60 protein-coding genes and 2 tRNA genes (1 of these 62 running past the window's edge) are annotated in these 56,069 nt (G+C 37.5%); 33 read left to right on the top strand and 29 right to left on the bottom strand.

Features of this window, described 5'->3' with window-relative positions:
- On the bottom strand, positions 1–63 hold the start of the coding sequence (locus BUB03_RS15185) for an isochorismatase family protein (protein ID WP_073064699.1). It extends 513 nt beyond the left edge of the window; only the first 63 of its 576 coding nucleotides appear in the window; it begins with the start codon at positions 61–63; its stop codon lies off the left edge, out of view.
- Between the two features lie 328 nt (positions 64–391).
- Between BUB03_RS15185 and BUB03_RS15180 the strand changes: the two genes are divergently transcribed.
- The 5 genes from BUB03_RS15180 (at position 392) to BUB03_RS15160 (ending at position 3,835) form a co-directional block, all read left to right on the top strand.
- Complete coding sequence (locus BUB03_RS15180) at positions 392–937, top strand: carboxymuconolactone decarboxylase family protein (RefSeq protein WP_073064696.1); 546 nt, start codon at positions 392–394, stop codon at positions 935–937.
- A 167-nt stretch (positions 938–1,104) separates the two neighbouring features.
- Entirely contained in the window at positions 1,105–1,683 is a 579-nt protein-coding gene (locus BUB03_RS15175) for a Crp/Fnr family transcriptional regulator (RefSeq protein ID WP_073064693.1), read from the top strand.
- A 92-nt stretch (positions 1,684–1,775) separates the two neighbouring features.
- Positions 1,776–2,273, top strand: coding sequence for a cupin domain-containing protein (locus tag BUB03_RS15170; RefSeq protein WP_073064690.1), 498 nt, complete (start codon positions 1,776–1,778; stop codon positions 2,271–2,273).
- Between the two features lie 28 nt (positions 2,274–2,301).
- Positions 2,302–3,141 carry a helix-turn-helix domain-containing protein gene (locus BUB03_RS15165; RefSeq protein ID WP_073064687.1) on the top strand — a complete coding sequence of 280 codons (840 nt, stop codon included), beginning with the start codon at positions 2,302–2,304 and terminating at the stop codon, positions 3,139–3,141.
- 97 nt (positions 3,142–3,238) lie between these two features.
- Positions 3,239–3,835, top strand: a complete 597-nt coding sequence (locus BUB03_RS15160; protein WP_073064685.1) for a malonic semialdehyde reductase — start codon at positions 3,239–3,241, stop codon at positions 3,833–3,835.
- A 329-nt stretch (positions 3,836–4,164) separates the two neighbouring features.
- On the opposite strand, the gene BUB03_RS15155 is transcribed toward BUB03_RS15160, so the two are convergent.
- Together BUB03_RS15155 and BUB03_RS15150 are read right to left on the bottom strand one after the other, a co-directional pair.
- A tRNA-Leu gene (locus tag BUB03_RS15155) sits at positions 4,165–4,244 on the bottom strand.
- A 68-nt stretch (positions 4,245–4,312) separates the two neighbouring features.
- Positions 4,313–5,080: an MBL fold metallo-hydrolase gene (locus BUB03_RS15150; RefSeq protein WP_073064682.1), complete on the bottom strand. Its 768-nt coding sequence runs from the start codon at positions 5,078–5,080 to the stop codon at positions 4,313–4,315.
- 54 nt (positions 5,081–5,134) lie between these two features.
- Here BUB03_RS15150 and BUB03_RS15145 point away from each other — a divergent pair, with 54 nt between their 5' ends.
- The gene (locus BUB03_RS15145) at positions 5,135–6,562 is read left to right on the top strand and encodes a nicotinate-nucleotide adenylyltransferase (RefSeq protein WP_040995701.1); all 1,428 of its coding nucleotides are present in this window, start codon (positions 5,135–5,137) and stop codon (positions 6,560–6,562) included.
- A gap of 12 nt (positions 6,563–6,574) precedes the next feature.
- Positions 6,575–7,024 (top strand): GAF domain-containing protein, encoded by a 450-nt coding sequence (locus BUB03_RS15140; RefSeq protein WP_040995703.1) that lies wholly within the window; start codon positions 6,575–6,577, stop codon positions 7,022–7,024.
- Positions 7,025–7,369: 345 nt separating this feature from the next.
- Here the strand turns inward: BUB03_RS15140 and BUB03_RS15135 are convergent, their stop codons facing one another.
- The 5 genes from BUB03_RS15135 to BUB03_RS15125 all read right to left on the bottom strand — a co-directional run bounded on the left by BUB03_RS15135 (position 7,370) and on the right by BUB03_RS15125 (position 10,882).
- Positions 7,370–8,110: an ABC transporter substrate-binding protein gene (locus BUB03_RS15135; protein WP_073064679.1), complete on the bottom strand. Its 741-nt coding sequence runs from the start codon at positions 8,108–8,110 to the stop codon at positions 7,370–7,372.
- 22 nt (positions 8,111–8,132) lie between these two features.
- Complete coding sequence (mgtE, locus tag BUB03_RS15130; protein WP_040995707.1) at positions 8,133–9,455, bottom strand: magnesium transporter; 1,323 nt, start codon at positions 9,453–9,455, stop codon at positions 8,133–8,135.
- 173 nt (positions 9,456–9,628) lie between these two features.
- Positions 9,629–9,790: a bacteriocin-like protein gene (locus BUB03_RS22290; RefSeq protein ID WP_265131399.1), complete on the bottom strand. Its 162-nt coding sequence runs from the start codon at positions 9,788–9,790 to the stop codon at positions 9,629–9,631.
- Positions 9,791–9,808: 18 nt separating this feature from the next.
- Positions 9,809–9,952 carry a bacteriocin-like protein gene (locus tag BUB03_RS21935; RefSeq protein ID WP_155859115.1) on the bottom strand — a complete coding sequence of 48 codons (144 nt, stop codon included), beginning with the start codon at positions 9,950–9,952 and terminating at the stop codon, positions 9,809–9,811.
- Positions 9,953–10,330: 378 nt separating this feature from the next.
- On the bottom strand, positions 10,331–10,882 hold the full coding sequence (locus tag BUB03_RS15125) for a hypothetical protein (RefSeq protein ID WP_040995710.1): 552 nt from the start codon (positions 10,880–10,882) through the stop codon (positions 10,331–10,333).
- A 174-nt stretch (positions 10,883–11,056) separates the two neighbouring features.
- Between BUB03_RS15125 and rpsO the strand changes: the two genes are divergently transcribed.
- Positions 11,057–11,326: a 30S ribosomal protein S15 gene (gene rpsO, locus BUB03_RS15120; protein WP_040995712.1), complete on the top strand. Its 270-nt coding sequence runs from the start codon at positions 11,057–11,059 to the stop codon at positions 11,324–11,326.
- Between the two features lie 55 nt (positions 11,327–11,381).
- Here the strand turns inward: rpsO and BUB03_RS15115 are convergent, their stop codons facing one another.
- Both BUB03_RS15115 and BUB03_RS15110 read right to left on the bottom strand, forming a co-directional pair.
- Entirely contained in the window at positions 11,382–11,741 is a 360-nt protein-coding gene (locus BUB03_RS15115) for a DUF4260 domain-containing protein (RefSeq protein ID WP_040995715.1), read from the bottom strand.
- Between the two features lie 135 nt (positions 11,742–11,876).
- Positions 11,877–13,295 carry a sugar MFS transporter gene (locus BUB03_RS15110; protein WP_073064676.1) on the bottom strand — a complete coding sequence of 473 codons (1,419 nt, stop codon included), beginning with the start codon at positions 13,293–13,295 and terminating at the stop codon, positions 11,877–11,879.
- A 431-nt stretch (positions 13,296–13,726) separates the two neighbouring features.
- Between BUB03_RS15110 and BUB03_RS15105 the strand changes: the two genes are divergently transcribed.
- On the top strand, positions 13,727–15,985 hold the full coding sequence (locus BUB03_RS15105) for a polyribonucleotide nucleotidyltransferase (protein WP_073064674.1): 2,259 nt from the start codon (positions 13,727–13,729) through the stop codon (positions 15,983–15,985).
- 230 nt (positions 15,986–16,215) lie between these two features.
- Here BUB03_RS15105 and BUB03_RS15100 read toward each other — a convergent pair whose 3' ends face one another.
- From BUB03_RS15100 to BUB03_RS15085, 4 genes are all read right to left on the bottom strand, one after another.
- Positions 16,216–19,380, bottom strand: a complete 3,165-nt coding sequence (locus tag BUB03_RS15100) for a M1 family aminopeptidase (RefSeq protein WP_073064672.1) — start codon at positions 19,378–19,380, stop codon at positions 16,216–16,218.
- A gap of 2 nt (positions 19,381–19,382) precedes the next feature.
- The gene (locus tag BUB03_RS15095; protein WP_073064670.1) at positions 19,383–20,255 is read right to left on the bottom strand and encodes an ABC transporter ATP-binding protein; all 873 of its coding nucleotides are present in this window, start codon (positions 20,253–20,255) and stop codon (positions 19,383–19,385) included.
- Positions 20,256–20,508: 253 nt separating this feature from the next.
- Complete coding sequence (locus BUB03_RS15090) at positions 20,509–20,712, bottom strand: helix-turn-helix domain-containing protein (protein WP_040995723.1); 204 nt, start codon at positions 20,710–20,712, stop codon at positions 20,509–20,511.
- Position 20,713: 1 nt separating this feature from the next.
- Positions 20,714–21,229 (bottom strand): DUF2975 domain-containing protein, encoded by a 516-nt coding sequence (locus BUB03_RS15085; protein ID WP_073064667.1) that lies wholly within the window; start codon positions 21,227–21,229, stop codon positions 20,714–20,716.
- 160 nt (positions 21,230–21,389) lie between these two features.
- On the opposite strand from BUB03_RS15085, the gene BUB03_RS15080 reads away from it, so the two are divergent.
- A complete protein-coding gene (locus BUB03_RS15080; protein ID WP_073064664.1) occupies positions 21,390–21,740 on the top strand; it encodes a TfoX/Sxy family protein in 351 nt (116 codons plus the stop codon).
- Positions 21,741–21,773: 33 nt separating this feature from the next.
- On the opposite strand, the gene BUB03_RS15075 is transcribed toward BUB03_RS15080, so the two are convergent.
- From BUB03_RS15075 to BUB03_RS15060, 4 genes are read right to left on the bottom strand one after another with little or no spacing between them, the layout of a single operon-like run.
- Positions 21,774–22,832 carry a nucleotidyltransferase domain-containing protein gene (locus BUB03_RS15075; protein WP_073064661.1) on the bottom strand — a complete coding sequence of 353 codons (1,059 nt, stop codon included), beginning with the start codon at positions 22,830–22,832 and terminating at the stop codon, positions 21,774–21,776.
- Positions 22,833–22,844: 12 nt separating this feature from the next.
- Entirely contained in the window at positions 22,845–23,576 is a 732-nt protein-coding gene (locus BUB03_RS15070; RefSeq protein WP_083538953.1) for an ATP-grasp domain-containing protein, read from the bottom strand.
- Positions 23,577–23,579: 3 nt separating this feature from the next.
- On the bottom strand, positions 23,580–24,218 hold the full coding sequence (locus tag BUB03_RS15065) for a hypothetical protein (protein WP_073064656.1): 639 nt from the start codon (positions 24,216–24,218) through the stop codon (positions 23,580–23,582).
- Between the two features lie 6 nt (positions 24,219–24,224).
- Positions 24,225–24,971, bottom strand: a complete 747-nt coding sequence (locus BUB03_RS15060) for a nucleotidyltransferase domain-containing protein (protein WP_073064653.1) — start codon at positions 24,969–24,971, stop codon at positions 24,225–24,227.
- 176 nt (positions 24,972–25,147) lie between these two features.
- Here BUB03_RS15060 and cobT point away from each other — a divergent pair, with 176 nt between their 5' ends.
- The 3 genes from cobT to cobC are packed head-to-tail and all read left to right on the top strand — an operon-like array spanning position 25,148 to position 27,513.
- Positions 25,148–26,191 (top strand): nicotinate-nucleotide--dimethylbenzimidazole phosphoribosyltransferase, encoded by a 1,044-nt coding sequence (gene cobT / locus BUB03_RS15055; protein WP_228417902.1) that lies wholly within the window; start codon positions 25,148–25,150, stop codon positions 26,189–26,191.
- Positions 26,192–26,974: an adenosylcobinamide-GDP ribazoletransferase gene (locus tag BUB03_RS15050; RefSeq protein WP_083538951.1), complete on the top strand. Its 783-nt coding sequence runs from the start codon at positions 26,192–26,194 to the stop codon at positions 26,972–26,974.
- Complete coding sequence (gene cobC, locus BUB03_RS15045; protein ID WP_073064648.1) at positions 26,959–27,513, top strand: alpha-ribazole phosphatase; 555 nt, start codon at positions 26,959–26,961, stop codon at positions 27,511–27,513. The genes BUB03_RS15050 and cobC overlap by 16 nt, the downstream gene beginning before the upstream one ends.
- Before the next feature lie 73 nt (positions 27,514–27,586).
- Here the strand turns inward: cobC and BUB03_RS21930 are convergent, their stop codons facing one another.
- The 3 genes from BUB03_RS21930 to BUB03_RS15030 all read right to left on the bottom strand — a co-directional run bounded on the left by BUB03_RS21930 (position 27,587) and on the right by BUB03_RS15030 (position 29,483).
- Positions 27,587–27,724: a hypothetical protein gene (locus BUB03_RS21930; RefSeq protein ID WP_165570718.1), complete on the bottom strand. Its 138-nt coding sequence runs from the start codon at positions 27,722–27,724 to the stop codon at positions 27,587–27,589.
- A gap of 254 nt (positions 27,725–27,978) precedes the next feature.
- Positions 27,979–29,007, bottom strand: coding sequence for a helix-turn-helix transcriptional regulator (locus BUB03_RS15035; protein ID WP_073064645.1), 1,029 nt, complete (start codon positions 29,005–29,007; stop codon positions 27,979–27,981).
- 143 nt (positions 29,008–29,150) lie between these two features.
- Positions 29,151–29,483, bottom strand: coding sequence for a HopJ type III effector protein (locus BUB03_RS15030; RefSeq protein ID WP_073064642.1), 333 nt, complete (start codon positions 29,481–29,483; stop codon positions 29,151–29,153).
- 797 nt (positions 29,484–30,280) lie between these two features.
- Between BUB03_RS15030 and BUB03_RS22270 the strand changes: the two genes are divergently transcribed.
- From BUB03_RS22270 to BUB03_RS15020, 3 genes are all read left to right on the top strand, one after another.
- Entirely contained in the window at positions 30,281–31,081 is an 801-nt protein-coding gene (locus BUB03_RS22270) for an RtcB family protein (protein WP_394359167.1), read from the top strand.
- A gap of 121 nt (positions 31,082–31,202) precedes the next feature.
- Positions 31,203–31,310 (top strand) — tRNA-OTHER (locus BUB03_RS21925).
- Between the two features lie 196 nt (positions 31,311–31,506).
- Positions 31,507–33,264, top strand: a complete 1,758-nt coding sequence (locus BUB03_RS15020) for a hypothetical protein (protein ID WP_073064637.1) — start codon at positions 31,507–31,509, stop codon at positions 33,262–33,264.
- Between the two features lie 162 nt (positions 33,265–33,426).
- On the opposite strand, the gene BUB03_RS15015 is transcribed toward BUB03_RS15020, so the two are convergent.
- A complete protein-coding gene (locus BUB03_RS15015; protein ID WP_073064634.1) occupies positions 33,427–34,611 on the bottom strand; it encodes a DUF1501 domain-containing protein in 1,185 nt (394 codons plus the stop codon).
- A gap of 174 nt (positions 34,612–34,785) precedes the next feature.
- The gene (locus tag BUB03_RS15010) at positions 34,786–36,165 is read right to left on the bottom strand and encodes a DUF1800 domain-containing protein (RefSeq protein WP_073064631.1); all 1,380 of its coding nucleotides are present in this window, start codon (positions 36,163–36,165) and stop codon (positions 34,786–34,788) included.
- 239 nt (positions 36,166–36,404) lie between these two features.
- On the opposite strand from BUB03_RS15010, the gene BUB03_RS15005 reads away from it, so the two are divergent.
- From BUB03_RS15005 to BUB03_RS14975, 7 genes are all read left to right on the top strand, one after another.
- The gene (locus tag BUB03_RS15005; protein ID WP_040995748.1) at positions 36,405–36,968 is read left to right on the top strand and encodes a membrane protein; all 564 of its coding nucleotides are present in this window, start codon (positions 36,405–36,407) and stop codon (positions 36,966–36,968) included.
- 114 nt (positions 36,969–37,082) lie between these two features.
- Positions 37,083–38,132, top strand: a complete 1,050-nt coding sequence (locus BUB03_RS15000; protein ID WP_040996371.1) for a glucokinase — start codon at positions 37,083–37,085, stop codon at positions 38,130–38,132.
- A 144-nt stretch (positions 38,133–38,276) separates the two neighbouring features.
- Positions 38,277–38,843, top strand: a complete 567-nt coding sequence (locus BUB03_RS14995; protein ID WP_040995750.1) for a YceI family protein — start codon at positions 38,277–38,279, stop codon at positions 38,841–38,843.
- A 78-nt stretch (positions 38,844–38,921) separates the two neighbouring features.
- Positions 38,922–39,548 (top strand): YceI family protein, encoded by a 627-nt coding sequence (locus BUB03_RS14990; RefSeq protein WP_040995752.1) that lies wholly within the window; start codon positions 38,922–38,924, stop codon positions 39,546–39,548.
- 117 nt (positions 39,549–39,665) lie between these two features.
- Positions 39,666–40,307, top strand: a complete 642-nt coding sequence (locus BUB03_RS14985; protein WP_040995754.1) for an alpha/beta hydrolase — start codon at positions 39,666–39,668, stop codon at positions 40,305–40,307.
- A gap of 106 nt (positions 40,308–40,413) precedes the next feature.
- Positions 40,414–41,760, top strand: a complete 1,347-nt coding sequence (locus BUB03_RS14980) for an ammonium transporter (protein WP_073064628.1) — start codon at positions 40,414–40,416, stop codon at positions 41,758–41,760.
- Positions 41,761–41,843: 83 nt separating this feature from the next.
- Positions 41,844–43,262 (top strand): L-serine ammonia-lyase, encoded by a 1,419-nt coding sequence (locus BUB03_RS14975; protein ID WP_073064626.1) that lies wholly within the window; start codon positions 41,844–41,846, stop codon positions 43,260–43,262.
- Between the two features lie 142 nt (positions 43,263–43,404).
- On the opposite strand, the gene BUB03_RS14970 is transcribed toward BUB03_RS14975, so the two are convergent.
- Positions 43,405–44,247, bottom strand: coding sequence for a prephenate dehydrogenase (locus tag BUB03_RS14970; protein ID WP_040995759.1), 843 nt, complete (start codon positions 44,245–44,247; stop codon positions 43,405–43,407).
- 279 nt (positions 44,248–44,526) lie between these two features.
- Between BUB03_RS14970 and BUB03_RS14965 the strand changes: the two genes are divergently transcribed.
- Together BUB03_RS14965 and BUB03_RS14960 are read left to right on the top strand one after the other, a co-directional pair.
- Entirely contained in the window at positions 44,527–45,777 is a 1,251-nt protein-coding gene (locus tag BUB03_RS14965; RefSeq protein ID WP_034737359.1) for a site-specific integrase, read from the top strand.
- Positions 45,778–45,862: 85 nt separating this feature from the next.
- Positions 45,863–46,432 carry a hypothetical protein gene (locus BUB03_RS14960; protein ID WP_034737427.1) on the top strand — a complete coding sequence of 190 codons (570 nt, stop codon included), beginning with the start codon at positions 45,863–45,865 and terminating at the stop codon, positions 46,430–46,432.
- Between the two features lie 77 nt (positions 46,433–46,509).
- Here the strand turns inward: BUB03_RS14960 and BUB03_RS14955 are convergent, their stop codons facing one another.
- The 4 genes from BUB03_RS14955 to BUB03_RS14935 all read right to left on the bottom strand — a co-directional run bounded on the left by BUB03_RS14955 (position 46,510) and on the right by BUB03_RS14935 (position 48,578).
- Positions 46,510–46,791, bottom strand: a complete 282-nt coding sequence (locus tag BUB03_RS14955; protein ID WP_034737357.1) for a helix-turn-helix domain-containing protein — start codon at positions 46,789–46,791, stop codon at positions 46,510–46,512.
- Entirely contained in the window at positions 46,788–47,084 is a 297-nt protein-coding gene (locus BUB03_RS14950; protein ID WP_034737355.1) for a helix-turn-helix domain-containing protein, read from the bottom strand. The genes BUB03_RS14955 and BUB03_RS14950 overlap by 4 nt, the downstream gene beginning before the upstream one ends.
- 100 nt (positions 47,085–47,184) lie before the next feature.
- Positions 47,185–47,565: a hypothetical protein gene (locus BUB03_RS14945; RefSeq protein ID WP_052003814.1), complete on the bottom strand. Its 381-nt coding sequence runs from the start codon at positions 47,563–47,565 to the stop codon at positions 47,185–47,187.
- Positions 47,566–48,077: 512 nt separating this feature from the next.
- Positions 48,078–48,578, bottom strand: coding sequence for a DUF3408 domain-containing protein (locus BUB03_RS14935; RefSeq protein WP_052003813.1), 501 nt, complete (start codon positions 48,576–48,578; stop codon positions 48,078–48,080).
- Positions 48,579–49,123: 545 nt separating this feature from the next.
- On the opposite strand from BUB03_RS14935, the gene mobA reads away from it, so the two are divergent.
- Entirely contained in the window at positions 49,124–49,558 is a 435-nt protein-coding gene (gene mobA / locus BUB03_RS14930; protein WP_034737353.1) for a conjugal transfer protein MobA, read from the top strand.
- Between the two features lie 4 nt (positions 49,559–49,562).
- A complete protein-coding gene (gene mobB, locus BUB03_RS14925) occupies positions 49,563–50,828 on the top strand; it encodes a conjugal transfer protein MobB (protein ID WP_034737351.1) in 1,266 nt (421 codons plus the stop codon).
- Positions 50,829–50,857: 29 nt separating this feature from the next.
- Here mobB and BUB03_RS14920 read toward each other — a convergent pair whose 3' ends face one another.
- Complete coding sequence (locus BUB03_RS14920; RefSeq protein ID WP_034737349.1) at positions 50,858–51,175, bottom strand: MerR family transcriptional regulator; 318 nt, start codon at positions 51,173–51,175, stop codon at positions 50,858–50,860.
- Between the two features lie 102 nt (positions 51,176–51,277).
- Between BUB03_RS14920 and BUB03_RS14915 the strand changes: the two genes are divergently transcribed.
- From BUB03_RS14915 to BUB03_RS14890, 6 genes are read left to right on the top strand one after another with little or no spacing between them, the layout of a single operon-like run.
- Positions 51,278–52,345 carry a nuclear transport factor 2 family protein gene (locus tag BUB03_RS14915; RefSeq protein WP_139258875.1) on the top strand — a complete coding sequence of 356 codons (1,068 nt, stop codon included), beginning with the start codon at positions 51,278–51,280 and terminating at the stop codon, positions 52,343–52,345.
- Positions 52,346–52,357: 12 nt separating this feature from the next.
- Positions 52,358–53,011, top strand: coding sequence for a cysteine hydrolase family protein (locus BUB03_RS14910; protein WP_034737348.1), 654 nt, complete (start codon positions 52,358–52,360; stop codon positions 53,009–53,011).
- Between the two features lie 38 nt (positions 53,012–53,049).
- Positions 53,050–53,835, top strand: a complete 786-nt coding sequence (locus tag BUB03_RS14905) for a helix-turn-helix domain-containing protein (protein ID WP_034737345.1) — start codon at positions 53,050–53,052, stop codon at positions 53,833–53,835.
- A gap of 47 nt (positions 53,836–53,882) precedes the next feature.
- A complete protein-coding gene (locus BUB03_RS14900) occupies positions 53,883–54,278 on the top strand; it encodes a nuclear transport factor 2 family protein (protein WP_034737343.1) in 396 nt (131 codons plus the stop codon).
- A gap of 9 nt (positions 54,279–54,287) precedes the next feature.
- Positions 54,288–55,085 (top strand): alpha/beta fold hydrolase, encoded by a 798-nt coding sequence (locus BUB03_RS14895; protein WP_034737341.1) that lies wholly within the window; start codon positions 54,288–54,290, stop codon positions 55,083–55,085.
- Positions 55,082–55,960: a carboxymuconolactone decarboxylase family protein gene (locus BUB03_RS14890; RefSeq protein WP_081735623.1), complete on the top strand. Its 879-nt coding sequence runs from the start codon at positions 55,082–55,084 to the stop codon at positions 55,958–55,960. Before BUB03_RS14895 ends, BUB03_RS14890 begins: the two co-directional genes overlap by 4 nt.
- Positions 55,961–56,069: the final 109 nt, after the last annotated feature.

Genomic DNA, 56,069 nt, shown 5'->3' with positions numbered 1-56,069 from the left:
TCCTACTTGGTGATCGATAAGAAGTATCGCTGCGTTTTCCGGGTTGAATGCTTTTGTGTGCATAATAAATGTATTTAAGTTATATTATTTAATGGTGTACTTCGGCTGTGTAAGTGCTTATTGTACAGGACAAAATTAGGCTGACCCGCTTACAAAAAACGGTGATATTTGATACAAAAAACCTGTGACAAATGTCAATGAATTGATTTAAATATTTGATTTTCAACAAGTAATTAAAATAATGTGTTTTAATGTAATTTTTTTAGATGAAAGAAAAAGTATCTGTAAGAAAAATTGCCAACTCTTCGGGAAATGCTGCCTAACTGTTGCATGCTGTAAAGCCACAACTTTGCACAGTCAATAATGACAAACAATTTTAAAACATATTATTATGGCACGCATTAAAGCACTAAATCCGGAAGAAGCTACCGGAAAAACAAAAGAACTTTTTGATACGGTAAAATCTAAAATGGGAATGGTTCCCAATATGATGAGAACCCTGGGAAATTCGCCTGCTGTACTGAATGCCTATCTGGGATTTAACGCAGGATTGAGCTATTCGTCACTTGGTGGGAAATTAGGAGAATTAATTGCAATTACCGTCGCCAATGAAAACGGTTGTGACTATTGTAATGCCGCTCACAGTTTTGTAGGAGGTAAAATGGGAATCAGCGAACAGGAAATTGATGATGCAAGAAAAGGAACTTCTCCTGATACTAAAATAAACGCAGCTTTAGTTTTTTCAAAAGAAATACTGAATAAAAAAGGAGCTGTTTCCACCGAATCTTTAGAAAATGTAAGAGCAGCAGGATTTAATGATGCACAGATTCTTGAAATTTTAGCTCAGGTCTCGTTGAGCATCTTTACCAATTATGCCAATATTTTATCAGAAACAGATATTGATTTTCCAAAATTGGCAGCCATTTCCCAGAACTAATTATTTTAGATTAAAAGAAGTTTAGTTACCATTAAAAATCGTCCTGAGAAATCAACGGGTGATTTTTTAGTATTGCATTTTGGAGATTAAATATAATAAATGACAATTAAGCGAAAATTTTTAAATTTGATGGATAACGATTTTCTTTATCGCCAGTAAAAACTAAAATGTATCAACAACTTTTTGATTATATAGAACGTTACAGCCATTCAGTTCTTTCTTCAGAAGAAAAAGAGCAGATTCAGTCGCTGTTGTTGCCAAAAAAATTAAGAAAAAAACAGTATTTTCTTGAAGAAGGAAATGTTTGTCCTTACACAGGTTTTATTCTGAAAGGCGCCACGAGACAGTTCAGTGTAGACAGTCACGGAATTGAGTATATTCTTCAATTGGCTATAGAAAACTGGTGGATTGTCGACCGCCAGAGTTTTATGAATCAGACGCCATCCAAATACTATATCGAAGCTTGGGAAAACACAGAATTATTGATTTTACCAAGACCCAATCTTGATGCTTTTCTGGAAATTCCGTCGGTGAGAGATATGTTCTGGAAGATGAGCGAAAACAATCATATTGCTTCACAAAAACGAGTTGATGATGCGATAAGTCTCAGTGCCTTAGAGCGCTATGAAAGTTTTGTTCAACTTCATCCGGATATGATTCAGAGATTTCCTTTGCATCAGATTGCTTCTTACTTGGGAATTTCCCGGGAAACGCTCAGCCGAATCAGGAAGCAGAGTTTTCGTTAATTGAGTTCTGTTGCACTTATTGTGACAAATGTCAACGATTTCTAGCTTGACACTGATGTAAATTTGTTTCATTAATAATTTAAGAAAACAAAATGAACGCCGATATCAACATTAACATTATAGAAGAGGGAAGTGGTAAAAGATTGGCAGTTGCAGGAGGAAATTACCGTATCATTATTTCTGGTGAAAAAACGGAAAACCGTTTTGCTGTCATCGAAATGACTGTTCCTCCGAATGGAGGTCCGCCACCGCATTCACATCCTAACACCCACGAAACTTTTTATGTTTTGGAAGGTGAAGTTGAGTTTAAAACTGAAAAAGGAAAAACGGTTGTATCCAAAGGTGGGTTTGTGGAAATTCCTTTTGGTGGGGCTGTTCATTGCTTTAAAAATACGTCGGATTCTTTCGCCAAACTTCTCTGTACCGTAATGCCTGCAGGATTGGAAAAAATCTTTGAAGCGATCGGGCAGCCAGTTTCCGAAGGCGAGTTTTTGCCTGTTCCGGAAATGACGGAAGAACGAAAAAAGTTCCTGCAAAATCTGGATGAAAAGTTCGGACAGAAAACGTTCCCGTCTGATTATTTAGATTGAAATCAATTATAATTAAATCAGAATCAATATGGTTTTCGCTAATAATTCTAATGAGATTTTACAGATTTATGATCTGAATCCCTCTAATTCGGATGTTATTTTTGATGTTAAAAAAACAGATCTTACATTTATCTGGAATACGGGAGAGAAAATGGAGGTTATGGTTGATAAAACCTTATTTAAGCTTAAGAAAAATCAAATAATTTTTCTTACCGAATTTCATAAAATAGATTTTACCGAATTTGAAACGGCGAGAATGGTAAGGTTCAATCAACCTTTTTTCTGCATCATCAATCACGATAATGAAGTGGGAAGCAAGGGCTTACTGTTCTTTGGAGCCTCGGATATTCCAATTGTAACAATTGATGGAACTATGGTGAGAGAATTTGATATTTCTTGGGAGATTTTCTGTTCAGAAATGCAGAAAGTCGATATTTTACAACGTGATATGCTTCAGTCTTTACTTAAACGAATGTTGATTTTATCGGTACGAATTTTAAGGAAGTCCAATAATTTCAATAAGCTTGAAAATAGCCAGGGCGATATTATCCGTGAGTTTAATTATCTGGTAGAGAGTCATTTTACAGAACATCACGATGTGGCTTTTTACGCATCTCAACTGAATAAATCTCCCAAAACATTATCCAATTTATTTTCAATTGTTTCGCAACGTGCCCCGCTGAATATCATTCACGACAGAATTATGATGCACGCAAAGAAACAGATTAATTATTCCAATTTATCGATAAAAGAAATTGCCTACGAACTGGGCTATGACAATATTCAGACTTTCAGCCGGTTTTTTAAAAGTAAGGAAGGCATTTCTCCCGTTCATTACCGTAAAAAAGCTATGGAATTGGTGGCTTAATCGGCACCTCTAAGTATTCGTTATTATCAAATGTCAACAATTTCTGAAGAAAGCGGAACATAATTTTGCATTGTAAACAATATAAAACAACATCACAATGCGAAAATCTCTTTCTAAAGAAGTCTTTAATCAGCTTTTTACAGACGCAAGGTCACATCATCACTGGAAAGATAAACCAGTAAGCGATGAAGATTTGAAATCCCTTTATGAAATCATAAAATACGGACCAACCAGCGGCAATCTTCAGCCAGCCAGAATTGTTTTCGTACGAAGCGATGAAGGTAAAAGAAAATTGTATCCGGCTCTGGAAGGTATGGGAAGTAATTTGGGGCAGGTTCAATCGGCTCCTGTTACAGCAATCATTGCTCAGGACAAACTTTTCTGGCAAGAAGCGCCAAAGCTTTTTCCCCGTATGGATGTTAAAGATATGTTTGAAAATGACGCCGCATTTGCAGAATCGATTGCATACAGAAGCAGTTCTTTAACTGGTGCTTATCTGATAATTGCAGCCCGCGGAATGGGACTGGATGTCTGCCCGATGTCTGGTTTTCAGAATGATATTATTGATGAAACATTTTTTAAAGGAACTTCGTGGAAAGCAAACTTTATCTGCACGATTGGATATGGCGATGATTCCAGATTGTATCCGCGTGACCCGAGATTAACATTTGATGAAGCCTGTCGTTTCGAGTAAAATTTAAAACATCAGAGTTTCAATCATATTTAGATTATGTTAGTTAAAAATTTTTTGATTGAATGTAACGAATAAGCTATTATTGATGTCTTTATCAAAATCAAACTTGAATAAAGTTCGAACGCCACCTCTTAATAATTTAAAAATTATGGAATATTACTCTATAATTTTTTTGTTTACTGTAGTACAAATGGGCCACAGTCAAAAAGCCGCAGGGGCATCCTGCAAGAGTAGGAGTGGATTTTATAAAATATAAAATAATTAGCCACCCTTTTGACCACCTTAAAAATAAAAACCTCTGAAAATCAAATGATTTCAGAGGTTTTCTGTACCCGGAGCCGGGCTCGAACCGGCACGGTTTCCCACTGGTGTTTGAGACCAGCGCGTCTACCAATTCCGCCATCCGGGCATGTGTTAAATTGGTGTGCAAATATAGAAACTTTTTTTAATGTTCAAAAGCTTTTTAAAGGAAAAATTTTAAAATTCTATTTCCAGACCATCGTAGGCCAGATGCATTCCTTCCGGAAGCTCCTTATCTTCAATATCATGCAGGCCAAGATGATGGCTGATGTGGGTTAAAAATAATTTTTTAGGTTGAAGCTCTTTAAACAGGGCAATGACATCAGGAAGAATAAAATGGGCAGGATGCGGATCAAATTTCCGGATGCAGGGCAGGATCAGTACATCCAGATTCTTTAGCTTTTCTTTTTCTGTATCTGAAATGAAATTGGCATCGGTAATATACGCTATGTTTTTAAACTTATATCCGAAGACCGTAATTTTATAATGAATGACTTCAACAGGTGTAATTTCTGTATCCAAAACCTGAAAAGGTTTGTTTTCAATTTCATGAAGCTCAAAAGCAGGAGCTCCCGGGTACCTTACATCGGTGAAAGCATAAGGAAAACGTTTTTTGATCTCATGGCCAACCCTTTGATAGCAATAAATGGGCATATCTTTTCCGCTTTTAAAGATCAGCGGACGCATATCATCAAGCCCGATCACATGGTCATTGTGTTCGTGGGTAAGAAGGGTAACATCTACGTTATTTTCGTGATTAAGAAGCATCTGTTGCCTGAAATCCGGCCCGCAGTCGATCAGTATTTTCCTGCTTTCCTCTGTAGTAACCATTACGGAGGAACGGAAGCGTTTGTCTTTGGGATTTTCGGAGGTACATACTTCGCAAGTACAGCCTATAACGGGTACACCTTGGGAAGTACCGGTTCCTAAAAATTTCAACTTCATTTTCTTTTGAGGTTGGTTTAATTTTGGTAAATTTACGAAAAATTTTACGTCCTAATGTATCAGAAATTAACTCCTAAACAAAAAGCATTAACAATTAATCTAGATCCTACTATTTATGGTACTTTCGCAGAGATTGGAGCAGGGCAGGAGACTGTTCGCCACTTTTTTAGAGCAGGAGGGGCTTCCGGTACAATTGCTAAGGCAATGTCTGCTTACGACAAAGATTTTAGTGATGCCATTTACGGGAAAGAGGTCAAAAACAGATATGTTACCCAGAACAGACTTCGCAAAATGCTCCGTTATGAAGTCGCATTAATTGAAGAAAGAATTTCAAGGGAAAACAATCCAAACAGAAAATTTTTCTCTTATGCCAATACGGTAACCACCATTAATTTCGATAAGACTCTAAAAGGCCACGGTTGGGTAGGAATCCGTTTCCAGACAAAAGAAAATGAAGATTACAATGAGATCGTAATCCACGTAAAGTTTAACGAAAATGATGCTACCCTGCAGCAGGAAACTTTAGGAAACCTTGGGGTAAACCTTATATTCGGAGCTTTTCATTACTACGACAATCCCAGAACTTTAATTGAATCTTTATACGACGACATTGCAAAAGACGGGCTTGAAATTGATATGATCGATTTCAGCGGACCTGCATTTGACTATGTGGATAACAGATTGATGTCTTTGCAGCTTGTGAAGCACGGAATGACAGATGCTGTGATTTTCAATTCCCAGGGAAGTAATATGCTGCCTGCTGACGTTTTATACAAGAAAAATATATTTGCGGTAAGAGGAAGCTTCAGGCCGGTAACGAAGGTGAACATCGACATGCTTAAAAACGGTCTTGAAATGTTTCAGAAAGACGCTACCTGTACCCACGAAGAAACAGAAGTGCTTATTGAAATTACGATTTCAAACCTTAGGGCAGATGGAGATATCGATGAAAGAGACTTTATGGACAGGGTAGATATTCTTGGGAAGCTGGGATATACCGTTATCATTTCAAACTTCTCGGAATATTACAGGCTGATCGATTATTTTGCATCCTACACCACCGGCGATATAGGGGTGGCCATGGGAGTAAATAATCTTCTGATGGTATTTGACGAAAAATATTATAAAGATCTTTCGGGAGGAATTCTGGAAGCGTTCGGAAAATTCTTCAGAAACGGAATGAGGGTATATCTTTATCCGTACAAAGATCCTGAAACTCATGAGCTGCTGGATTCTTCGAATCTTAAAGTGGAAGAGAACTTAAAGGAGCTTTACAAATATTTCAAGCACAATAACCGTATTGTAGATATTACCAACTATAACCCGGAGTTCCTGGAAATCTATTCAAGAGAAATATTAAGAAAAATTGCATGCTGCATTAAAGGCTGGGAAAACCAGGTTCCTGAAGGTGTTGCAGAAATGATAAAAGAACGTGGAATGTTCGGCTATAAAGAAGAACTTTCCTTCAAACAATTCTCCTAAAAAATAAATAAAATGTCAGAAATAAAAAAAAGACTTTCTTCCATTCTTGAAAGTCCAAAACATAATACAGAAGAAAAGCTTGAGAAAGTTTGCCACCTGTTGGATCAGGAAATTTCTTACTTCAACTGGACAGGTTTCTACTTTAAGAACGGAGATAAGGATGAGCTGAAATTAGGTCCTTACGTGGGAGCTCCTACAGATCATACCATCATCCCTTACGGAAAAGGAATTTGCGGCCAGGTTGCTGTTTCCAATGAGACATTCGTGGTTCCGGATGTTCACCAGGAAAGTAATTACCTAAGCTGTTCTATTGATACAAAAGCGGAAATCGTAGTTCCTATTTTCAAAGACGGTCAGAATATCGGCCAGATTGATATTGATTCTCATACCGTGGATCCTTTTACAAAAGAGGACCGCGAATTGCTGGAATGGCTTTGTAATGAAGTTTCCAAAATTTTGTAATTGAAATTTCAGTTAAAATATAAAAAACTCCGATCTTTGATCGGAGCTTTTTATTGGTATAGGGTTGAGGAGCGAACCAGCTGATATCTAAAATTCATCTGGCGGCTGAGGTACTTGAAGCCACCAGACCAATTGATGGGAAATTGTTGACTTCGAGTGCCTCAGTCAAAAGGTGAGTTTTTTACCACCCCGTCAAAAATTCAAAGAATTTTTGCCATCCCTCCGGAGGAGGGGAATTGTGATCCGACGAATTTCTGTCGTTAGAAAAATGAAAATGTTTGATTTTCAGTAAACTTAAATACTCTTAAGTGTTTAAAATCTTTTGCTCCTTTTGCGGTTAAATGATTACCGCTCCATTGCATGGATTTCTGCCAATAATTCTCTGAAATAATTCCCGCATTTCGCAATATGCGTTCCGTACCACGAAAAAGCTTCTCCATCCACGATCATGATTTTTTTATCCGGGTAAAATGCTTTCATTTCCTCAATATGTTTTTCTTTGAAGGGGAATGGTTCGGAAGAGAGCATAATTACGTCTGCACCGGCAAGATCTTCCATTTCAATCACCGGATAGCGGGTTTTATCTTTAAAAATATTTTCAAAACCTGTTTCTGCCAGAATTTTATGGATAAAAGTATCCGAACCGATGGTCATATAAGGATTCTTCCAGATGAGGTAAGCTGCTTTTATATTTGCTGAATCAAGCTTAGCCTGTTCCAGAACATCATAAATCTTGAGATTAAACTGTTGTGCCCTTTCTTTTTTATTAAAGATATTTCCAAGGGTTTTGAGCAGATAATAATTATCCTCAATGGTTTCCACATTCGTTACCAAAACTTTACAGTCATCCATCAGGGCCTCCACCTGTTCTTTGATATTTTCTTCCTTATTGGCAAGGATAAGATCCGGTTGGAGAGCTTTAATCTTATCAATATTGATGTTTTTTGTGCCGCCGATAACAGGGACATTTTTTACTTTATCTGCGGGATGGATACAGAATTTGGTCCTTCCGACTACTTCATTCTCAGTAAGGCCAAGATCAAATAATGCCTCTGTAATAGAGGGGACTAGAGAAACAACTTTCATATTCAGACTTTGTCTGCCTAAATTACAAAAGTTTTCCTGTCAGGAAAAGTCCTGCAACGGAAAAATAAATAATAAGACCGGTAACATCTACCAGAGTTGCTACAAACGGAGCAGAAGAAGTAGCAGGGTCAAGGTTCAGTTTTTTAAGGATAAAAGGAACCATAGAGCCTGAAAGTGTTCCCCAAAGGACGATCAGAACTAAAGAAACGGCTACGCTTAAACCTACATAAGGCCAGTATACTCCGTAATTGAAAAGACCTATTTTGTGCCAGATCAGGATTCTTAAAAAACCAATAGCTCCGAGAATACCACCCAGGAACAATCCTGTGAAGATTTCTTTTCTCATAACGTACCACCAGTCTTTAAGGCCAATTTCCTGAAGTGCCATAGCCCTGATAATAAGGGTGGCTGCCTGCGAACCGGAATTTCCGCCACTGGAAATAATAAGAGGCACAAACAGAGCCAGAACTACTGCTTTTTGAATTTCATCCTCAAAATAACCCATGGCAGAGGCGGTAAGCATTTCGGAAAAGAAAAGAATAATCAGCCATGTTCCCCTTTTTTTCACCATCTCCATCAGAGACGTTTGGGTATAAGGATCATCCAGTGCTTCAAGACCCCCGAATTTCTGGATATCTTCTGTATTCTGCTGCTCAATCTGGTCAAGGATATCGTCAATGGTTACGATACCTACAAGAACACCGGCTTCTGTTATGATCGGAAGAGCTGTTCTGTCATATTTCTCAAAATAGGTTACTGCGTCTTCTTTTGAAGTGGTGGTCGTAATGGCAACAAAATGATTGTCAGTGATGTCTGAAATCAGTGTGTCTTCTTCGGCTAAAAGTAGGCTTCCCAATGCAATATCATCAATAAGGCGGTTTCTTTCGTCCACCACATAAAGGTGGTTCATGGTTTCCACTCTTTTACCTACTTTCTTGATCTGCTGCAGACATCTTTTTACTGTCCATTCTTTACGGATCTGGATGTAATAAGGAGTCATCAGACGGGCAATGGAATCCGAATCATAGCCTAAAAGCTTCAGAGCAATCCTTCTTTCCTGCGGGTTAAGATGGTTGATTGAATATTTGATCAGTTCGTCCGGAAAATCCTCAAAAAGTGAAGTCCTGTCATCCGGCGTCATTCCGTTCAGAATCTCAGAAACTTCCTCACTTCCGATACTTCTGATGGTTTCTTCCTGGAAATCAGGGTCAAGATGGGAAAAAACTTCTGCTTTGTACTCTTTCGGAACTTTTAAAAATGCCAGGAGCCTCTCATCAGCAGGAAGGTTGCTAAGAGTTTCGGCAATATCGGCAGGATTAAAGATAAGTTCGTCTCTAGAATTCAAAACGTGAATTTTTTGGATATGCAAAAATAATTCAAATATTTAAGACTATGAAGGAAAGCAGGAAAATTAAGGATTAATTAAACCTTAAAATATTTTATTATGTTCTCTTGAAACAAAAAAACACCCGCCGGAGCGGATGTTCAAAAATTAAATTTTAATTCATAAAACCTATATTATTCGAGAATAGGTCCACATAATGGGTAAGGAGAAGGAACACACATTTTTCCCTCACAGCATTCTCCGAAATCGCATTGGGAATGGTCTCTGCATGTTTGGATAATTCCTCCTTTGATCGTCTTTTGTTCTTTTCTGGTGAGCTTTTTAAGATTTTTCATAGCTTAATCATTATAAAGTTAAGGCTCTATACAGGCATATTCTTTACAAATGCCATCACAGCACCATCCGATAGTACATGGTCTTGTAAGGCTGCATTTATCGATGGCTCCACCGTTGATCTGTCTTTGCTGCTCTCTGTTGAGTTTCTTTAATTTTTTCATATCATATAAGTTTTAATTTGCAGAACTAAAATAATAAAAAATATTCAATTATTCACTGTGTGATGAAAATATTTACCTAGTAATCAGTATGTTTTGAGATTTTTTAATTCTATTTAGAAAATAATAAGCGGTACAATGTGAATGGTGAAATGGTGAATTTTATGAAACGATCCCTAATTGACCTGCCAGCCAAATAGACAATTCACACTTAGAAAATTGATTATTGGTCAATGGTGAAAGTCAAATGGTGAATGTTGTAGAGGACTCAAAGTGAATATTGACGCGCGTAGCAGAATTGACCATTCAAAGCCAGAATATTGATTACTTATGAATAGCTAGCCATCAGCTATACGCCTTGGCCACTAACTATCATTAACCCTATAACTCTGCTTCTCCCGAAGCCTTAAGCTTTCTGAGTTTTTTCAGAATATCTTTTATTGCCCCGTCAGTTCCTATTTTAATGGAATTTTCGGTGGAACCCAGAAGACGCATGTTTTTACGGTAGGTATCATAATCTGTTTCTGTTACCAGATTGCCACTTGCATCAAAGAGTTTCATACTGACCACTACCTGGTTGGAAAATACATATTTACCGATCCCGACCTTGAAATATCTTACTTTGGGAACTACAGCGAAATCCGCATCATTATTTATGCAGTAATCAGTGATGGTTTGTTTTTCTACATGATCGAAAGGAATCTGTACTTCGGCTCTTAGTATTTTATTCTTTCTTCCGCTGAAGTTATCGGAAACGGCACTGAAAAAAGCGAGGTTGGTAGGCTCTTTAATTTCTTCAATATCAGGTTCTACCTCGGGATTGAAGTATAAGATCTTTTTTGTTTTATTGTCTGCATTTTTCTGTGCTTTCACTGAAATAACACCAACTAATAAAAAAGTGCTGACCGCCGTAAAGAATATAAATTTTTTCATTGTGTAATTCGTATGCAAAATTACTGCCTTTTCATCGGATGGCATACAATTTATTAAGAATTTTTTAACATTTTTTCTATTAATTTTGATACACGAAATCAATAATGTTTGGCTGAATTAAAAAATAGTTGTAATTTTGCACCCGTTACATAATAATCATTAAACAATATTGGAATGTACTTAACAACAGAAAAAAAGCAGGAAATTTTCGCAAAACACGGAAAATCTGCAACAGACACAGGAAGTGCTGAAGGACAAGTTGCTCTTTTCACTTACAGAATCAATCACTTATCTCAGCATTTAAAGGCTAACCGTCACGATTTCAACACAGAGAGATCTCTGGTGAAATTGGTAGGTAAGAGAAAAAGTTTACTAGATTACCTTAAAAATAAAGATATCGCAAGATACAGAGCGATCATCGCTGAACTAGGTTTAAGAAAATAATCTACAAAGATTGTCAAGATAAAGCAGTTTCGAAAGAAGCTGCTTTTTTTTTTTCTTACTTCTTTTCTTTTCCAATCTTTCCCAAATGGGTATTCTGGAAACTGTCCGGATATTTCAGCCCATAGCCCAGTAATCTGTCAAATGCCGAATGGCCAAACAAAATAGCGCCAGCCATCTGAACATAGGGAAGAGAAAGAGCAGTCCCCACAACATAGATCAGAACAGCCAGCCCAAGATGATGGAATAAGTTATAGAAAAATGCCCCTGTTTTATTATTGACGGTGTATCCAAGCATGGAAATATCCGGAGCCAGAAACAATCCGGCAAACCACCACCATGAAAGCCCCGTTTGTCCGAAAGCCAATATTCCCAACAGTAAAAAGGCAAAATATTCAAGCTGTAACTGAATCTTCATAGCAAAAGGTATTGATTATCCGATAAGTATATGTGTTCAGTAAAAAGTTACATTTTTCAGGTTTAAAACAAAAGTGAGACGTTTCTGAACATCTCACTTTATATAATTGATTAAAATTAAAATATTGTTTTAAATTTAGTGACCTGATTTCGCTTCAGTATTCTCCACATGACCTAAATATTTGCTGCAATACGCTCCAAAGATCAGGATCACCAGATAGCAGAATACAGGAATGATAAATGAATGCTGTACCCCCACCTTATCTGCAAGGTATCCCTGGAAGATAGGAACAATAGCACCTCCCAGTATGGCCATTACCACTAAAGAAGATCCCTGGCTGGTATATTTGCCCAATCCTGAAATGGCCAGCGTATAAATATTGGAAAACATAATGGAATTAAAAATTCCGATTCCCAAAATACTGTACATTGCCAGCTCACCATGGTTGACCATTGCCGAAATAAGAAGTGCCACATTCACTGCTGCAAAAATAGATAAGGTTCTTGCAGGAGCTGCTTTCCCGATAAAGAAAGCGATAAAATTAAGGACAATAAAAGCTAAGAAGAAACTGATCTGGGCAAAGCTTAGATCCACGATACTGAAAATCACAAGAAAAACAGCAGCTGCTGCTCCCAGCATATATATTGCTTTTTTTCCCTGGCTTAATGACTGGTTTAAAGAAATGGCCCCAAGAAAACGCCCGATCATGGCACCACCCCAATACAGGGAAAGATAATTTTTGCTGATAATTTCGTTAAAACCCATAATCTGAGGCTGTTCCAGAAAGCTGATGATAAAGCTTCCTACAGCTACTTCTCCGCCTACATAGCAAAACATAGCAAAAACTCCAAATTTCAGGTGGCTGAACTGAAGAGCTCCCCAGCCTTTTACAATTTCCTCTTCCTGGGTCTGGAAAGAAGGCAGTTTTACTCTGGAAATCAATAAAGCAACCAATAAGAGGATACCGGCAAATATTAAATAAGGGATTCTGGTTGCCACGGCACTGAATGAACCGTCAGGCGATGAGAAAAACTCAAAGATCAAATGTCCGCCAAGTACCGGGGCAATGGTTGTTCCGAACGCATTGAAAGCCTGGGTCATATTCAGACGACTGGAGGCAGATTCTTCACTTCCCAGCAGGGATACATAAGCATTTGCTGTGATCTGAAGTACTGTAAAACCTAAACCGAGAATAAACAGAGCTCCCAAAAACAAAGGATAATAGGAAAATGTGGCGGCAGGATAAAATAGGACACAGCCAAAAGCTGCCAGGAAGATCCCGAAGATGATCCCTTTCTTATAACCTGCTTTATTAATAGGATCTCCTTTTGAAATAGAGATCAGGAAATAAATCAGTGAACCGATAAAATAGGCCCCAAAAAAGCAGAACTGCACCAGCATCGATTCGAAAAAAGTGAGTTTGAAAAGCTGCTTCAGATAGGGGATCAGGATATCATTCATACAGGTGATGAATCCCCACATAAAAAAGAGCAAAGTGATTGTGATTAAAGGAACCGTGTAATTCCTGCTCTGTGTTACTTCTTTATTGATCATAAACATTTATTTATTTTGAAAAAGAATTGTTAGCTCTTTCCGTTGTTTCGTCTGCTGCATATATTTTGAGAAGCAAAGCAAATATAAGGCTGAAGCCTGTTTTCTGCAACTTTTCAGATGCTTTTTCCGTAAATAATCTGTTTTTAAGATAATAAAAACATTATTTACTTATTTTGAGACAATAATACGAAAAATGACCGGACTCTTTAATTGATTTTCTTAAAAAACTTTAATCCGATGTGTTATGAATTTTTAAGACGACCTTAATTCATTGATCATAACAGATAAAGGGAATTATCTGAGGATCCGGTATGCTATTTCTCCGGCTGAAAATTTAATATTTCATTATTATATAGTACCTTTGCAGACGAAAATTTAAAGAGTTTAAATATTAATTCATACTCAATACGGAGTATTAAGACGACAAATTTATGAGTGTACCTCAAGCGTTTACAGAAACGATTACTCTTGCAGACGGCAGAGAAATCACTATTGAAACGGGGAAATTAGCTAAGCAGGCTGATGGATCTGTTGTAGTAAAAATGGGTGGAACGATGCTTTTAGCAACAGTTGTAGCCAATAAAGAAGCAAATCCTGGTGTAGATTTTTTACCGTTAACGGTAGATTACAGAGAAAAATTCTATGCAGGTGGAAGAATTCCTGGAAATTTCTTCCGTAGAGAAGCAAGACCTTCCGATCAGGAAATTTTAACGATGCGTTTGGTAGACAGGGTTCTACGTCCGCTTTTCCCTGAAGATTTCCATGCTGAAGTTCAGGTAATGATCTCTTTAATTTCTTATGACGGAAAAACAATTCCTGATGATTTAGCAGGTTTGGCAGCTTCTGCAGCCATTGCTATTACCGATATTCCTTTCAACGGGCCAATGTCTGAAGTAAGAGTGGTAAGATTTGACGGTAAACTGGCTATCAATCCTAGTTATGAAGAACTGAAAAATTCAGAGCTTGACATTATGGTAGGAGCTACCAAAGATTCTATCGTAATGGTGGAAGGAGAGATGAAAGAAATTTCTGAGCAGGAAATGCTTGAAGCAATCATCTTTGGTCATGCTGAAATTAAAAAACAAATTGAAGCTCAGGAAAGATTAGCTGAAAAAGTAGGTAAAGCTTTCCCTAAAAGAGAATACAGCCACGAAACTCACGACGAAGCTATTCGTGAAAAAGTTTGGAAAGAATGCTACGATAAAGTATATGAAGTGGCAAAAACGCCATCCGGAAAAGAAGAAAGACACGAAAAGTTCAAAGCGGTACTTGATGAGTTCCTGGCACAATATGTAGATAATGTGGAAGAACTTGAGAGAGTAACTCCTTTCGTAAAAGTATATTATCATGATGTAGAGAAAGAAGCAATGCGTCAGATGATCCTTGAAGACAATATCCGTCTTGATGGCCGTGATCCTCAGACGATCCGTCCGATCTGGTCGGAAATCGATTACCTTCCGGGAGCTCACGGTTCTGCAGTGTTTACAAGAGGGGAAACCCAGTCTCTGACTGCTGTAACCTTAGGTTCTGTAAAAGATGCCAACATGGTGGACAGCGTTATTTCTCAACACGACGAAAAATTCTTCCTGCACTATAACTTCCCTCCGTTCTCAACCGGTGAAGCAAGACCTTTAAGAGGAACTTCAAGAAGAGAAGTAGGACACGGAAACCTTGCTCAGAGAGCATTACAGGCAGTTATCCCTGAAGAAAACCCATATACCATCAGAATTGTTTCCGATATCCTTGAATCAAACGGTTCGTCTTCAATGGCAACAGTTTGCGCAGGAACATTAGCTCTGATGGATGCCGGTGTACAGATTACAAAACCTGTTTCTGGTATTGCAATGGGACTTATTACTGATACAAAATCAGGAAAATTTACAGTACTTTCCGATATCTTAGGAGATGAAGATCACCTTGGAGATATGGACTTTAAAGTTACTGGTACTGAAGACGGTATCACTGCCTGCCAGATGGATATCAAAATCCAGGGACTTTCTATGGATATCATGGAAAAAGCTTTAATGCAGGCTAAAGACGGAAGACTACACATTTTAAATAAAATTACAGAAACAATTGCTGCGCCTAGAGCCGACGTGAAGCCGCACGCTCCGAAAATGGTAGTAATGGAGATCTCCAAAGACTTCATTGGTGCTGTAATCGGGCCTGGTGGAAAAATCATTCAGCAGATGCAGAAAGATACGGATACGGTTATCGCTATCGAAGAGATTGGTGAGATCGGACGTATCGAAATTGCCGGTACAGACAGAGAGAAAATCAATGCTGCTGTTGCCAAAATCAATGAAATCACTTTTGTTCCTGTAGTAGGAGAAGTTTACAAAGGAAAAGTTGTGAAAGTAATGGATTTCGGTGCTTTCGTAGCGATTGCAAAAGGTACTGAAGGACTTCTTCACATTTCTGAAATCGAATGGGCTCGTCTGGACAAAGTTCCTTATGCAGAAGGTGATGAAGTAGAAGTGAAGTTCATGGGGTATGATGACCGTAAGAAAATGAAGCTTTCAAGAAAAGTACTTTTACCAAGACCTCCAAAATCGGAAGGAAAACCAAGACAAGAAGGACAAGGAAGACCGGAAGGACAGGGAAGACCTGAGAGACCGGCCAGACAAGAAAATTCAAGACCGGAGGGTGAAAAGCCTGCCGTAGATCAGAATCCTTCAACTGAAGCTTAATATTAAATCTTTAGATATAATAAATCCCTCAATTTTTGAGGGATTTTTTTGCTTTATGATATACAATAGAAGTAAAAAATAATCTTACTTATTATTTATAAAACATGACTAAAAATAGATCTGCTCAATCTACAAAATCTGCGAGTGATTTAAAATATTTTCTCGCAAATTAAGCAGATTGAGCAGATGTTTGCGTATAATTTTGTATAAATAATTTTATTAGTGATTATTTATATCGTTTTAAATAATAGATCAACCTGCTTTCTTGCAGTTTCATTAGGACATACTTTATAAAACTCGTTGAGCAGATCCATAGAAGAAGGTTTCTTTGGGTACTGATTATTTTGTAGAAAACTCTTCAATGCTTTATTTACTTTTTCTTCCCCGATCAGTTCACATAATTTTACCATAGCTACAGCCCCTTTTGAATAAGAAATGTGTGTGGCCTCTCCCGTTACTTTATAAATAGGACCATTTTCAGAAAAACCTTTTTCACTGTCGTAGATCTGCTGGTGGATTTTTATTCTTTCCATCATTTTTTCTTTACCGTGCATTTTTTTGTACAGCATCATTTCCGTGTACATGGCGAGTGTTTCGGTAAGCATTAATGCACCTTGCCTGTCATCAGGATCAATCTGATTATTCCCCCACCACAGATGGGAAAGCTCGTGCCCGGCAAGTTCGTTGATCACATCCTGCTTCTTATCTGAATGGATATTGGCATGGAAAATCATATCTTCAGGCATAAAAATGGCAGACGGATAAGCAGTTGCAGCAAAACCTCTGGTAAAAGATGAAATTTCAGCAAAATTGACTGTTTTGAACGGATATTTTCCGAAGTTCTTCGTACAGTAATCCAGTGTGATCTTTGCATTTTCTAGGAGATGATCCGCATTTTCAAAATGATTTTTATGATAAAATACATTCACCGTAATTCCTTTGTATAAAACACTTTTCATGTTATAATCTGCCGAAGAAACTGCAAACCGGAACGGAATATTTTCTGCCTTGTACTGAAAATAATTGCGCCCTGATTTTGTCCATTTTCTGACCAGATCACCGGTGCCTATTGCAGTCTGGCTTCCTTCTGTAGAAACGATCATATTTAAATTAATAAAATCCTGTTTAAAGACTTCAGTGGCCTCAGGTTTTTTCATCTCTTCCAGTTTTCCGAGATGATTCTCTTTTCTTAGCTTTTCATCCTGAATTTCTCCCTGCTTCTGATATCCTATCGCCGGATAATATCTGCTGATCCTCATAAAGGAACCGTTGCCTATGATTGCATTAAATGACTGGTGCCCGTTGACGGCATACCATTGATAAGAAAGTTTGAATTCAAGATGGGCGGTTCCGTTGGGTTTCAAGGGGTGGCTTAATTCAACTTCAGATATATTTTGGTTAATTCTCAAAGATTCGGAGCCGAATTGAAAAACAGCGGAATCCAATTTGAGATCAGGATTGAAATGAATGAGAATTTTATTGACCGGTTGATCCGTAAAGTTGGTCAAAGTATATTTTCCAATGATCTCATATGAATTTTCTGAGGGATACAGCTTGATCTCGGTGGTAATATCTGAAATTTCAGGCTGTGGCAGGTTTTCATATTTCTTAAACTCTTTTTCGTACCGGATAGCTTCTATAACTGTTTTCTCTTCATTTTTAGGGACATAGCCTTTCATGAAAAATGTACCGGCAAAAATGCCTGAAGAGAACAATAAGACACTGGTAATAAGTATAATACCGCTTCGCTTTTTAATTCTGAAAATTCTATTGATCATCCAGAGAAAGGCAATCACTCCGGCACCGAATAAAAGTCTTTCCGCAAAAGCGGCAACGTAAGGGCCGTATCCGTTAAAATCACTGTAAGTCCCTTTAAAATCTGAAAAAATCCTGAAAAGAGGATAAGGTAGTATTTTGCCGGAAGCCGGACCGGTGAGAACGAATACAGCTAAAACGGAAACTCCTAAAGCAATAAATTTATTTCTGATGCAAGCATTAATCAAAAGGATAAATCCTGAAAAAAGAATTAAAGGAAATGTATTAAAAAGTAAAACTCCCAGATAGGCGTTCCAATCGATATGAAGATAATGATAGGCTGCCTGGAATAAGATGCCTTCGGTTATTAAGATTCCCGTAAAGAAAAAAAGAAGGGTGCTGATGGACATAAAATGGCCCATGAGTTTGCTTTCCGAAAAAAATGTAGTGTTTTCTATCAGTGAAAAACCAGATGAATGACTTCTCCAGTACAGATCATTGATAAAATAAGCTGAAAGGAGAAAACCGAACAGAGGAAAATTTTCTGAAATGGTTGTTGCCATAAGACCTGATCCAGCATATTTCTGTGGAAGACGGATTCCTTTTTCAATCTCCGCATACATTTCCATCCCGATAAAGAAAAGCAGAAGTATGGAAGCCGCAGGAATGATAATGCCTCTGAAAAGATATAACAGATCCATCTTTGCAAAGGATAATATAGAGCTGAAGGTACCTTTCCAGCCAAAATCTGTCTGCGATATATAAGAAAACATGGGCTTGGTTGTGATTTCGGATTCCGGTAATGCTTTTTTTACTTTTTGTTTTGAATGATCTGAAAAAGAAAACAAACGGTAGGTAAGCAAAAGAAATACTGCAGAAATGAGAAGGTAAATTACCCTGTTAAGCAATAAATATCCCGAAAAAGGAACAATTAACGTGTTTTTCTGATGAACAGAGAATGTTCTTGCTTCAAAAAAATAAGAAGATAATCCGAACGGATCCAAAATGGACGAAATCTGCTGTGTTTCTATTGATTGGGGTAAGCTTCCCGCCATAAACGGCGAATTGGAAAAAACTAAAACAACCATATACAATACATATAAAAGCAGTCCGCCTACAACGACCATTAGTTTTTTCTTAACTGTGAATGAAACAAAAAACAGGAAGCTGCATACAAAAAAACAATTGATCAACCCGAAAATCAATACGGGATAAAGATAATAGCCTATATTAAAATAAGTCTGCATTTCACTTCCGGTCCGCAGAACCTGACCTATGAGAAAACCCGTCATTAAAAAGCAGAAACTAAAGAAAGTCTGCAGGAAATAGACAAAAAATTTTCCGCTCAGGTAAGTCCATCCCGAAAAGGGAAATGAAAATAGGATCAGGTCAAATTTTGAATCAGAATCCTTAAAAAGAAACTGAACAGCATAAATGACAGCCATAAACAGGACGGAAAGGCTCAGCATTCCTGTCATAAAACCGATGGTATAAGGAGAATTCAGGTAAATCCCATCTCCAACGGTAAGGTTGAATTGATTACCGCAAAATAGACCTGTACTTACGAGGATCAGGGCTATAAGATAGGCTGGCCAGTGCTTGGAAATGCGTCCGGCTTCAAATAAAAATATGGCATTCATAGTTAAGGTTTTTGGGTAAGGGTATGGAAATAAACGTGTTCCAGCAGAGGCTTTACAGGGTCGAAATGTTCAGGTTTTTCTTCTGAAAATACGGTAATGTGGAGCTCTCTTTCAATCAGCTGCCTGCTGATGATCTCATGGCTTGAGTAGTAACTTTCAAGCTCATCTTTGCTGATGGGTTTCGACCAGATCCTGTTTTCCAGCTCAGAGATCAACACGGCAGGTTTTCCCTTCCTGAGAATCTGACCTTTGTTCATAACGGCCATTTCCGAGCAGAGATTTCTGACGTCTTCCACCAAATGGGTAGAAAGAATTACAATAACATCCTGGCTGATTTCGTTAAGAAGAGCATTAAAGCGGTTACGTTCCTCAGGATCCAGTCCGGCGGTAGGCTCATCTACGATAATGATTTTCGGATTTCCCAACAGGGCCTGTGCCACTCCGAAACGCTGTTTCATGCCTCCGGAAAAAGTATGGACTTCCTTCTTCCTGAATTCTGCAAGGTTAACTTTTTCAAGCAGGCTCAGGATCTGGTTTTTACGTTCTGTACGGTTTGTAATTCCCTTTAGTACGGCAATATGTTCCAGAAGATCATAAGCTGAAACCTTTGGATAAACTCCAAAATCCTGTGGAAGAAAGCCCAGATTTCGTTTAATATGATCAGGGTCTTTTACAACATCCGTTCCATTGAAGATAATATTTCCGGAAGTCGGTTTTTGCAGTCCTACAATAGTTTTCATCAAAGATGATTTTCCGGCACCATTGGGCCCGAGCAGGCCGAACATTCCGTTTGATATTTCAAGCGACAGGTCTTTAACTGCCTGATGTCCATTTTGGTAAATAAGGCTGAGATGGTTGATGGTTAAGGTATTCATAGGTTAAGGTTTGGATAATAGAAGGGTAGAGCAGACCTGTGAAGGGTTGCTAAAAGGAAGAAGGAAGATGGAGGAGGGAAGTTGTCGGAGAGAGAGTCAAGAGTCAAGAACCAAGAGTCAAGATTTTTAATTAAGATTGAGATATTATTTAAGATTTACGATTAAATCCTGTTATTCTAAACCTCGTAATTAAAAACTTGAAACCTTAAACCTTAAACCCGAACCCCGGAACTCGTATCCCGAACCTGAAACTCTATTCCCGGTACTCAAGAATATCACCAGGCTGGCATTCCAGAATTTTGCAGATAGCTTCCAGGGTATCGAAACGGACTCCCTTTGCCTTGCCGGTTTTAAGAATGGAAAGATTAACGGGGGTGATTCCCAGTTTTTCTGCCAATTCTTTACTCTGCATTTTTCGCTTGGCCAGCATGACATCTAAGTTGACTATAATTGGCATTTTATATAAATAGATCTTGTTCGTTTTGCAAATGTAGTCCTTGCTTAAAGATATTTGCAAGAAACAGACAGAAAATTCCCAACATGAAATGGATAAAAACCAATCCCCAGATAATACTTTCCACTTCCACAAAAAAGCTGGCCACAATTACCAATGGCAGCGGAATGAAAATGTTATATCTGTAAAATATCGTTAGCAGGCGTATATTGTTCGCGGTAAATAGTTTTTTCTGGAAGAATACCCTGAAAACCAAAGCTGAAACCCAGAAAAATATCCCGTAAGAAAGTAAAACAGCAAAAAAACAAAAGATAATATACGGATAATTGTCATCAATATTCAGAAATGGCTTTTCTGTAAAAGGAAAATTGATATGAAGATACTTGCCGCCACCATAAGGTGTTACTGCAAAACCCGTCGCCAGGCAGAACACGGAATAGATGGTGATGATAAAATAGCCCGCCGAAACTACGGAGCAGATGTAGTAAAGTATCCTCGAAATAATTTTAGTCTGATTCATGGCAATAATTATTTAACTATTGCAAATGTATAATTAATTATCGTAAAACAATAATTATTTTAATTAAAATTTTATTTGTACTATTCTGATTAAGTTTATCAGCAATGAAAATAAGCTTTATTAAGGTGTTTTTTGCTAAATTTAATTCTAAAATTATTTTATGGCTTACAGTACAGATCTTGCAGACAGAATCCGGGAAAGACTTTCTGAAGTGCCTGGAATTGAGGTCAGTGAAAAGAAAATGTTCAGCGGATTATCATTTTTAGTGAATGGTAAAATGTGTATTAATGTGAGCCATGACAATCTCATGTGCCGTTATCATCCTGATCTGGAAGAAGAAGTTTCGGAGAAAAACGGTTTTCTGCCAATGATGATGAAGGGAAAACAGCTGAAAGGATACTGTTACGTGGAACCCTCAGGTTTTCAAAAAAAGGATGATTTCGAATACTGGATAAAAATATGTCTGGATTACAATGCGATAGCCAAAGCTTCAAAGAAAAAGAGATCTTAACATTCCTACACCCAGCCGTAAGAATGCTAAGATTTAAGCATATAATTTTTCCCGCATATCTATCAGGATTTTCTCTGTCTTTTTGATATCCGGGTAATCGGGAAGACGTGAAACCGAATGATAATACTCAATAGACGAGATCAGTTTTTCCGCTTTTTGCATTACCGATTCATAAGACAGGTTTCCGGCTTTGATATCGAGCAATTCTTCCCTGTTGTCTACCCGGATATGTAAAGAACCAGTTTTAAAAATTTGTTCGCAGGACTGTAATAAGCGGATGGTGTGCATCATATTCTTACTGTCATAATTCTGGCCGTGTTCCCTGTTGACATTGTAACGGTCCTCATTGCGTTCGGAAACCCATTTCCAGTATTCCCTATAATCTTTACAGTACGTAGAATAGGCATCCAGGTTACAAAATAAATAGACCACAGACTGTTCTCCTTTCGGGATTGAAGATACGGATACCTGATTGGCTTCTTCATTCTGAATAATCCCTCTGTACCCTGAATTTCCCGATTCATCATAGAACACGGCAAACACACCTTTTGTATGATCAATACTTACCAACCCACATTTTTCCTGAACTTTTCCGTTATCTGCAAGCCACTTTTTCAATGGAACAGAAGTATCGTTCTGAAGGATATAGCAGAAATCAAGAATAGACTTTCTTTCCTTTTCTACAGGATTGAGGATTTTTTTATTTAGTCCCTTTGCTTTTTTAATCTGAGAAACGGCATAACCGGCAAAAGTATCCTTACACAATTTGGAAAGAAAGTCTTCCGGCCGAAGAAGATCCATCAGGGGATCTTTATGGATAATACAGTCTTCAGGACTTGCCAGAACTTCCAGGATATTGGGATTATTCTTTTGAAGCAGCTCTACAAATCTCCCGATTTCATAATAAGTAATATCATTGGTTTCATTGGAGATCTGAGGTATATAATTCAGACCGAAAAACTCTTCCTTCGGCACATAATAAACTCCCCGGATATCTGTATCTGAGTTTTCTGTAGCCAGTCCGAAGGCGCGGCTTCCGGAGATGGCTTCGAAGAGGATGAGATTTTTGGTTTTTAAAAATTCAAGGGTCATAACTTAATTTTACTAATTTTTTATGCAGCTTTTCACAATTACTTCCAAAGCTTTCTCTGCGTCGCATGCATACAATCCGGAACACCATGCGGGATTTGCTTCGATCAAGGCCCAGCCTTTTCCTTTGATGATTCCAAAATCGAGAACAATAGCTTTGGGAATCGTTTCAGAATATTGCTGAATGAAATTATTGAACAATTCGAATAAATCTTTTTGTTCAGCTTCAGAAAGGAAATCTGTGTCGAAGGCATTGTTTCGCCAGTAGGAAGAATACGTTTTTATTTCCTTGTTTAGTACAAAACATCTCACCTCCAGTTCCCATTCTACAACTTCTGAGGTGAAGATCATGCTGTTCAGATCCAGAGAATCAAACCCTTTAATATCTGTCACTTTTTCATAAACACCTGCTTTGAAGTTTTTAAAATCAGAACATTTAATGAAAATATTTTCCTGATTAATAAAGTCTTTCAACTGTCCGTAAGAGATTTTACGTTTTGTAAATTCTTCAGAAACTATAGAAAGCCAGTTGTCATCAGGTTTCATAAGTGTTAATCCACACTGGTCAGAAACGATTTCAGCATAAATATCTTCACCATAAACGGCAATAACATCGTCCCGGAATTCTTCGGGGACATGCCATTTGGCATTGAAACGGTTTAGTTCATAAGGTGAATTGATAGATGCTTTTTTAAGATTGTTGCTATCTTCCGTATACATGGGAGATAGTGCTATTATATTTTTCATTTTTTATTTAAATTGTTTATTTAAGATATAATCACTCACCAGACGGTAATGATTTAATATTCTGTAGCTTATTGTAACTTCATTATAAACTATTTTTTCTTTCATTCCATGGTAGTATCCTCCGGAATATCCTTTTTTGTCGCTGGTCAGAATTAAGCATTCTCCTCCTCCGCAGTCAGAATAAACATCAAGAACAATCATGAGATCGTCCTGGTTTCTACCACGTTCTTCATAGCAGCTATCCAGGAATGACAGGTCAATGTGTTCTGCCCTGAACTTATTTTCTTTACGGACAAATTCACATTCTCCCTCCTCAAGGATTTCCTGAAGCAGTTTATAATCTGCCTGATCCCCAAATGTCTCATGAAATCTTCTGATTACATACCGGACAAATTCTTCTGTATAAAATATCACATCATAGCTATTATCCTGTTCTTCCCAGAAAACCCGGTAATAAAAATTAGATTCAGCCACTCTATATTTTGTGAAAAATATTTTATAAATATCAGGAACAATCAATCCGTATTCTTCTTTCAGATACTCACATCTTTTGATGAACGGATGATCGGAAAAGTCAGGTTCCGTAATTTTCCCTGCAGGAACCTGAGTATTCTTTTTTCTTAAAAAATTAAATATTTTCATTATTTTTTATTTTATGATTTCCCTGAAAACCTTTTCCATTTCAGCTTTATCTGCTTTTCCACCTGCAAGATTTTTAGATTTTTCCTCGTTTTCTGCAACTGTTCTTTCCAGAAATCCAAAAAGCTCCCAGTCATTCGGGTGGTAATAGGATTCTCCTTTAGTTGCCTTTAAAGCGATAAGATCTTCTATCTTTTTTCGGGTATCATCATCAACCAATATAAGCAGTTCACTGAACAAAACCGGCGGAACTGTACCTTTTTCTATGATCCATTTTCCTGTCAGTGCTGTTCTAAGGCAGTAAAAATAACTTTTCAGTTTCACTTCATCACTTCTGCAGGCTTCCAGGTATTTCTTGCTCATGCTCAGATAGTGGTAAGAAACCGCTATCGGGGAAAAGCAGGCATCCGCCAAAGGCCTGAAAAGTTCTACAAAATTTTTGTCTTCCTTATATATGATAGGAGAATAGAACCAGCTCAGTAAAGCAGCATTCGATTTCAGCAGCAGGTGGAAAGTCTTGCGGAGATCCCATCCTGAACCGTCCAGATCGTCCTCAGTCATAAATTCTATCGTTTCATCCTTATCCCAGGGAGAAAGATACCAGTCTTTTTCGTGACGGTAGATAAAGCGTATATCATAATCACTGTCCGGAGAGGCAAAACCCCAGGCTCTGCTTCCCGATTCCACGGCCAAAAGAACTTTTATGTTACGGGTTTCCTCTATTTCCTTTATTTTCTCTACTATTTTTGTTCTCATTTTGTTCAATTTTAAGGCAAAGTAAAACAAGTGCTGCGCAGTCTTTTTGCGTTGTGGTTTGAGTTGTGTGTTTCAGGATTCGAGTTTTAAGATTCGTATTTAAAAGCTTGAATTAAGCCAGCTGTCTGAAATCTCATATCTGGTGTCTAATAAAATACGCCCTAATTTCACTAATATTGCAACTTCACAATTCCATTAAAATGACGGACACATCAATGTTAGCAGACGAATTACAGCACAAGATCGATTTCAAGACAAAACCTTTGGGAGCATTAGGATCTTTAGAGCAGCTGGCTTATAAAATAGGAATCGTTCAGCAGACTGTTTCACCGGAACTAGTAAACCCCCATATGGTTGTCTTTGCTGCTGATCATGGTATTGCCGCTTCGGGAGTGAGTGCTTATCCACAGGAGGTTACCTATCAGATGGTAATGAATTTTCTGGGAGGAGGAGCTGCAATCAATGTTTTTTGCAGACAGCATGGGATCAACATAAAAATTGTTGATGCCGGAGTGAATTTCGATTTTCCCCCAGGTTTGGAACTGATTGGCAAAAAAGTAAGGAAATCCAGCCGTAATATGCTGGAAGAACCTGCAATGACCCTTGATGAATATTCCAAAGCTTTGGAAAACGGGAGATCTGTGGTGTCGGAAATTGCCGAATCAGGCTGTAATATTATAGGTTTCGGGGAAATGGGAATTGGAAATACTTCTGCATCTTCATTGATGATGAGTAAACTGTTTGACCTTCCGCTAGCCGATTGTATTGGCAGGGGAACCGGACTGGATGATGTTCAGCTCTTGCACAAGCTCCATATTTTGTCGGAAGTGATTGACCGATATCCGTATTTGGTAACTGCTGATGAAATTGCACAGACTTTGGGCGGGCATGAAATTGTGCAGATGATGGGGGCAATGGAAGAAGCTTATCAGAAGAATATGCTGATCATGGTGGACGGGTTTATAGCCAGTATTGCTGTTGCAGCAGTTTGGAAAAAGAATCCTCAGATCCTGGAAAACTGTATTTTCTGCCATGTCAGTGATGAAAATGCCCATCAGAAGCTTCTTGAATTGCTGGGACAAAAAGCCTTGCTTAATCTCAATCTTCGTCTGGGAGAGGGAACCGGCTGTGCATTGGCCTATCCGCTGATTCAGAGTGCCGTTAATTTCCTGAATGAGATGTCAAGCTTTGAAGATGCCCATGTTTCAAATAAAGATTAAATGAAAGCTATAAAAAACGAACTCGTTTACTTTGCAACCGCACTAATGTTTTTCACCCGGATTCCGGTACCCTTTCAGGTCCCGTATTCCAAGGAGATAATGAACAGATCACAGAAGTATTTTGCATGGATAGGCCTGTTGGTAGGGCTTGTAAATGCCGGCGTTCTGTATCTTTCTTATCATCTGTTCAACCTGGATATTGCTATTATCCTGATGATGATTTCCAGTGTTTTACTCACCGGTGCTTTCCACGAAGACGGCTTTACGGATGTCTGCGACAGTTTCGGAGGCGGCTATGGGAAAGAAAAGATCCTTACCATTATGAAAGACAGCAGGGTAGGAGCATACGGTGCTGTCGGAATTATTTTACTGTTTGCGCTGAAATTCTTCAGTATCCAGGCTCTGGCAAATATCAATCTACTCAACACCTTAGGCATTGTCATTCTGGCACATACCGCGAGCAGATTTATCTCGGGGACAATGATCTACACTCACAGGTATGTGACGGATATTGATGTAAGTAAATCAAAGCCTTTGGCCAATAAGCCTTTAGACAAAACAGCACTTTTGATAAGCTTTATCAGTGTTGCGGTTTCTTTTCTGCTGATACCGGACTGGAGGCTGATCTTTGCTTTTGTGCTAGCATATTCCGGAAAGATCTGCATGGGCTGGTATTTTAAAAAGCATATCGGAGGGTATACAGGAGACTGCCTTGGATCTGTACAGCAGGTGAGTGAAGTATTGTTTTACCTTGGAACCATTATCGTATGGAAATTCATCTGATCCGTCATACGGCTGTAGAAAATCCGGAAAATCTATGTTATGGTTTTTCAGATATCCCTTTAAGGAACATGTATATTGAAGATTTTAAAAAGCTTCATCTTGAAGAACATTTTGATCTTGTCATATCGAGTCCGTCCCAAAGATGTACCCTTTTAGCTGATTATTTTAATCTAGATTATAAGAATGACGACAGGATAAAGGAAATGAATTTCGGAGATTGGGAAATGAAAAAGTGGACAGATATTCCTGATCAAGAAATCAGTCCGTGGTACAGTGATTTTATCCATACCAAAACTTCCGGTGGTGAAAATCTTTTGGAAATGCAGGCCCGCGTACTGAGCTTCTGGAATGAGCTGACGGTAAAGAATCAGGCAGATAAAGTACTGATCATCACCCATGGAGGTGTTATCAGGCTTATTCTGCAATCTATTCTTGAGTTTCCTTTGGAAAATATATTCAAAATACAGATCGATTACGGAAAAAAAGTAATTATTCAATATAATCAAGGCCATTTCTCAGTGAAAAATCTGAACGTATAACCTGAAAAAAAAGAGGCTGTACAATAAATGACAGCCTCTTTTCAATAAAATTAAATTCTAACTACTTCTACTTTTAAGCAGTAATCTGCTTTGGTCCTTTTCCCTTATCTTCTTCTTTTTTATCTAATTTCTCAGATATTTTTTTTACGATGTATTCTATCGCAATAGGTGCTATAATGGCAATCAATGCTTTAAATATTCTTGATTTCATAGTATGATTTTTTAATAAACAGATTACTACAATTTCCAAGCCATTTTGAAAATCTAGCTGTTGGAAGGTGTTTTGGAAGGAGAAGAGTTTTTGTTTTTTTAACCGTTTCGTCGGATTTTTAACCACCCCGTCAAAAATTTTACGAATTTTCGCCACCCCTCCACGGGAGGGAATTGTGATCCGACGAATTTCAGTCCGGTTAAAGTTGAGTTGATTAAAGAACCTGAATAATTTTTTACTATTATAAAGTTAACCTAATCGGATCGGTTGTCATCCGGAACAATTAAATTCTCATAATTTTTATATCCGGCTTTAAATTTATCCTGAAGTTTCAGTCTCAGTTTTTGAGGCTGATGAACAATCAGGCATTCTCCAAAGCCAAGCAGGAGCCTTTCCAGCTCAAAATTGATTTGTACGCGGATTTTAAATACTGTTCCTTCCTCATTTTCGCTTACAATTTCCTGGCTTCTGTGGAGCGGTTTGGTTTTTACATAAGGTGCATTCGATGGGTCTACAAAGAAAATAACGTTTCTGGGAGCCATAGTTTCAGAAACGGTGACGCCTACAATATCTTTAAAGTATTCATCCCCATCCAGGTCTTTATCGATATATTCTGTATCTTCCTTCAGATCGATCTTTTCCATTCTGTCCAGTGCCAGATTATACATTTTGCCTTTATGCAGACAGATCAGGAACCATCTGTTATTGAATTCCTTCAGAAGCTGCGGATGAACGGTGTAGCTGCTGGATTCTCTGGCTGTAAAACTGCGGTACAGAATATTCAGGACCTTTTTGTTGGAAATGCTGTCATACAGTATATCAATATGTTCAAGACCCTTCAGCTGTTCATTTTTATCCAGGTGAATGATGGATTTCTGCCCTGTGGAATGGATGGAGTCTTCCAGCTTCTGAATAACCCCGTTCATCTCTTTAAACATAGAGAAATCTTTAAACTGCTTAAGGATCTGAACTGCGTTATTCATTGCTTTCAGGTCGCTTTCGTTCACAGAAATATTATGAATGCTGTATTCAGGGTCACTGTAGCGGTAGTATTTTCTGTCATATACTTCAATAGGGGCTTCATACCCGAATTTTTCGCTGCGCATATTCTGCAGATCGAGCTGTACGGTCCGCCTGCTGACATAGGATTCCTTTCCTTCAAATTCAAAAAGGGCGTCCGAGCAGGCATCGATAAGATCGTCCAGCGTATACTTCCGGTACTTGTTCTTAAGACATTTGTCTAATGTTTTGTAACGGATCAGGGCATTTTTATTGGATGACATGGCTTTTGGTTTTGGATGGTGAGTGATGAGTGGCCAATGGTGAAAAGTCAGTTTTTGCTTCGCAAGTCAATTTTTTGGTTTATCAATAGTTTTCTCAAAACTGATAATTCACTTGCGAAGCAAAATTCACCATTGGCTTATAATTACTTCTGTTGCAACGCTTCTCCTTCAAAAGAAATCCCGTCCCATCCATATTTCATGAAGTTTCTGATGTTCTGGTGATCCGCTCCGTCAGGATTTTTTAAAACATCTTCCCTGTAAAATTCGCCGAAAAGGGGAAGAGTCTGCTCTTTGGGAAGTCCCTGAAGTTTTGCGAAGCTGAAAACCTTACATGAACCATTATTCTGACCGGCTTCATTGACTGTATCTCCATTTTTAAATGAGGTTGGAGTAAAATCAAAATGTTCATCAATATAACTGATAACCTCTTTGAACTGAATCGCTTCAGGATTGTTTTTTAATTGTTCTAATAGCATACTTTTTTAGTTTAAATAATTGACTATAAAAATGAAGAGAGCGAATTGTATTGAAAATCAAATAAATATACTGGTTTTAACCTCTATATTTAACTTTTCTTCCTCAGGTTTCTTCACTTTTCCACTTTTTTTACAAAAATAATTAAAATAATTTTATCTGCGCAGGATTATTGCGTACTTGTGTTTTTACTTTGCACTATCAAAATGAAAGAACAATGGAATTTAACGGAAATAATTTAATTGAATTAGGATACAGACCAGGTAAATGGTTTAAAGATGCTATTACATTTATTAATGAAAATAATATGGATGAAGCTCAGATCAGAGAATATCTTGAGCAGTTCAGACAGCCAGATATTATTCCCCTTCATGAAACGGCCAAAGATTTTGTCATCAATATCAGAGCTGAACATGAAAGTGAAAACGATAATGTAGAGAAAGTGATCAACACAATGAAAGTTCTGATGAAAACTCCTACACTGACCGCCGGAGCATTGATGCCTGATGCCTGTCCTACAGGACCTGAAGGATTAATTCCTGTAGGTGGAGTAGTAGTTGCCAAAAATGCCATTCACCCTGGATTTCATAGCGCAGATATCTGCTGTTCTGTGATGCTGACAGATTTTGGTGATGCGGATCCTAAAGAAGTATTGGATGCTGCCCATTCAGTAACGCATTTCGGATATGGAGGAAGACCGAGAGGGGAGCAGATGCCGATGTCTCAGGAACTGATGGATGCATTCAGAGAAAATGAATTTTTAAATGATGAAAAACTGATCAGCATTGCCCGTTCTCATATGGGAACCCAGGGAGACGGAAACCATTTCCTGTTCGTAGGAAAGTCTAAAAATACAGGAAATACAATGCTGGTGACCCATCACGGTTCAAGAGCGCCGGGTGCTGCCCTTTATGATAAAGGAATGAAAGTAGCCAACCGTTTCAGACAGGAAATTTCCCCTGAAACATTAAAAGAGAATGCATGGATTCCTTTCGATACGGAAGAAGGCCAAGCCTATTGGGAAGCGCTTCAGTTAATAAGAGCATGGACCAAGGAAAATCATTCGAACATTCATGATGCGGTTTTAAATAAGTTGGGAAGAGAAAAACAGGATAGATACTGGAATGAGCATAATTTTGTCTTCAGAGATGGTGATTTGTTCTATCATGCCAAAGGAGCCACTCCGCTGGATGACAAGTTTATGCCGGATATCACCGGACCAAGACTGATCCCACTGAATATGTCGGAACCCGTTTTGATCGTTCAGGGAAAAACTAATGAGAGAAACTTAGGTTTTGCACCGCATGGGGCCGGAAGAAATTTCAGCAGAAGCCAGCATAAGAGATCTTTAGCTCATAAAACGACTGAGGAAATCTTTAATGAGGAAACCGAAGGACTGGATATCCGTTTTTTCTCCAATGAAATTGATATTTCCGAACTGCCAAGCGCTTATAAAAGTGCTAAGAACGTAAGAGCGCAGATTGAAGAATACGGACTTTGCGAAGTCCTGGATGAGGTGATGCCTTACGGGTGTATCATGGCCGGAGATGTTCAGAAGAATGCTCCATGGAAGAAAAAGAAAAAATTCAGAAAAGTATAATTATTAATACAATATTCAAACCTTATAGGTTTTCAAAACCTATAAGGTTTACAAGAACTAATAACCAAACCTTACAGGTATAAACGCCCGTAAGGTGAATGAAAACTTTTTTCATAAGGCAGGGGCAGTAGCTCAGATGGTAGAGCAACAAAATTACTTTTCGCTGCAGGCAAATGAAGTTCCTATGAATCCCAATTGTGTGTCACAGGTTCGAGTCCTGTCTGCTCCTCAAAATAAAAAATAAGGCAAAGAAAGTTCCTATAGGTTAAAATTACTTTCCGCCTTTTTACAAATTATAAGGCAAAGGGAGTTCCTGTATTTTCGGTAAATTACTCCCCGCTTTTTATAAATTATAGGTAAAAGGAGTTCCTATACCCTTCACTTTTAATGAATTTACTCCTCACTTATTTTTAAAATTAAAAACAATGAAAACACTAAAATTATTCAATGCGGTATTAGCTAAGGAATCGAATGCAGAGCCATTTATTTCCAATGACGGTTTTATCATTCAGCCAGATGCTTTATGGGCAAAAAATGAGATCATCTCTTATTATGCAAAGGAAAAATTAAATGGAAATGATTTGAATAAAACCTTTCATAAATCCTGGGCGAAAATAAAGAATACTTCCAGAATCGATTTGTTTTTTGAACAGATCCAGCATTATATTTCAACGTATGGGAGCAATTTCCAGAGCGAAATCTATATTCCTGCTGAAATATTGAATGTTCCGGATACGAAACTGGTTTTTAAAGTCATCAAAGCCTATACTGCAGAAGAAATGAAGGAAAAGTGTCTGTCTCTTTTGAGTTCCGGAATTGCTTTAAAAGAAGAAACTATTGATGATTTGCTTTCTATTTTGCATACGGAGCTGGAATATGATTTTACAGGAAAAGAAAACATCAGAAATAAGGAAGCTGTTATAAAAATTGCCGATCTGTACGATGTCTATCCTGAAAATCCTGTTGAGTTTTTCCGTTATGTTATTTATAAAACGACCGGTACTACGCTTTTGATTAAAAGTGATGATCTGATTGATTTAATCAAGCAAAGTAAATTCAATCCAGCCTATCTGTTTGAAAGCTTCGGAATGGAAAGACTGGCGGAAATTTTTAACAGATTCAAACCGTTGTTCCTCGCTTATAAAAACAGAGCTCCAAAAGCAGTCAATAAAATATCAAAGCTGTCTAAAGTACATCATAAACCTTTGATTTCAAATCCGTTGAATGACGCTACAAATACATTACTGGAAAACAGCGATTGGCACTGGCTGGAAAATGCAACACCGTTTGCGTTGTTCAAAGCATTGTCAGCATGTTATTCAAGAATGTATGGTCAGGATACTTTTGTTTACAGAGTGAGAAACGGAAAATCGTGGGTGAAGAAAGGGAAGGAAACTTATGTGAATCAGTTCAACTATGATTTTATTCTGGACTATCTGAAACTGAAATACGAAAACTTATCCGGAAAGAAATTCTATTTCCCTGAGAATGTAGAATTTGCATTACCGACTTCCGAAAAGATGTTTGTTGGAAATATTCCTACCGGAACCCGTTTTTATGGCGAAAGACTGGCTGTAGGTATTTATTGGGAAGATAAATGGGGTGCCTGGGATCTCGATCTTTCAGGACTGAATATCGCTGGAAAAATAGGTTGGAATGCCGCTTATAATCAGGGTGACGGCCAACTGATGTATTCCGGAGATATAACTTCCGCTCCTCACGGTGCCGTTGAATATCTTTATGCCAACAAAGGGCAGTGTATGCCAACGCTTGTTATGAATAACGTTTTCAGCGGAGATGCGAATTGCGGTTATAAAATCGTGATCGGAAAAGGAGACGATATTTCCTACAGCTATATGATGAATCCTGACAATCTCTTTGCAGAAGCCAGATGTAACTCTGTTCAGAAGCAAACAATTCTGGGAATGCTGGTCACCAAAAACGAAAAACAATGTTTCGTACTATTGAATTTCGGAGCCGGACATTCTCATGTTTCAGGAAATAACCAGGTTTCCATGATGGCAACAAGTGCATTGTATCAGCAATGGTATGAAGCCATGTCTTTCAACGAGCTTGTAAAAGAGCTTGGTGCTGAGATTACAACGGAAAAAGCAGAAGCTGATTTCGATTTCTCACTGGAAACTCTTGAAAAAGACAGCTTCACAAAAGTCTTCAAACAGTAAAATAAAGTGCAAACATCTGCGCATCTGTAAAATCTGTGAGAGATTTCAAAATAAATAAAAAACATTACGATGTCCAAATTTTACAGGCGCAAAAACCTGTAAAATTTAATCAACTGTCACTTTGATTAATATAATCAGAGTGGCAGTTTTATTTAGATCCAATTATATAAAATCATAGACTCCGTTCTTCCAGCCCAGCACTTTGGAAGAATCCGCTTTAAGCCAGTTTTTAAGAACAGTAGCATAAACCTTTCTGAAATCTTCGGTATAGATCAGGTCGCCTTCATTCAGCTTTTGCAGATCAGGAAGTGCGTTCAGGAGCCCTTTCTTTTTAAGCCCGCCGCTTATAAAAAACATTTGGTTGGCTGTACCATGATCTGTCCCGTTGCTGACATTTTGGGCAACCCGCCTTCCAAATTCTGAAAAAGTCATTAACAGTACATTTTCAAAAATTCCATTGCTTTTCAGATCAGTTACAAAAGATTTTATTGCTTCATTAATATCGCTGAATAGTTTTTTCTGCCTGTCATTCTGATTCACATGGGTATCAAAACTTCCTACCGAAAGATAATAAACCTGCGTATTGATGTCAGATTTAATCAGGGAAGCTACGGTTTTAAAATCCTTTCCCAGCTGAGAATTTGGGTAGGTCTGTTCCGTTTTTTTAGACTTACTTTTTTCGAAAATATAATCGGCATTATTAATAGTAGAACCTAAAGTCTGATATAAATAGGAAACGGTTTCATCGTCATGATGATGATCGTAGAGCGATTTAAAGTATTTCTCCTGGCTCGTTTGGTAAAGCCTTTTCGGATCTTTGAAAGCGAATGCTTTATTATTTTCCCCTTTCAGTGCCAGGCTCAGCATATCGTCAACCTCCAGAGCCTGTGTTGGATGCTCGCACCGGTAGCATTCTTCATCAAGAAAACGTCCCAGCCATCCGGTTTCCAGGAATTCATCACTGCGGCTGGCGGAGTGCCAGATATCCATACTTCTGAAATGGGATTTATCAGGATCCGGATAACCTACATTATTCATCACCGAAAGCTCACCGTTATCGAAAAGTTCTTTAAAATAGGACAGTGCCGGATTAATCCCCGTTTCATCATTCAACTGTAAAGAATCTTTGATCGCTATACTGTTCCTTTCCCTGAAATAAATATCATTTTTTGAAGGAATAATGGTATTTAGCCCGTCATTTCCCCCTGTAAACTGCAGTACCACAAGAATTTTCTGATTCGGCTCCAGGGCGTCGTCCAGTGTCATTGCTTTCAGGAAATTGGGCATCATGAGTGATGCGGCAGCTAATGAACTTACTTTAAGGAATTCTCTTCTTTTGATTAGCATAATATTGTTTTTAGGTTAAGGGTGGCAGGTGGCAGATTTTAGGTTGCAGGACTGGGCTGCATTTTGTTTATGATTGATCTATTTATTCATATTCTGTTGCAACAATGAAATCAAAGGCTGTAAGGTTAAACTGCAACTGTTATTATCTGCAACCTGCAACCTATCATCTACATCCTAACTTAACTGGTATTCCGGTGTAGACATCAAATTAATAATATTCATCTTCATACTTTTATCCGAAAAATTCTTTACAGAATCCATATCAAGGGTTTTGGTATTCTGGATCAGATAATCTTCACACTTTTTGTCAGCAAATACTTTTTCCAGTCTGCCCCAGTCGATGGTAATATTAGGGTTCTTAAATGATTTGTTGAAAGCAGTTTCACGGGATTTCATTCCCATATCAATATCATCGTCCTGTCTGGGACTATATTCTAAAGGACGCAATCCGGACCAGATCTGTGGAATCTGAAGTCTAAGCATCAGGGTTGAACTGTCTATCCACGATCTGCCGCTTGGCCAGCCTGCTACATTGGGTGGATAGAGAAGCATTTGTCCCAGCAGCTTCTGATAAACGATGAGGTTTTCCGGATTCTGAATATTCATAGGAAGTATCCGCATCATTCCTGCCATCAGTTCTATAGGAGACTTGATCCGGTTTCCGATATTTTTTTTGTCATAAAACCACGAACTGGAAAAAATTTCGGTCATCAGTTTTTGGATATCGTACCCGGAATTGTAGAAATTTGTACTCAGTTGTTCCACAATAGTGCGGTCTGCATTTTCATTAACGAAGAACCTGTATATCTTTGCCGTGATAAATCTTGCTGTAGCCTTCTGTTCAAGGATTATGTTTAAAACATCACTTCCAGTGAAATTTCCGGTTTTTCCGAGAAATGTTTTAGAACCTGCATCATGAAGATTTGTTCTTTCTTTAAAATAACCTTCCTTATCATATCCCCAGCCTGTAAAAGCTCTGGCTGCTTCCCTGATATCTTTTTCACTGTAATTTCCCCTTCCCATGGTAAACAATTCCATTACTTCACGGGCAAAATTTTCGTTCGGATGACCTTTCTTATTTTGCTGGTTGTTGAGGAAATTCAACATGGCAGGTGATTGGCTCACCTCAAAAAGAAGATCTTTAAAATTTCCCAGTGCATTTTTCCTTATGGTATTGAGAAGCTGTTTGTTAAATTTTGAATTATTGATCCTGGTAGCAAAATGGCCATGCCAGAAAAACGCCATCTTTTCCCTCATCTGATCTTTACCGTTCACCATTTTTTCCAGAAAATTCAGGTTCAGCTCATTGTTTTGCTGCCTGATCATCTGCTGCATCTCTTTTTTCTTTTCCGCCGGTGTCCTGTTATCCATTGTATAGTCTGAAACATCTGCATCAGGGGTGTCATAACCAATTTCTGTAAAGTTTTTCTGTGTAAACAAATCACTGATCAGCAGTTTCACATTCTTGTTTTTCAGATCCTCAATCTGGTCGATTCCGATTCCAAAGCCGGCACGCCAGAGTAAGTGTTTATTATATAGTAATGAATCAGGCATGGTGAGAGATTTGATTTTTGGATGAGAGAGAAAGAAAAAGGTTAAAATGATAAGGGTTAAGAATCCGTAATATTAGTGTTTATTAAGAATATACTTAAACAATCATTTAAATTTTAATAAAAATTAACATATTGATATTCATTATTTTACAACAGGATTGAGTGTTAAAATCAAAGAAAAAGCTTTCCTTGGCACGATTTTTACAGCTTATTGCATTAGTAAAATTTAAAATTAGAGTTATGAAAATGGTAAAACAAGCAATATTACTGGCTGGTATTTTAACAGCAGGTATCGCAAGTGCACAGAGCTCAAAAATGAATAATATGATCAAGGTAGGAGCAAACGCTGGTTTGGCAGTTCCGGCAGATAATCTTTCTGCAGCTGTAGGTGTAGACGTTTCTTACCAGAATTTGATCACTCCCGGATTTGGTTTAGGTATCGCAACAGGATATACCCACTATTTTGGAAAAAGCAACAATGGTTATGATAATAATGATGTAGGAGTAATCCCTGTAGGAGCTTTGATCAGAATTTATCCTAAGCAGACCGGTTTCTATTTTGGAACGGATTTAGGATACGGTTTCCTTGTTGGAGATGACAAAGTGGCTGCCAATAGTTCTGTAAACAGACCGGACGGAGGTTTCTATATCAAGCCGGAAATCGGTTACCACAACAGAGATTGGAACTTCTTCGTACAGTATCAGAAAGTTTTTGTAGGTGACAAAGGTGATTTGGCCGGTCAGGATTACAATGTGGGGAACATCGGAGTAGGATTCGGATACAATATTCCATTAGGAAAGTAGTTAGATTTATATATAAACAATTATTAGCCAAACCTTTTCGTGAAAATGAAAAGGTTTTTTGCTTCCCTGCAGGATTTACGAAAACTATTATTATATTTGATAAAATTTGAGGTTATGATTTTGAATCCAAAATTTCCGCTTTATTTACCAGGAGTAGAGAACACTAATAATGATAATGTAACGATCATTGGTGCAAGTCTCCGTGAAGATACTACCATCTTAGGCTATTTTGTTTCCGCTAACGGAGGCCTTGAGGTAAAAATTCAGAATGAATATAATACCAAAGATTATAATTCATTTTCTGACATATTAAGAAAATTCATTCAGGATAATCAGCTGGCCAATGTAAAAAGGCTTACGGTGGCTGTTCCCGGTCCTGTAATTGATGGTAAAAGTAGTCCTGCAAGATTAGGCTGGGACTTGGATATTGAAGAATATACCAGAGATTTCGGGTTTGAGAAAGGAGATTTGCTGAATGACCTTGAAGCATCGGCCTACGGGATGGCACTTCTTGAGGACAGTGATCTGGATCCGATCTATACCAGCGGACATCTTGAAAAAGGAAATGTAGCGATCCTGGCGCCCGGAAACGGGCTGGGTGAAGCCGGCTATTTCTTTGACGGGAAGAACCTGAGACCTTTTGCAACGGAAGGCGGGCACTCCGAATTCTCACCGAGAACCAATGTTGAAGTTGAGTTTTATCAGTTCCTAAACAATATCTATGGTATTGTGAGCTGGGAAAATGTACTTTCTAAAACAGGTCTCTTCAATATTTACCGATTCCTGAGAGATGTAAAAAGACATCCGGAGCCTGAATGGCTAGCAGAACGTCTTGCTCAGGGGAACTTTGTAGAAGAAATTTACAAAGCTGCCGTAGAAGAAGATGTTCTTATTTGTAAAATTGCTTTGGATACCTTTGTTGAATTCCTTGCAAGAGAGGCAAACAACCTTGTCCTGAAGCTTAAAGCAACCGGAGGGTTACTGATCTCGGGAGATATTCCGCAAACAATCAGGGAGTATATCGATAAAGATAAATTCTATGATAAATTCAAGATCAGTGATAAAATGGAAGGACTGCTCAAAAACACTCCGATCTATTTGATCAAGCAAAACCACACGGCGCTAAAAGGTGCTGCATTATATACCGCTTACTATCAGAATTAAAATACAAAACTCCGAAACTTTCGGAGTTTTTTTATGGGATGATATTATTCATAGAAATAATTGGTTTTATTGATATACATCAATGAAATCTATTGGATAAGTTGGCTACATTTGCACCATTAAACAAGTAAATAACTTATTCAAATGAAAAAAATATTCTTATTAGCAGTTTTAGCTGGTGGCCTTGCATTCGGACAGTCAAAAAAAGTAGTAGCATCTGATGTTCACTGGTGGGGGTACAAAGTAGCAAAATCTGAAGCAAGCTCTCACGACGGGACTGTGAAAGTAAAATCCGGAGACATGATCATGAAAGGAAACAACCTTGTAGGAGGAAACTTTGTTTTAGATATGACTTCTATTACTTCAACTGACCTTACCGGAGAATACCAGCAGAAATTAAACGGACACCTTAAGAACGGTGACTTCTTTGAAGTTGAAAAATTCCCGACTGCTTCTTTCAAGATTACTTCTGTAAAGAAAAACAGCGATAAGATCTATAATTCTTTAGTAACAGGAAACCTTACTGTAAAAGGAAAAACAAACACAATTACTTTCCCTGCAAAAATTGCTTACAGCAAAGGAGTGGTAAGTCTGGTTTCTGATAAATTCTCTTTCGACAGACAGAAATTTGATGTTGCTTACAAGTCAACCATGCAGGATGTTTTTGTGAAAGATGACATCGATATGCTTGTAAAGGTGACTGCTAAATAATTTAATCAAAAAAAGATTGTTAAAAGTGTAGAAGTTCTACACTTTTTTTTATTTTTGTTGAATTGTAAATAAAAAAGAATGAAAAGATTACTATTGTTTGCTATGATGTGTGTAAGCATATCATTTGTTTCTGCACAGAAGAAATTTGATAAGGTTTCCAAAGTGACTTCATCGGAGATCAGGTGGTGGGGATATAAAGTTGTAAAAACTGAGGCTTCTTCGCATTCAGGGACGGTAAAGCTGAAAAGCGGGAAATTCAATTTTGATAAAACTGTTCTTGTGGACGGAGAGTTTATTATAGATATGAGAAGCATGATGGCGGGAGATGTTTCTGATGAAGATCAGATAAAGCTTACCAATGAGCTGAAAAGCACCAACTTTTTTGAAGTGAAAAAATTCCCGATCGCAAAATTCCATCTGACTAAAATTATTCCTCTGGCAAACAGTGAGTACAATTCAACAGTATACGGTGACGTTACCATCAAAGGAGTTAGAAAAACAATTTCTTTCCCTGCAAACGTATATGTAACCCAGTTTACTGTAGTAGTGGAATCTGCGAAATTCTCATTAAACAGAAGAGATTTCAAAGTGTTCTACCAGTCTTCACTGAAAGATTATTTCATCAAGAACGAAATGGACATCCAGTTCAAAGTTTCTACGGAAAAGCTGGATAACGACAACAGAGTTCCTGTAAAGAAAAAGTAAGTAAGATATACTGAAGTAAAATATATTGGACGGTTTTTATAAATCGTCCTTTTTTTATGGAAAGAATCTGATCGAATCATTTTAAATTCTTTATCATGTTTTTCTTAAATTAGTACTATGAAAATTTATGTAGTAAGCGGTCTCGGAGCAGATTTTAAAGTGCTTGAAAGACTGGAATTTCCCGAAAACTGCGAATTGGTTTTTATAGACTGGCTTATCCCTGAAAAAAACGAGCCTTTTCATTCCTATGTAGCAAGAATGGCGGAAAAAGTAGACGATTCCGAACCGTTCTGCCTGTTGGGATATTCATTTGGCGGTATTATGGTGCAGGAAATCAATAAACTGAAACCTGCACAAAAGGTGGTTATCCTGGGAAGCATTAAATCAGATAAGGAAAAATCTAAATTTATAAAGACCGGCGAGATTACAAAGCTTCCGAGGATACTTCCTGTAGGAATGTTTAATGATAAAGCCGCAAATGTCTATTCGGTAGTCAGAAAACTATTTGATCCTAAAAATCCCAGGATCCTCGAATATTTCAGGGTCAGAGATCCTTACTATCTGAAATGGTCTGTAGAAAAGGTTTCCGAATGGAAGTTTGAGGAAACACCGGAGGTTATACAGATATTGGGAGATAAAGACATTGTTTTTCCCATTAAATATTCAAAGCCGGATTACATCATCAAAGGCGGGACTCATCTTTTTCCGGCTACAAAATATAAAGAAGTATCTAAAATATTAAAGGAAGTGTTTGTTTAAAATATATAAATGAATGCTTGTTATGCTTTTTTTAAGGGGTATTTTGTAAAATTATATGTTTTTATAAAATTTATATTTAATTTTGATGGGGTAAAATATAAATTATATGAAAATTGGTTTAAAATGGATCGTTTCATTCTCTGTCATTACCCTTGTGGCATTCGGAGGATTATTCTGGAGTCCTGTAGCAGATCTTCCCAACACAGGAAACTTTCTTAGCGAAAACAAGATCGTAGGAGCAGATGTGGCCTGGATTCTTGCTGCTGCCGGACTTGTATTACTGATGACACCCGGGCTGTCATTTTTTTACGGAGGAATGGTAGGAAAGAAAAATGTAATTTCTACAATGCTCCAAAGTTTTATTGCCCTTGGTGTTATTTCCATTTTATGGGTAGTTGTCGGATTCTCCCTGTCATTTGGTGATTCTTTAGGCTTTGACATTAATGGAGTCCATTACGGAATCATAGGAAACCCGCTGAGTTATCCGTTTTTCAGCCATGTTGGGGCATTACCTCACAAAATGATGGCTTCCACTATTCCTTTCGTCCTTTTTGCCCTTTTTCAGATGAAATTTGCTGTGATTACTCCGGCTCTTATTACAGGTTCCTTTGCCGAGCGGGTACGTTTTATTTCTTATCTGCTGTTCATGGTGCTTTTCAGCTTATTCATTTATACACCGCTCTGTCATATGGTGTGGCATCCCGACGGCCTTTTGAATAAATATTTTGGAGTAAAAGATTTTGCAGGCGGAACGGTTGTCCACATGAGTGCCGGTTTTGCCGCTTTAGCAGGTGCTTTAGTGCTTGGAAACAGGAAAAACCCGCATCATGAGCCTTCCAATATTCCTTATGTCCTTCTTGGAACCGGTATGCTGTGGTTCGGGTGGTTCGGTTTTAATGCAGGTTCTGCCTTAAGTGCAAACGCCTCTGCAGCAACGGCTTTTGGAACAACTACCATTGCTTCTGCCTCTGCCATGATGACCTGGATATTCTTTGACAGGATCAACGGAAGAAGTGTTTCCGCATTGGGAGCTTGCATCGGGGCTGTTGTAGGACTTGTTGCCATTACTCCCGGCTGTGGTTTTGTAAGTATCCCGGAAAGTCTTTTTATAGGATTTGCAACAGCTATTGTTTCTAACCTGATGGTAAACTGGAAAGCTTTAAAGAAGATAGATGATACCCTGGATGTTTTTGCATGCCATGGAGTAGGGGGAATTATGGGAATGATCCTTACCGCTGTTTTTGCCCATGGCGAAAATGCCAGCCTTCTTCATGGGGGTATTGAGGTTTTTGCCCACCATATGGCCGCTTTGGTGCTTGTATCGGTTTTTACGTTTTTTGGTTCCTTGCTTTTGTATAAAATAACCAATGCGATGATTACCCTCAGGGTTTCGGAAGAGTCTGAAGAGAAAGGACTTGATATTTCCCAGCACGAAGAAAGCCTGAAATGGTAAATTAAAAAGAAACCTAATTTCAGACTGATGGTATTAATATTTTATCATGTATCTTTGTTTTCAGTGGAAATGAACAGTGATTTATGGAATCAATATCGGTTTTTGAAATTATTAAAGTAGGAATAGGCCCGTCCAGTTCACATACGATGGGGCCTTGGAATGCTGCGTCAGCATTCATCAGAATTATAAAAAGAGAAAGATCAATTGAAGAGGTAAAGGAAGTTTTCCTTGAATTCTTTGGTTCTTTAGCCAAAACGGGGATCGGGCACGGAACAGATATTGCCGGAATGCTCGGGTTGAACGGCGAAGATTTTACAACCATCAACACCTCAAAAATTGATGAAAAAATAGAGAAAATAAAAAAAGACCAGATCCTTAATCTCGGAGGAGAAAAAGAAATTCCTTTCATTTATGGGCATCATTTGGTTTTAAATATGAATAAATCCCTTGATTTTCATCCTAACGGAATGATTTTTAAGGCTGTTTTTGAAGACGGAACCGAGCTTGTCCAGGACTTTTATTCCGTAGGTGGTGGATTCATCGCCAGTCAGGAAAAAAACTCTATACAGAAGCATTGTGTGCGGACCTTATATCCATGTCATCACGGTTCGGATATTATAAAATACTGTGAAAAGCTAGGTTTTGAAAGATTTTCAGATCTGATCCTTGTCAATGAAGAAAGCTGGAGATCCCAGGAAGAAACGAGAAAGGAAGCTCTGAATATCTGGAGAAATATCAAGGAATGCATCTACAAAGGAGTAAATAAAGAAGGCGTTTTACCTGGAGGTTTAAATGTTACCAGAAGAGCTGCGGGAATCAACAGGAAGCTACTGGGAGATAAGATCTATACCAATATTGATGAATGGTTTCAGCAGGTTGTGGATGCGGAAGAGAATTTCACGAATATCAATAAATGGATTGCCTGTTTTGCACTCGCTGTCAATGAAGAAAATGCCAGCTTCGGAAGGATCATCACAGCACCTACGAATGGCGCCAGCGGAGTAATTCCGGCTGTTTTAATGTATTCACAGGCTTTTACCGAATTCACAAGTGAAGATGATATCGTAAGATTTCTGCTTGTAGCCGGGGAGATTGGAACATTATTCAAGAAAAATGCAACGATTTCTGCTGCAATGGGCGGATGCCAGGCGGAAATAGGAGTTTCTTCAGCGATGGCAGCAGCGGGGCTTACAGAAATTTTAGGAGGAAGCATAGGCCAGGTATTAATGGCGGCGGAAATTGCTATGGAGCACCATCTTGGGCTTACATGCGACCCGATCAGAGGACTTGTACAGATCCCATGCATCGAAAGAAATACAATGGGTGCCATGAAAGCAATCACAGCAGCCAATATTGCCCTTGAAAGTGATCCTGCCAAAGCAAAAGTAACATTGGATGAGGTAATTCAGACGATGTGGGAAACCGCTTTGTCCATGAGTGACCGTTTTAAGGAAACTTCAGAAGGAGGTTTGGCTATAGCAGTAAACGTTCCTGAATGTTAAGAAGCGAAAAGGCTAAATAATAAAAAGCAAAAGGGCAAAACCGGTTAATACAATCGATTTTGCCCTTTTTATTTGAATATTGTAATAATTTAGCGGATCATCAAATCATCGAATCAGCAAATTCGTCTTTTTGCCCAAAAAATTACCTTAAAATTCCCCTGATCCTGTTGGCATTGCTGATCAGCTCTTCAAGATATTCATAGTTTTCCTTTTCCAGTGCAGCCTTGAATTTTCTAAGCTGGGTGATGTGCTCATTCAGAACATCCAGTACGTTTTCTTTGTTTTGTTTAAAGATCGGGACCCACATTTCAGGATGAGATTTGGCAAGACGAACGGTGCTGGAAAAACCGGAACTGGCAAGCTGGAAAATAGTTTCCTCCTCACGTTCTTTTTCCAGAACAGTATTGGCCAGAGCATAGGATGTAATATGGGAAATATGGGAAATATAAGCCGTATGAATGTCATGGTCCTCAGCATTCATGTAGATAAGATGCATATCCAGACTTTCTGCCACTTTTTCGGCTAACTGAAGCGCATCGGCCGCAGATTCTTCCTTATTGCAGATTACCCCGGCCTTTCCGGTAAAACTTTCGGAAACGGCAGATCCGGGACCGTTGTTTTCTGTACCCCACATCGGGTGGAAGGCTACGAACCTTGAACGCTTAGGATGATCTTTCACGGCATTTACAATTCCGGCTTTGGTAGATCCGGCATCCATCACAGTCTGTTTATCGGATATAAGATCCAGCACTCCGGGCAGTAGCTTTCTGGCTGCATCCACAGGAACGGCAATAATAATAAAGTCGGCATTTTTAACGCCGTATTCGAGATCTGTACCTGCATCAATAATATTAAGGCTCAACGCTTCACTGATATGCTGCTGGTTATTATCAATTCCGTAGATGAAATCTGCAATGCCTTTTTCCCTTAACTTTAAAGCCATTGAGCCCCCGATTAACCCTGTACCAATAATACTTATTTTCATCTTTTTAATTTTTTAAAATAAAGTTTCAGTAAAAATACATCAAAGATTAATAACAGGAAAAACGGTTGTAAATAAAGACTTTACAGCCGTTTTATGATTTTTTGGTAATGAGGTAAAAAGCAGTAAAAAGCGAGGTTTAGCAAAAGTAAGGTTACTAAAACGTTACTTTTAAATATTAGAAACAATCGTTTTAAAATACTGTAATTCAGCTTTCTGCATAGTTTTTCATATTGTTCCGTAGCTCGCATAGGTTTAATTTTATCATTAAGAATTGTGAGTATGGAAACGACAAAAAAATCAACGTTTAAGGTTCTTTTCTACCTTAAAAAGAATGCCCCGAAGAAGAACGGGAAAGTTACGCTTATGTGTAGAATTACCGTAAACGGTAATCAGTCTGCATTCAGTACCAAGCTGGATATTTCTGCATCAAATTGGGATTTGAAGTACGGCAGGGTTTTAGGAAAAAGCCGAGAAGCCCAAGATGTTAACGGCAAGCTTGATAAAATCCGTTTGGGTATTGAGGAATGCTATTCCAAAATTCTGAAGAACGAAGGAGCTGTAAACAGTGCTAAACTTAAAAATGCTTTTCTCGGTATGGAAAGCGGAGAAATGACCTTTTTCAAGTTTTATGAACAGTTCTTATCTGACTATGAGAAAAAAGTCAATAACGGACTTAGGGTAAATGGCACACGCAGTAAGTACAAAACACTTTTGAAGCATCTGCGAAATTTTGCACTTACAAAATACGGATATTCTGACTTATCATTCAATGACCTTACATCTAATTTTGTACAGGACTTTGATTACTACCTGCGTGACGAACAAAGCTTGACACATAACACGATTTGGCTGTATATGATTGGCTTTACCACGCTTTGCCGATTGGCAATGAGCAGAAAGCATCTTGCTTTTAATCCGTTCAGCGAGTACAAGAATACCAAAAAGGACAAAGACAGAGGTTATCTGTTGCGGAACGAGTTGGAACAGTTTGTAACGTTCAACTGCGAGAAAAAGAAAGACGAATTGGTCAAAGACCTATTTGTTTTCAGTTGCTTTACAGGTCTTTCCTATTCAGATATGAAAAGACTTAGAAACAGCAATATTCAGGATTTCTTTGACGGTAACCAGTGGATTATCATACGTAGGAAAAAAACAGCCACATCGTCAAACGTGATGCTGTTGGATATTCCCAAAATGATTATCGAAAAATATGCAGGATTTTCAAAAGACGGAAAGGTATTTCCTGTACCATCAAATACAGTCTGTAATGATAGCCTAAAGAGAATATCACAACTGATTGACTGCCTGAAAGAAAAGAAAGTAACCTTTCACTTGGCACGCCATACGTTTGCCACGCTGTTTTTGAGCGAGGGAGTTCCGTTAGAGAGTTTGAGCAAAATGTTAGGGCATAAAAACATTGCCACAACGCAAATTTATGCCAAGATACTCAACGAGAAAGTAGGTAAGGATATGCAAAAAGTATCACACAAATTTAAGAGGATGGAGCAGTCTTTTGTGGCTCAATTATAAAACCCAGTAAAGCAATTTAAAAAAGTCAATGTTATCTACATTGGCTTTTTTTGTACTTTAGCTATTAGAAAAAATGCTTCAAATAATGGCGGATATAAGACAAAAATATATTTCACTAATTCAGAATAGAAGTGAAGAAAATAAAAAAGCATTGACACTTTTATTTTCACAAGGATTATTTGGCAACTGCGTTTCTATATTAAGACAAGAGTTGGACTCTTTTATCAGAGTAATGTATTTAGGTAGAATATCCGATTTCGATGAACGAGAAAGAATGATGAACCAGACTTTGTCAGGAGAGAAATGGACAGTTTTAACATCAAATAACAAATGGAAACAAATCACAGATAAAGATATGGTTGAGAAGGCAAATGAATTTTATGGGTATATTCAATATGTATATAAATTTGGTTGTGCTTCCATTCATTTGTCAGATTTCCACAACTACACGGCTCAAAACCCCTTTGAAAAACTCAATGATACGGAGAAATATGATATAAAAAACTATCTTAATACATATCATAATTATCCTATTGAAAAGGAATTGACTGTTGAAAATATATCAGACTATATTCCTAATGTCTTTGAAAAAATTTCATCAAATTTGACTTGCTATTTTAGTAGTATATTAAATAATAGAATGATAGAAATGTAATAATACCAAAGCCCACTGCCTAAAGCAGTGGGCTGTTTCTTTAATTGACCGATACGCTTACAATTTCACACAATCAGCTAACTCTGGTAGTTATCTTCCAACACCTTGATAATATCGCTTTCACGGAAAAGGATTTTTCGTTCGAGCTTGATAAAAGGTATCAGTCCGTCATCACGATACTGTTGCAACGTCCGTTTGCTAATGTGGAGCATCTCGCAAACCTGTTCGCCTGACAGATAGATTTCCCCTTTCAAAAGTGGGTGGAAATATTCTCTGATATACAGCAGTTCATTTTTGATGCCTACCACAGCTTCGAGCAAAGCAAGCATATCCTCGTTTGAATTTCCAATCTGTTTCATTTCTTTTGCTTTTTTAACGGTCGCTCTCCCTGCATAAATAATTCCACTTCGGATAATCTGAAATATGTTTTCCGATTGATTTGCGTTGCTCCAAGAATGCCCTTTGCCCTGTATGTCTGCAAAGTTCTTTTGCTAATGTTCAGTAGTTGACAGGCTTCCTGTTGGTCGAGCCATTTTGTTGCCTGTTGCAATGCTTTGTAGGGTGCGGTCATTTCCGCAATTAGATTGGAAACTTCCTTTACTTCCCTATGCAATGCTTTTAAAATCTGAATGTCTAAAACTGTTATTTCCATATCTGAATCATTTAAACCTCGAAAATAAAAGCTATTTACATAGGTCGTTCCAATGTTGCCGTCAGAGGTAGCGTTTGGCGTTCAGATGTAAAATACTCGGCTACAATCCCAACTTTGGCTTATTGTTTTTCTGGAGAGCTTGTTGCGGTTTGATTGCGTTGTCTGTCTTCAAGGCATGCTTATTGTTTTTCTGTACAATCTGACTTTTTTCATCGTTTTTGAAATCCGAAAGCATAATCGTTTTTGTTGCACCTATTATACTTTCAGGTTCGGTAGTCTGTTTTTGTTGTTCAACACGCTTGCCACCGAACAGCTTGTCCAGACCTAAGCCCTTTGTATCTTTGAATTGACGTTTAAAGTTGGTAATGAAATTGGAAATCGGGTCGCTATGCTTATCGACCTGCATCAAAGGAGTGTTCTTTTTCTTCTCGGATAGCTCGTTTTCTTTACGCTCTTTTTCGGTAATTGTTTTTTGTGCCATAGGTTCAAAATTTCCCACAATTTAGAACACAAGAGAATGTATTATTTTCATTTGGCATTACGTGGCAGTATTTGGCTTCTGTTGGCACAAATAGGAATGGAAATTAATCCTTAAAACACTTTAAATTTTCCTCGCAAAGCCCTCACTCGTTTAAAGAGTTTTGTACGGATAAAGGAAAGCATACCAAAAACAACCTGTCCTTAACCTTTACGTGTTTTTTGTATCCTTTCTTTGATTGGAATGGATTAAAAAATGAACAAAAAGGTAGCAAATGTAAGTCGGACAGCCACCGCACCACCCAACCAAAAGACTACGGCATAATGGCAGTGCAAATATGGTGGCTTCGCCCAGTTGTTGTGTGATTGCCCTGCCACCCTTCGGGATTTATTCCGTTTCCTTTTGGTTTTCCGCTTGTCCGACTTGATTGAATGGCTTTCTTTTTTTTCTGTTTTTTTGTTTTGAAAAATAATTTTAAGAGGGAGCAACGCACCACGCCCGAGACCGCACCACAATCAAAACAACGGTTTGTGCTTATCGTTGTAGATTTCGCTAATCAAATCCGCGAACTCCTGAAAGTGGTATTCGATAATGTTGTCCAGATAGGCATAAATTGTCAACTTGTCGATACCCATAATACTTGTCAGCTTGTTAAATGTTTCGTGGTGTTCCTGCCGTACATAGACCGATTTCCCCCTACTTGCAGTACTGTTCGGAATTTTAAAGAACTGTCCGCAGTAGTCCTGTTTGGTCAGCTTCTTTGGCTTGGAGGTACTTTTTTTCGTGCTGTTCGCTGACGGTTTAGTTTGTTCCATTTCTGTTGCTATTTTCTCGGGTTCTTCCCCTGCCATTACACGCATAATAGCTTCCTCATCTACTTCGGGTTTGGCAAAGTCTTCCCGATGTGTTGCTCCTTGTTGTTCCGTCAAAGGTTGTTTCTTTTCATCAGTTAGGAAATTTTCAATAGAAAAATCCTCTTTTTCGGGTTGCTGATTTTTGTTTTCTTCGTGTATCATATCTCTAAATTTTAATATTATATCCAATTAGCTGTTTGGCTAGCTAAGCAGTCAGTTGTATGTACGATTGCACCTATATAACAACCTATCTACCTATGCACCTGCATACCCTTAATTAGCTGTTTCGTTAACTGAAAAGTGTATAATTCGTCTGCATTCAATCACGCAGATTTGCTGTCGGGATTTATGCTGTTCAGTTATTTAATTAGGGCATAACCAATCAGCCAGCTAACCAGTTACAAAGGAAATAAAAGCAATTCCAATCCTCATAAAGGTGGTACTATTTGGCGTTTATTGGCTTTGTTTGGCGTGATTGTAAGTCGTTGTTATTCAGATGGTCTTATCGAACTTTGTAACGAAAGCGATTAGCTTTTTCAGCTAACTCCAATCCGTTTGCAAAACGGATTTTTCTGAACTCCTGTTCAGAGCAAGTTATCTCTTGAGGTCCTCGAAATAAATTTCAGCATCTCAAGAGCACTTGCCCTTGCAGGGGCTGGAAACGGCTCCGAAGTCGCTCGTTTATGTAAAATTAAAATTAGATTATTATGGAAGAGAAAAACAGAAAACAGATTATGAAATCAGGAAGAAAACCAAAGATTGACCCTGCGGTTCATCGGTATTCCATCAACCTGAATGCGGAGGACAATGCGAAATTTCTTGCCCTCTTTGACCAGTCAGAAATGAAAGTAATTGCTCATTTTATTACGGCTTGCATCTTTCAGAAGACAGTAAAGATCGTTAAAATTGATATGGATGCAATAGAATATCACGAAAAGCTGACCCGATTTTTTAGTCAGTTCCGAGCAATCGGAACAAATTATAATCAGATTGTGAAGATATTGTACCGCAATTTTTCAGAGAAAAAAGCAGGAATGTACCTTTTTAAATTGGAAAAAGAAACCATCGAATTGGTACAAGTTACTAAAGAAGTTATCCGTTTGACACAGGAATTTGAAGAGAAGTATTTGAAAAAAGAGTAAAGTTATGATTGCAAAAATCGGAAAGGGAAGCAATATGTACGGAGCGATTTTGTACAATCAACAAAAAGTAGATAAGGAAAATGGAGCGGTTCTGTTGCTAAACAAGATACCCGATACGGTGGACGGTAAATATTCTGTAGCCTATTTTAATAAATGCTTTGAGCCGTATTTATCGGCAAATATCAAAACGGAAAAGACAGTAAGGCATATTTCACTGAACCCAGATCCTTCGGATAAGGTCAGCGATGAACAGTTTACCGAAATGGCTCAGGAGTATATGGAGCGTATGGGCTACGGCAATCAACCTTACATAGTTTTCAAGCATACGGACATTGACCGCACACATATCCATATCGTCTCGACCTGCGTGGGCATTGACGGCAAGAAAATTTCCGATGATTACGACCATTCACGCTCAATGACTATTTGTCGGGATTTGGAAACAAAACACAATCTGCAAAAGGCTACCGACCAGGAGCAGAAACAAACGAATAAAGTTTTCAAGCCTGTAAATCATAAAAATGGCGACATCAAAAGCCAGATTGCTTCGGTAATACGGCATCTACCAAAGTATTATACTTTTTCAACTTTGGGTAGTTACAATGCTTTACTATCACTTTTCAATATCACTGCGGAGGAAGTCAAGGGCGAGCGGAACGGACAACCTGTAAACGGGTTGGTGTATGTGGCATTGGACGAGAACGGAAATAAGGCAAGTAATCCGTTTAAAGCATCGCTTTTCGGGAAAGATACAGGCGTTGCACAACTGCAAAAACACTTTAAGCAGTCCAAAGAGAAAATGAAAACCACGCCTGTAAGGTCTGTTCTGAAAAATATGGTGGAGCTTGCCATACATACCACAAGCAACGAAACAGATTTTAAAAAGCAGTTGACCGAGCAGGGTATTAATGCAGTTGTAAGACGTAATAGTGAAGGACGAATTTACGGTATGACCTTTATTGACCACGAAAGTCGAACCGTTTGGAACGGCTCACAATTAGACAGAAACCTTTCAGCTAATGTATTCAATGATTGGTGGAATAACGGAAATAAACCCGAATTGAAAATACAGGATAACTCTGTTTCCAAAACAAACCCTATGGATAACCTGCCGACAAAAGACCTATTTGAATTTATCTCACAGGAACATTCACCTAATTCTGATTTAGGATTATTCAGCCTGTTACCTGATGCACAAGGCGAGGACTACGAAGAAGAGCAGTTTGCCAATCGGATGAAGAAAAAGACCAAGAAAGGCAGGAGATTGTAAAATATTTATTTTCAAAAACTATATGTGAATTACTTGTTTTTAAGCTTATTTAAGGTTTCTTCAATCATCTCCATACGTTTTTTTACTTTTTCCGCAGAAGCATCTAAAGTATAGCCTTCTTCCATTAGTTCTTTTATGAGCAACATTTTTTTGATGTTCTCGTAATTATATCGTCTGTTTTTACCTTCTTCTTCGGTTAGGCTTTCTATGATTCCTTTCTCTTCCCAATAACGTATTTGCCTTGTCGGAATGCCTGTTATTTGGGCAACTTCCCCAATTCCAACAACTAATTTATCTAAAAAATCAAAGTCAAAAGACAAGTCTTTACTATTTTCTGATTTGCTCATTTTGTAAATTATTTACAATTAATGTTGCAAATATAAAATATTCGTCTTTATTTTGCAATTGTAAATTATTTACAATTATTGGTAATTAAAAACAATAAAAGCATGAAAAAGACAGTTTTAATTTTATCGGTAGTATTAACCGCACTAACAATTTCTATGATGACAACAAAAGTGAATGCACAAAAGACTGACTTGAAAATCGTTTCATTGACAGAAACACAAGTCTATTTAGATGAGTTTAAAAAGTTCGTTGAAGTTCCTAAAGAGTATCTTTTTCATTCCGTTAGTAAAGTGAAAGCAGATAATATTTCAGCTTATTTGTTCCGTTTTGAAAAACAGGAAAACAAAGGTTTAGGTGGGGAATATTTTTCGTTTTTAATTTCAGAAGACAAGCAAATTTTAGGTTTTACGAATATGAATAAAAAGTATTCGGATACAAAAATGATTTCCAAAGCTGAAACTGAAAAAATTGCTAAAGAATTTCTTCTAAAAATGGATAAATCATTGGCAAATGATTTGAAAAATCTTTGGATAGAACGACACGACGAAGAAATTTTGGTTAATGGTCAAAAAACTGTTTTGGCAGGAATGAAATACAAATGTTATCGTCCTTCCCAAAAAGATTATGCTTGGGTAATTGTCGGATTTGATGGCTCGGTAATGACTTTTGAACGCAAAATAAAATGGAATAATAGCGAACAGAAACGAATTACAGAAAAATGGCTTCACGATAGTTGGCTGAAAGAACAAAAAATATGGGTTCAGTCAGAAGAAGAAATTCTAAAAAATATGGTAAAAAAAACCTTTGTAAACGGTGCTTTGAATGAATTGAATACAGAAGCAATGCGACAAGGTTTTCATCCTGATTTTGCCATTTTGATAGCGAAAGACGATAAGCTGAACCGTTTGTTTCTGAATGATTGGATAAATGTTGTAGAGCAATACAAAAATTCGGAAGAACAAGTTAATTCGGGTGTTCGGAATTTGGAATACACGATAAAAGTTTTAGAAATTACAAGAAAAACAGCGGTTGTAAAAACCGAATTTTTCAGAAACAAAGAAATTGTCATTACCGATTATCTTTCATTTATCAAATTTCCTGATGGTTGGAAAGCTGTTGGAAAAATCTCGCACGAACATATTCCTAATCCATTAAATCTAAAATTTTAAAAGCGAAAAATTATGAGAACATCAATTTTAATCTTCCTGACATTTTTAAGTATGAACATTCTACAAGCACAAACAAAAGAAAAATCGGCACTTATTCTGATTGAAACCCAAAACGAATGGATGCACATAGACGGAAAATTGAGAAAATTATTGGTAAAAGACGAAAAAATAATGCTCAATTCGATTACTAATATTGAAAAAGCTGTTGCGTTTGCTCGAAAAAACGGTATTCCTGTCATTCACGTAGGATTGCGTTTTGAGAAAGGTTATCCCGAGTTAGCCAACGGAAAAAGTGGCTTACGAAAAGCAATTCCGAATGCCGGAACTTTTCCGATAAACGAATTTGGTTCGCAATTTTATGAAACCGTGAAACCAATTGAGGGCGAATTTGTGGTTACAGGTCGTGTCGGTGCAAGTGGTTTTACAGGCTCAAATTTGGATGCTTATTTGAGAAACAACAAAATAGAAAATATTTATTTGGTTGGATACGCTACACACGTTTGCGTGGAAAGTACGTTGCGTGACGGACACGAAAGAAGTTACAATACGTATGTAATTTCAGATGCGACTTCTGCTTTTAATCAAACGCAACAATCGTACTTTTTAAGTGAGATTATTCATCATTTTGGCGAACATTTGACAACGAAAGAGTTTGTCGGAGAATAAAGATTTAAAAATGACATTGTAATTTATTATATTTTAATATGAAAGTTTATTCCATAAAAGACATTATTCCAGAAGTAAAACAATTCACCCAATATTATGTTGGAGTTTTTGAAGACACACCTGACCCTGAAATTGAATGGCCTCACAGACACGCTTTTTATTCGTTGGTTTGGTTTACTAAAGGAAGCGGAATAAACGTAATTGATTTTGACGAGCACGAAATTTTGCCAAATAGAATTTTCGCAATCAATCCGAAACAGGTACACAATTGGAATTATTCTTCTGATAGTTGCGGATACACTTTACTTATTGATGAACCATTTGCGAAACACTTAAATATTGATTTTTCATTTCCGTTCGTTGACTTGCAAAAAGACGACTTGCAATTTATTGAAGAAATTTTTAAACGAATGTTGTCAGGAAAAAATCAACTAACAGCAATTCCTTATTTATTTTCACTTTTGAACAATTCAAGAGCATCAAGAATAAATAACACGATTACAAAATTTAAAAAATTGGTCAGTGAAAATTTAGATAAAAACCTCACAATCGAACAATATGCCGAAAAAATAGGGGTTACTATTGAAATTTTCAATCAGACTTGCAAAGCTGAAACTGGATTTACTGCAAAGCAACTTCAATTAGATGTAAAAATCACCGAAGCAAAAAGATTATTGTTATACTCTTCTTTAAACTCAAGTGAAATTGCTTTTAAATTGGGATTTGAAGATAATTCCTATTTTTCACGAATTTTCAAAAAGAAAACCGATTTTTCTCCTGCCGAGTTTCGGGAAAAGTACCACAAAAACGAAAAGAAGTCCTAACACTGTCCCTCAATGTTGTTGTTCCTTTGCTTAAAAATTAAAAAGGAATGAAAAAAACAAACATTGAAATTATCAAAACCTACTTTGACCACTTTCTTAAAGGCGACAAAGAAAAAGTATTTGAAATGTTGAGCAATGAAGTTGTTTGGTCTGTAAAAGGTTCAGATAACGTTCCAACCGTTGGTCAAAGAAAAGGTATCGAAGAAATTAATTCGTTTATTGAAAATTTTCAGGCAAATTTTCAGCCCAAAGATTTTAATATTCTCTATTATTTTGAGCAAGAAAACAAAGTATTTGCAATAGGAAACTTTACCCATTTTGTGATTCCGACACAACGAGAAATTTCCAGTGATTTTATGATAGAGTTCGTTGTTGAAGATGGTAAAATATGTAGTTACAAAATTTTAGAAGACTCTTATGCACTTTATTTAGCTTTCAAATAATCAAATCATATGCCTCATATTACACTTAACAAAACAGAATATCACTATCAACAATCAGGAAAAGGAAACCCTGTGATATTTGCCCACGGGCTTTTTGTAGATAATACCATTTTCAAATATCAGATAGAAGAACTCAATAAAAAATTCACTTGTTATTCCTTTGATATGCCTGCCCACGGAAAGTCAACTTATGATGAAAATGGTTGGTCATTAGATGATATAGTAGAAGATTTTCGATTATTCATACTTAAAAAGAATCTGCATAGCGTGATATTGATTGGTCAATCTCAAGGAGGAATGGTTTTTATGCGTTTAGCATTTAAATATCCCGAATTAGTGTCTAAATTAATTCTCATAGGAACAAGTGCCAGAGCAGAATATACACATAGAATTCCTTTTTGGCAAGATATGGTTATTACATTCAGAAACGGGAATGTAATAGATTTTAAAAACCGAATGGAATTGATTCAGAAAAATATTGTTTCAAATCATTTTATCAAACATTTCCCTTTAGATAAAGCAGAAGAATTAGCAATAATGCAGAGACAAAATCCCGTTGCTATGGCTCTTGCTACTGAAACCGCCGTTTTAAACAGAACTAATGTATCGGCATTGCTTCCTAATATTTTATGCCCTACACTCATCTTATGCGGACAAGATGATACTGCAACCCCACTGGAAGTATCTACAGAAATCAAGAAAAATATTAAACATAGTGAAATGTTTATAATTCCGAATGCTGCACATCATATCCCTTTAGAAAATCCTAAAGAATTAAACCGTCTAATAATTAATTTTTTGAAATGAAACACATCTTTATCTCCATATTACTATTAGGCTTTAGTATAGAAGTATTTTGTCAAACCGAAATAACAAATAAAATGCAATCAAACAGATATGAGCGAGGTTGGAAAAAACTCAAGGAAATTGATGGAGAAGCAGGTGAAAAAGTAATTGAAAGCCTGAAAGATATTTCTCCTGAATTAGGAATATATATTATTGAATACGCTTTCGGAGATATTTATGCCAGAGAAGGATTGGATTTAAAATCCAAAGAAATAGCAGTTGTGGCTTCATTAATAGCAATGGGAAATGCCAAACCTCAATTAAAAGTCCACATCAACGGAGCTTTAAATACAGGAAGTTCCATCAACGAATTGAAAGAAGTCATTTTGCAAATGTCAGTATATTCTGGCTTTCCGAGTGCCATTAACGGAATGAATGCTTTGAAAGAAGTATTGGAAGAAAGACAAAAGCAAGGAATAAAAGATGAAATCGGAAAATCGGCAACCATTTCTAACCAAACAGACAGATTAAAATTAGGAGAAAAAGAATTATCAAAATTGGATAGTTCACAAGTAGAGAGATTGAAAAATACTTACAATGAGTTTTCGCCCGAATTAGTAAAATTCATATTGGAATACGGTTATGCAGACATTTTTTCAAGAGACAATTTAAGTGAGAAATATCGCCAAATTGCAACAATTTCAGCACTTGCAGCTTTAGGGACTGCAGAACCACAACTAAAATTCCACATCAACGCAGGTTTAAATATTGGACTTACCGAAACAGAAATAAAAGAAATAATGCTTTTGATGACAGTATATTCAGGCTTTCCATCAGCAATTAACGGTACAAATATTCTGAAAGAGGTGATTTTAGAAAGAAGTATCAACAGGTAAAACTATATTTTTTTTCACTATCAAACGGATAAACACACAAATGAGTAATATTCCTTCATAAAACATTGTTTTTCAATATGTTTTTATAAGAATACAAAAACTCACCTCT

Origin of the sequence: Chryseobacterium oranimense, assembly GCF_900129755.1 — a bacterium.
Lineage (GTDB): Bacteria > Bacteroidota > Bacteroidia > Flavobacteriales > Weeksellaceae > Chryseobacterium > Chryseobacterium oranimense.
The sequence above is the reverse complement of the archived record's forward strand: the minus strand, read 5'-3'. Positions and strand labels throughout refer to the sequence as shown.

Bases quoted from the DNA above. Each gene is read 5' to 3' on its own strand.
- BUB03_RS14910 (WP_034737348.1), top strand. From the start codon at position 52,358: ATGAGAACATCAATTTTAATCTTCCTGACATTTTTAAGTATGAACATT.
- BUB03_RS15110 (WP_073064676.1), bottom strand. From the start codon at position 13,295: ATGATCAATAAAGAAGTAACACAGAGCAGGAATTACACGGTTCCTTTA.
- mobA (WP_034737353.1), top strand. From the start codon at position 49,124: ATGGAAGAGAAAAACAGAAAACAGATTATGAAATCAGGAAGAAAACCA.
- BUB03_RS15005 (WP_040995748.1), top strand. From the start codon at position 36,405: ATGAAAATGGTAAAACAAGCAATATTACTGGCTGGTATTTTAACAGCA.
- BUB03_RS15100 (WP_073064672.1), bottom strand. From the start codon at position 19,380: ATGAATGCCATATTTTTATTTGAAGCCGGACGCATTTCCAAGCACTGG.
- BUB03_RS15030 (WP_073064642.1), bottom strand. From the start codon at position 29,483: ATGCTATTAGAACAATTAAAAAACAATCCTGAAGCGATTCAGTTCAAA.
- BUB03_RS15015 (WP_073064634.1), bottom strand. From the start codon at position 34,611: ATGCTAATCAAAAGAAGAGAATTCCTTAAAGTAAGTTCATTAGCTGCC.
- BUB03_RS15020 (WP_073064637.1), top strand. From the start codon at position 31,507: ATGAAAACACTAAAATTATTCAATGCGGTATTAGCTAAGGAATCGAAT.
- BUB03_RS14955 (WP_034737357.1), bottom strand. From the start codon at position 46,791: ATGAAACAGATTGGAAATTCAAACGAGGATATGCTTGCTTTGCTCGAA.
- mobB (WP_034737351.1), top strand. From the start codon at position 49,563: ATGATTGCAAAAATCGGAAAGGGAAGCAATATGTACGGAGCGATTTTG.
- rpsO (WP_040995712.1), top strand. From the start codon at position 11,057: ATGTACTTAACAACAGAAAAAAAGCAGGAAATTTTCGCAAAACACGGA.
- BUB03_RS14960 (WP_034737427.1), top strand. From the start codon at position 45,863: ATGGCGGATATAAGACAAAAATATATTTCACTAATTCAGAATAGAAGT.
- BUB03_RS15075 (WP_073064661.1), bottom strand. From the start codon at position 22,832: ATGACCCTTGAATTTTTAAAAACCAAAAATCTCATCCTCTTCGAAGCC.
- BUB03_RS14970 (WP_040995759.1), bottom strand. From the start codon at position 44,247: ATGAAAATAAGTATTATTGGTACAGGGTTAATCGGGGGCTCAATGGCT.
- BUB03_RS15160 (WP_073064685.1), top strand. From the start codon at position 3,239: ATGCGAAAATCTCTTTCTAAAGAAGTCTTTAATCAGCTTTTTACAGAC.
- BUB03_RS15125 (WP_040995710.1), bottom strand. From the start codon at position 10,882: ATGAAAAAATTTATATTCTTTACGGCGGTCAGCACTTTTTTATTAGTT.
- BUB03_RS14905 (WP_034737345.1), top strand. From the start codon at position 53,050: ATGAAAGTTTATTCCATAAAAGACATTATTCCAGAAGTAAAACAATTC.
- BUB03_RS14945 (WP_052003814.1), bottom strand. From the start codon at position 47,565: ATGGCACAAAAAACAATTACCGAAAAAGAGCGTAAAGAAAACGAGCTA.
- BUB03_RS14920 (WP_034737349.1), bottom strand. From the start codon at position 51,175: ATGAGCAAATCAGAAAATAGTAAAGACTTGTCTTTTGACTTTGATTTT.
- BUB03_RS15010 (WP_073064631.1), bottom strand. From the start codon at position 36,165: ATGCCTGATTCATTACTATATAATAAACACTTACTCTGGCGTGCCGGC.
- BUB03_RS15170 (WP_073064690.1), top strand. From the start codon at position 1,776: ATGAACGCCGATATCAACATTAACATTATAGAAGAGGGAAGTGGTAAA.
- BUB03_RS15105 (WP_073064674.1), top strand. From the start codon at position 13,727: ATGAGTGTACCTCAAGCGTTTACAGAAACGATTACTCTTGCAGACGGC.
- BUB03_RS14965 (WP_034737359.1), top strand. From the start codon at position 44,527: ATGGAAACGACAAAAAAATCAACGTTTAAGGTTCTTTTCTACCTTAAA.
- BUB03_RS15135 (WP_073064679.1), bottom strand. From the start codon at position 8,110: ATGAAAGTTGTTTCTCTAGTCCCCTCTATTACAGAGGCATTATTTGAT.
- BUB03_RS15050 (WP_083538951.1), top strand. From the start codon at position 26,192: ATGAAAGCTATAAAAAACGAACTCGTTTACTTTGCAACCGCACTAATG.
- BUB03_RS14890 (WP_081735623.1), top strand. From the start codon at position 55,082: ATGAAACACATCTTTATCTCCATATTACTATTAGGCTTTAGTATAGAA.
- BUB03_RS15090 (WP_040995723.1), bottom strand. From the start codon at position 20,712: ATGCCAATTATAGTCAACTTAGATGTCATGCTGGCCAAGCGAAAAATG.
- BUB03_RS15060 (WP_073064653.1), bottom strand. From the start codon at position 24,971: ATGAGAACAAAAATAGTAGAGAAAATAAAGGAAATAGAGGAAACCCGT.
- BUB03_RS15080 (WP_073064664.1), top strand. From the start codon at position 21,390: ATGGCTTACAGTACAGATCTTGCAGACAGAATCCGGGAAAGACTTTCT.
- BUB03_RS15140 (WP_040995703.1), top strand. From the start codon at position 6,575: ATGTCAGAAATAAAAAAAAGACTTTCTTCCATTCTTGAAAGTCCAAAA.
- BUB03_RS15085 (WP_073064667.1), bottom strand. From the start codon at position 21,229: ATGAATCAGACTAAAATTATTTCGAGGATACTTTACTACATCTGCTCC.
- cobC (WP_073064648.1), top strand. From the start codon at position 26,959: ATGGAAATTCATCTGATCCGTCATACGGCTGTAGAAAATCCGGAAAAT.
- BUB03_RS15175 (WP_073064693.1), top strand. From the start codon at position 1,105: ATGTATCAACAACTTTTTGATTATATAGAACGTTACAGCCATTCAGTT.
- BUB03_RS14915 (WP_139258875.1), top strand. From the start codon at position 51,278: ATGAAAAAGACAGTTTTAATTTTATCGGTAGTATTAACCGCACTAACA.
- BUB03_RS15165 (WP_073064687.1), top strand. From the start codon at position 2,302: ATGGTTTTCGCTAATAATTCTAATGAGATTTTACAGATTTATGATCTG.
- BUB03_RS14900 (WP_034737343.1), top strand. From the start codon at position 53,883: ATGAAAAAAACAAACATTGAAATTATCAAAACCTACTTTGACCACTTT.
- BUB03_RS15150 (WP_073064682.1), bottom strand. From the start codon at position 5,080: ATGAAGTTGAAATTTTTAGGAACCGGTACTTCCCAAGGTGTACCCGTT.
- BUB03_RS21930 (WP_165570718.1), bottom strand. From the start codon at position 27,724: ATGAAATCAAGAATATTTAAAGCATTGATTGCCATTATAGCACCTATT.
- BUB03_RS15065 (WP_073064656.1), bottom strand. From the start codon at position 24,218: ATGAAAATATTTAATTTTTTAAGAAAAAAGAATACTCAGGTTCCTGCA.
- BUB03_RS15180 (WP_073064696.1), top strand. From the start codon at position 392: ATGGCACGCATTAAAGCACTAAATCCGGAAGAAGCTACCGGAAAAACA.
- BUB03_RS14995 (WP_040995750.1), top strand. From the start codon at position 38,277: ATGAAAAAAATATTCTTATTAGCAGTTTTAGCTGGTGGCCTTGCATTC.
- BUB03_RS14975 (WP_073064626.1), top strand. From the start codon at position 41,844: ATGGAATCAATATCGGTTTTTGAAATTATTAAAGTAGGAATAGGCCCG.
- BUB03_RS14895 (WP_034737341.1), top strand. From the start codon at position 54,288: ATGCCTCATATTACACTTAACAAAACAGAATATCACTATCAACAATCA.
- BUB03_RS14950 (WP_034737355.1), bottom strand. From the start codon at position 47,084: ATGGAAATAACAGTTTTAGACATTCAGATTTTAAAAGCATTGCATAGG.
- BUB03_RS15000 (WP_040996371.1), top strand. From the start codon at position 37,083: ATGATTTTGAATCCAAAATTTCCGCTTTATTTACCAGGAGTAGAGAAC.
- BUB03_RS15070 (WP_083538953.1), bottom strand. From the start codon at position 23,576: ATGAAAAATATAATAGCACTATCTCCCATGTATACGGAAGATAGCAAC.
- BUB03_RS14980 (WP_073064628.1), top strand. From the start codon at position 40,414: ATGAAAATTGGTTTAAAATGGATCGTTTCATTCTCTGTCATTACCCTT.
- BUB03_RS22270 (WP_394359167.1), top strand. From the start codon at position 30,281: ATGGGAACCCAGGGAGACGGAAACCATTTCCTGTTCGTAGGAAAGTCT.
- BUB03_RS15035 (WP_073064645.1), bottom strand. From the start codon at position 29,007: ATGTCATCCAATAAAAATGCCCTGATCCGTTACAAAACATTAGACAAA.
- BUB03_RS14985 (WP_040995754.1), top strand. From the start codon at position 39,666: ATGAAAATTTATGTAGTAAGCGGTCTCGGAGCAGATTTTAAAGTGCTT.
- BUB03_RS21935 (WP_155859115.1), bottom strand. From the start codon at position 9,952: ATGAAAAAATTAAAGAAACTCAACAGAGAGCAGCAAAGACAGATCAAC.
- BUB03_RS22290 (WP_265131399.1), bottom strand. From the start codon at position 9,790: ATGAAAAATCTTAAAAAGCTCACCAGAAAAGAACAAAAGACGATCAAA.
- BUB03_RS15145 (WP_040995701.1), top strand. From the start codon at position 5,135: ATGTATCAGAAATTAACTCCTAAACAAAAAGCATTAACAATTAATCTA.
- BUB03_RS14935 (WP_052003813.1), bottom strand. From the start codon at position 48,578: ATGATACACGAAGAAAACAAAAATCAGCAACCCGAAAAAGAGGATTTT.
- BUB03_RS15095 (WP_073064670.1), bottom strand. From the start codon at position 20,255: ATGAATACCTTAACCATCAACCATCTCAGCCTTATTTACCAAAATGGA.
- BUB03_RS15115 (WP_040995715.1), bottom strand. From the start codon at position 11,741: ATGAAGATTCAGTTACAGCTTGAATATTTTGCCTTTTTACTGTTGGGA.
- BUB03_RS14990 (WP_040995752.1), top strand. From the start codon at position 38,922: ATGAAAAGATTACTATTGTTTGCTATGATGTGTGTAAGCATATCATTT.